The organism is Pseudomonas urethralis (genome assembly GCF_021602465.1).
GTDB lineage: Bacteria > Pseudomonadota > Gammaproteobacteria > Pseudomonadales > Pseudomonadaceae > Aquipseudomonas > Aquipseudomonas vlassakiae.
The window spans coordinates 1-55,217 of sequence record NZ_BQIJ01000023.1; the positions used below are offsets into that span (position 1 = coordinate 1).

59 protein-coding genes (1 of these 59 running past the window's edge) are annotated in these 55,217 nt (G+C 62.6%); 10 read left to right on the top strand and 49 right to left on the bottom strand.

From position 1 onward, the window contains the following. Positions 1 to 334: 334 nt before the first annotated feature. The 4 genes from L6D64_RS25275 to tsaA all read left to right on the top strand — a co-directional run bounded on the left by L6D64_RS25275 (position 335) and on the right by tsaA (position 2,831). The gene (locus L6D64_RS25275; protein ID WP_176506521.1) at positions 335 to 790 is read left to right on the top strand and encodes a GNAT family N-acetyltransferase; all 456 of its coding nucleotides are present in this window, start codon (positions 335 to 337) and stop codon (positions 788 to 790) included. A 119-nt stretch (positions 791 to 909) separates the two neighbouring features. After that, the gene (locus L6D64_RS25280; protein WP_176506522.1) at positions 910 to 1,620 is read left to right on the top strand and encodes an rRNA pseudouridine synthase; all 711 of its coding nucleotides are present in this window, start codon (positions 910 to 912) and stop codon (positions 1,618 to 1,620) included. A 47-nt stretch (positions 1,621 to 1,667) separates the two neighbouring features. After that, positions 1,668 to 2,129, top strand: coding sequence for a YehS family protein (locus tag L6D64_RS25285; protein ID WP_085675653.1), 462 nt, complete (start codon positions 1,668 to 1,670; stop codon positions 2,127 to 2,129). Positions 2,130 to 2,135: 6 nt separating this feature from the next. Further along, positions 2,136 to 2,831 (top strand): tRNA (N6-threonylcarbamoyladenosine(37)-N6)-methyltransferase TrmO, encoded by a 696-nt coding sequence (gene tsaA / locus L6D64_RS25290; protein ID WP_176506523.1) that lies wholly within the window; start codon positions 2,136 to 2,138, stop codon positions 2,829 to 2,831. Between the two features lie 69 nt (positions 2,832 to 2,900). Here tsaA and fpr read toward each other — a convergent pair whose 3' ends face one another. Next, on the bottom strand, positions 2,901 to 3,680 hold the full coding sequence (fpr, locus tag L6D64_RS25295) for a ferredoxin-NADP reductase (protein ID WP_060479477.1): 780 nt from the start codon (positions 3,678 to 3,680) through the stop codon (positions 2,901 to 2,903). A gap of 118 nt (positions 3,681 to 3,798) precedes the next feature. Between fpr and finR the strand changes: the two genes are divergently transcribed. Continuing rightward, on the top strand, positions 3,799 to 4,725 hold the full coding sequence (gene finR / locus L6D64_RS25300; RefSeq protein WP_176506524.1) for a LysR family transcriptional regulator FinR: 927 nt from the start codon (positions 3,799 to 3,801) through the stop codon (positions 4,723 to 4,725). Here the strand turns inward: finR and L6D64_RS25305 are convergent. From L6D64_RS25305 to L6D64_RS25315, 3 genes are all read right to left on the bottom strand, one after another. After that, the gene (locus L6D64_RS25305; RefSeq protein ID WP_010952700.1) at positions 4,722 to 5,087 is read right to left on the bottom strand and encodes a diacylglycerol kinase; all 366 of its coding nucleotides are present in this window, start codon (positions 5,085 to 5,087) and stop codon (positions 4,722 to 4,724) included. The genes finR and L6D64_RS25305 overlap by 4 nt on opposite strands. A gap of 73 nt (positions 5,088 to 5,160) precedes the next feature. Next, positions 5,161 to 5,811 carry a response regulator transcription factor ErdR gene (erdR, locus tag L6D64_RS25310; RefSeq protein WP_176506525.1) on the bottom strand — a complete coding sequence of 217 codons (651 nt, stop codon included), beginning with the start codon at positions 5,809 to 5,811 and terminating at the stop codon, positions 5,161 to 5,163. A 179-nt stretch (positions 5,812 to 5,990) separates the two neighbouring features. After that, complete coding sequence (locus L6D64_RS25315; protein WP_054883429.1) at positions 5,991 to 6,701, bottom strand: tRNA-uridine aminocarboxypropyltransferase; 711 nt, start codon at positions 6,699 to 6,701, stop codon at positions 5,991 to 5,993. 225 nt (positions 6,702 to 6,926) lie between these two features. Here L6D64_RS25315 and L6D64_RS25320 point away from each other — a divergent pair, with 225 nt between their 5' ends. Beyond that, positions 6,927 to 7,346: a quorum-sensing-regulated virulence factor family protein gene (locus L6D64_RS25320; protein WP_054883430.1), complete on the top strand. Its 420-nt coding sequence runs from the start codon at positions 6,927 to 6,929 to the stop codon at positions 7,344 to 7,346. Here L6D64_RS25320 and L6D64_RS25325 read toward each other — a convergent pair whose 3' ends face one another. Then, complete coding sequence (locus L6D64_RS25325) at positions 7,347 to 7,550, bottom strand: hypothetical protein (RefSeq protein ID WP_176506526.1); 204 nt, start codon at positions 7,548 to 7,550, stop codon at positions 7,347 to 7,349. It lies immediately after the preceding gene. Positions 7,551 to 7,842: 292 nt separating this feature from the next. Between L6D64_RS25325 and L6D64_RS25330 the strand changes: the two genes are divergently transcribed. Further along, on the top strand, positions 7,843 to 8,961 hold the full coding sequence (locus tag L6D64_RS25330) for an LOG family protein (RefSeq protein ID WP_176506527.1): 1,119 nt from the start codon (positions 7,843 to 7,845) through the stop codon (positions 8,959 to 8,961). A gap of 64 nt (positions 8,962 to 9,025) precedes the next feature. On the opposite strand, the gene recX is transcribed toward L6D64_RS25330, so the two are convergent. From recX to L6D64_RS25440, 22 genes are all read right to left on the bottom strand, one after another. Continuing rightward, positions 9,026 to 9,496 carry a recombination regulator RecX gene (gene recX, locus L6D64_RS25335; protein ID WP_176506528.1) on the bottom strand — a complete coding sequence of 157 codons (471 nt, stop codon included), beginning with the start codon at positions 9,494 to 9,496 and terminating at the stop codon, positions 9,026 to 9,028. Positions 9,497 to 9,507: 11 nt separating this feature from the next. Then, positions 9,508 to 10,575, bottom strand: a complete 1,068-nt coding sequence (recA, locus tag L6D64_RS25340) for a recombinase RecA (protein ID WP_054883434.1) — start codon at positions 10,573 to 10,575, stop codon at positions 9,508 to 9,510. 103 nt (positions 10,576 to 10,678) lie between these two features. Next, on the bottom strand, positions 10,679 to 11,161 hold the full coding sequence (locus tag L6D64_RS25345) for a CinA family protein (RefSeq protein ID WP_176506529.1): 483 nt from the start codon (positions 11,159 to 11,161) through the stop codon (positions 10,679 to 10,681). A gap of 97 nt (positions 11,162 to 11,258) precedes the next feature. Further along, positions 11,259 to 11,702: a lysis system i-spanin subunit Rz gene (locus L6D64_RS25350; protein WP_176506617.1), complete on the bottom strand. Its 444-nt coding sequence runs from the start codon at positions 11,700 to 11,702 to the stop codon at positions 11,259 to 11,261. A 35-nt stretch (positions 11,703 to 11,737) separates the two neighbouring features. Next, complete coding sequence (locus L6D64_RS25355; RefSeq protein WP_176506530.1) at positions 11,738 to 12,286, bottom strand: glycoside hydrolase family 19 protein; 549 nt, start codon at positions 12,284 to 12,286, stop codon at positions 11,738 to 11,740. Between the two features lie 26 nt (positions 12,287 to 12,312). Continuing rightward, the gene (locus L6D64_RS25360) at positions 12,313 to 13,347 is read right to left on the bottom strand and encodes a phage late control D family protein (protein ID WP_176506531.1); all 1,035 of its coding nucleotides are present in this window, start codon (positions 13,345 to 13,347) and stop codon (positions 12,313 to 12,315) included. A gap of 4 nt (positions 13,348 to 13,351) precedes the next feature. Beyond that, entirely contained in the window at positions 13,352 to 13,558 is a 207-nt protein-coding gene (locus tag L6D64_RS25365) for a tail protein X (protein ID WP_176506532.1), read from the bottom strand. Beyond that, a complete protein-coding gene (locus tag L6D64_RS25370; protein ID WP_176506533.1) occupies positions 13,533 to 14,378 on the bottom strand; it encodes a phage tail protein in 846 nt (281 codons plus the stop codon). The genes L6D64_RS25365 and L6D64_RS25370 overlap by 26 nt, the downstream gene beginning before the upstream one ends. Before the next feature lie 9 nt (positions 14,379 to 14,387). After that, positions 14,388 to 16,052 carry a hypothetical protein gene (locus L6D64_RS25375; RefSeq protein WP_176506534.1) on the bottom strand — a complete coding sequence of 555 codons (1,665 nt, stop codon included), beginning with the start codon at positions 16,050 to 16,052 and terminating at the stop codon, positions 14,388 to 14,390. 125 nt (positions 16,053 to 16,177) lie between these two features. Beyond that, positions 16,178 to 16,480, bottom strand: coding sequence for a phage tail assembly protein (locus tag L6D64_RS25380; RefSeq protein WP_176506535.1), 303 nt, complete (start codon positions 16,478 to 16,480; stop codon positions 16,178 to 16,180). A 10-nt stretch (positions 16,481 to 16,490) separates the two neighbouring features. Then, positions 16,491 to 17,000, bottom strand: coding sequence for a phage major tail tube protein (locus L6D64_RS25385; RefSeq protein WP_027920000.1), 510 nt, complete (start codon positions 16,998 to 17,000; stop codon positions 16,491 to 16,493). A gap of 13 nt (positions 17,001 to 17,013) precedes the next feature. After that, positions 17,014 to 18,180 (bottom strand): phage tail sheath subtilisin-like domain-containing protein, encoded by a 1,167-nt coding sequence (locus tag L6D64_RS25390; protein ID WP_176506536.1) that lies wholly within the window; start codon positions 18,178 to 18,180, stop codon positions 17,014 to 17,016. A gap of 97 nt (positions 18,181 to 18,277) precedes the next feature. Next, positions 18,278 to 18,649, bottom strand: coding sequence for a phage tail assembly chaperone (locus tag L6D64_RS25395; RefSeq protein WP_176506537.1), 372 nt, complete (start codon positions 18,647 to 18,649; stop codon positions 18,278 to 18,280). Positions 18,650 to 18,690: 41 nt separating this feature from the next. Beyond that, complete coding sequence (locus tag L6D64_RS25400; protein ID WP_236192606.1) at positions 18,691 to 20,667, bottom strand: phage tail protein; 1,977 nt, start codon at positions 20,665 to 20,667, stop codon at positions 18,691 to 18,693. After that, positions 20,660 to 21,268 carry a phage tail protein I gene (locus L6D64_RS25405; RefSeq protein ID WP_176506538.1) on the bottom strand — a complete coding sequence of 203 codons (609 nt, stop codon included), beginning with the start codon at positions 21,266 to 21,268 and terminating at the stop codon, positions 20,660 to 20,662. The genes L6D64_RS25400 and L6D64_RS25405 overlap by 8 nt, the downstream gene beginning before the upstream one ends. A gap of 1 nt (position 21,269) precedes the next feature. Then, positions 21,270 to 22,151, bottom strand: coding sequence for a baseplate assembly protein (locus tag L6D64_RS25410; protein WP_176506539.1), 882 nt, complete (start codon positions 22,149 to 22,151; stop codon positions 21,270 to 21,272). Then, positions 22,148 to 22,474, bottom strand: coding sequence for a GPW/gp25 family protein (locus L6D64_RS25415; RefSeq protein ID WP_054885343.1), 327 nt, complete (start codon positions 22,472 to 22,474; stop codon positions 22,148 to 22,150). The genes L6D64_RS25410 and L6D64_RS25415 overlap by 4 nt, the downstream gene beginning before the upstream one ends. A gap of 72 nt (positions 22,475 to 22,546) precedes the next feature. After that, positions 22,547 to 23,107: a phage baseplate assembly protein V gene (locus L6D64_RS25420; RefSeq protein ID WP_176506540.1), complete on the bottom strand. Its 561-nt coding sequence runs from the start codon at positions 23,105 to 23,107 to the stop codon at positions 22,547 to 22,549. After that, a complete protein-coding gene (locus L6D64_RS25425) occupies positions 23,104 to 23,601 on the bottom strand; it encodes a hypothetical protein (RefSeq protein ID WP_176506541.1) in 498 nt (165 codons plus the stop codon). Before L6D64_RS25425 ends, L6D64_RS25420 begins: the two co-directional genes overlap by 4 nt. An 11-nt stretch (positions 23,602 to 23,612) precedes the next feature. Then, positions 23,613 to 23,951, bottom strand: coding sequence for a phage holin family protein (locus L6D64_RS25430; RefSeq protein ID WP_060479503.1), 339 nt, complete (start codon positions 23,949 to 23,951; stop codon positions 23,613 to 23,615). Between the two features lie 480 nt (positions 23,952 to 24,431). Continuing rightward, positions 24,432 to 25,178: a LexA family transcriptional regulator gene (locus L6D64_RS25435; RefSeq protein WP_176506542.1), complete on the bottom strand. Its 747-nt coding sequence runs from the start codon at positions 25,176 to 25,178 to the stop codon at positions 24,432 to 24,434. A gap of 35 nt (positions 25,179 to 25,213) precedes the next feature. Next, on the bottom strand, positions 25,214 to 26,281 hold the full coding sequence (locus tag L6D64_RS25440; RefSeq protein WP_176506618.1) for a hypothetical protein: 1,068 nt from the start codon (positions 26,279 to 26,281) through the stop codon (positions 25,214 to 25,216). A 163-nt stretch (positions 26,282 to 26,444) separates the two neighbouring features. On the opposite strand from L6D64_RS25440, the gene mutS reads away from it, so the two are divergent. Then, positions 26,445 to 29,018, top strand: a complete 2,574-nt coding sequence (mutS, locus tag L6D64_RS25445) for a DNA mismatch repair protein MutS (RefSeq protein WP_176506543.1) — start codon at positions 26,445 to 26,447, stop codon at positions 29,016 to 29,018. 140 nt (positions 29,019 to 29,158) lie between these two features. Beyond that, positions 29,159 to 29,482: a ferredoxin FdxA gene (gene fdxA / locus L6D64_RS25450; protein ID WP_176506544.1), complete on the top strand. Its 324-nt coding sequence runs from the start codon at positions 29,159 to 29,161 to the stop codon at positions 29,480 to 29,482. Between the two features lie 609 nt (positions 29,483 to 30,091). Here the strand turns inward: fdxA and rpoS are convergent. The 8 genes from rpoS to L6D64_RS25490 form a co-directional block, all read right to left on the bottom strand. Continuing rightward, on the bottom strand, positions 30,092 to 31,099 hold the full coding sequence (gene rpoS, locus L6D64_RS25455; RefSeq protein ID WP_016392283.1) for an RNA polymerase sigma factor RpoS: 1,008 nt from the start codon (positions 31,097 to 31,099) through the stop codon (positions 30,092 to 30,094). A gap of 109 nt (positions 31,100 to 31,208) precedes the next feature. Then, on the bottom strand, positions 31,209 to 32,072 hold the full coding sequence (locus L6D64_RS25460; RefSeq protein WP_176506619.1) for a peptidoglycan DD-metalloendopeptidase family protein: 864 nt from the start codon (positions 32,070 to 32,072) through the stop codon (positions 31,209 to 31,211). 160 nt (positions 32,073 to 32,232) lie between these two features. Next, positions 32,233 to 32,871: a protein-L-isoaspartate(D-aspartate) O-methyltransferase gene (locus tag L6D64_RS25465; RefSeq protein ID WP_176506620.1), complete on the bottom strand. Its 639-nt coding sequence runs from the start codon at positions 32,869 to 32,871 to the stop codon at positions 32,233 to 32,235. A 41-nt stretch (positions 32,872 to 32,912) separates the two neighbouring features. Further along, the gene (surE, locus tag L6D64_RS25470) at positions 32,913 to 33,662 is read right to left on the bottom strand and encodes a 5'/3'-nucleotidase SurE (RefSeq protein ID WP_110639791.1); all 750 of its coding nucleotides are present in this window, start codon (positions 33,660 to 33,662) and stop codon (positions 32,913 to 32,915) included. Beyond that, positions 33,650 to 34,708: a tRNA pseudouridine(13) synthase TruD gene (gene truD / locus L6D64_RS25475; protein WP_176506545.1), complete on the bottom strand. Its 1,059-nt coding sequence runs from the start codon at positions 34,706 to 34,708 to the stop codon at positions 33,650 to 33,652. The genes surE and truD overlap by 13 nt, the downstream gene beginning before the upstream one ends. Then, positions 34,705 to 35,178: a 2-C-methyl-D-erythritol 2,4-cyclodiphosphate synthase gene (ispF, locus tag L6D64_RS25480; protein WP_054885354.1), complete on the bottom strand. Its 474-nt coding sequence runs from the start codon at positions 35,176 to 35,178 to the stop codon at positions 34,705 to 34,707. Before ispF ends, truD begins: the two co-directional genes overlap by 4 nt. Positions 35,179 to 35,254: 76 nt before the next feature. Beyond that, on the bottom strand, positions 35,255 to 36,109 hold the full coding sequence (gene fghA, locus L6D64_RS25485; protein ID WP_176506546.1) for an S-formylglutathione hydrolase: 855 nt from the start codon (positions 36,107 to 36,109) through the stop codon (positions 35,255 to 35,257). Between the two features lie 8 nt (positions 36,110 to 36,117). Beyond that, positions 36,118 to 37,230, bottom strand: a complete 1,113-nt coding sequence (locus tag L6D64_RS25490; protein WP_016712915.1) for an S-(hydroxymethyl)glutathione dehydrogenase/class III alcohol dehydrogenase — start codon at positions 37,228 to 37,230, stop codon at positions 36,118 to 36,120. Positions 37,231 to 37,338: 108 nt separating this feature from the next. Between L6D64_RS25490 and L6D64_RS25495 the strand changes: the two genes are divergently transcribed. After that, complete coding sequence (locus tag L6D64_RS25495; protein ID WP_054885357.1) at positions 37,339 to 38,235, top strand: LysR substrate-binding domain-containing protein; 897 nt, start codon at positions 37,339 to 37,341, stop codon at positions 38,233 to 38,235. A gap of 48 nt (positions 38,236 to 38,283) precedes the next feature. On the opposite strand, the gene ispD is transcribed toward L6D64_RS25495, so the two are convergent. The 14 genes from ispD to bamA all read right to left on the bottom strand — a co-directional run. Further along, a complete protein-coding gene (ispD, locus tag L6D64_RS25500) occupies positions 38,284 to 38,991 on the bottom strand; it encodes a 2-C-methyl-D-erythritol 4-phosphate cytidylyltransferase (protein WP_176506547.1) in 708 nt (235 codons plus the stop codon). Continuing rightward, positions 38,988 to 39,269, bottom strand: coding sequence for a cell division protein FtsB (gene ftsB, locus L6D64_RS25505; protein ID WP_054885359.1), 282 nt, complete (start codon positions 39,267 to 39,269; stop codon positions 38,988 to 38,990). The genes ispD and ftsB overlap by 4 nt, the downstream gene beginning before the upstream one ends. 156 nt (positions 39,270 to 39,425) lie before the next feature. Next, positions 39,426 to 40,715: a phosphopyruvate hydratase gene (eno, locus tag L6D64_RS25510; protein ID WP_176506548.1), complete on the bottom strand. Its 1,290-nt coding sequence runs from the start codon at positions 40,713 to 40,715 to the stop codon at positions 39,426 to 39,428. Between the two features lie 200 nt (positions 40,716 to 40,915). Next, a complete protein-coding gene (locus L6D64_RS25515) occupies positions 40,916 to 42,544 on the bottom strand; it encodes a CTP synthase (protein WP_176506549.1) in 1,629 nt (542 codons plus the stop codon). Between the two features lie 269 nt (positions 42,545 to 42,813). After that, on the bottom strand, positions 42,814 to 44,097 hold the full coding sequence (gene tilS / locus L6D64_RS25520; RefSeq protein WP_176506550.1) for a tRNA lysidine(34) synthetase TilS: 1,284 nt from the start codon (positions 44,095 to 44,097) through the stop codon (positions 42,814 to 42,816). Positions 44,098 to 44,169: 72 nt separating this feature from the next. Continuing rightward, on the bottom strand, positions 44,170 to 45,117 hold the full coding sequence (accA, locus tag L6D64_RS25525; RefSeq protein WP_054885363.1) for an acetyl-CoA carboxylase carboxyl transferase subunit alpha: 948 nt from the start codon (positions 45,115 to 45,117) through the stop codon (positions 44,170 to 44,172). A 105-nt stretch (positions 45,118 to 45,222) separates the two neighbouring features. Next, entirely contained in the window at positions 45,223 to 48,747 is a 3,525-nt protein-coding gene (gene dnaE, locus L6D64_RS25530; RefSeq protein ID WP_176506551.1) for a DNA polymerase III subunit alpha, read from the bottom strand. Positions 48,748 to 48,836: 89 nt separating this feature from the next. Beyond that, a complete protein-coding gene (gene rnhB, locus L6D64_RS25535; protein WP_176506552.1) occupies positions 48,837 to 49,460 on the bottom strand; it encodes a ribonuclease HII in 624 nt (207 codons plus the stop codon). Between the two features lies 1 nt (position 49,461). Continuing rightward, complete coding sequence (gene lpxB, locus L6D64_RS25540) at positions 49,462 to 50,589, bottom strand: lipid-A-disaccharide synthase (protein WP_176506553.1); 1,128 nt, start codon at positions 50,587 to 50,589, stop codon at positions 49,462 to 49,464. Position 50,590: 1 nt separating this feature from the next. Further along, positions 50,591 to 51,367, bottom strand: coding sequence for an acyl-ACP--UDP-N-acetylglucosamine O-acyltransferase (lpxA, locus tag L6D64_RS25545; protein ID WP_176506554.1), 777 nt, complete (start codon positions 51,365 to 51,367; stop codon positions 50,591 to 50,593). After that, a complete protein-coding gene (fabZ, locus tag L6D64_RS25550; protein WP_003252314.1) occupies positions 51,364 to 51,804 on the bottom strand; it encodes a 3-hydroxyacyl-ACP dehydratase FabZ in 441 nt (146 codons plus the stop codon). The genes lpxA and fabZ overlap by 4 nt, the downstream gene beginning before the upstream one ends. A 113-nt stretch (positions 51,805 to 51,917) precedes the next feature. Then, a complete protein-coding gene (lpxD, locus tag L6D64_RS25555) occupies positions 51,918 to 52,973 on the bottom strand; it encodes a UDP-3-O-(3-hydroxymyristoyl)glucosamine N-acyltransferase (RefSeq protein WP_054885368.1) in 1,056 nt (351 codons plus the stop codon). 1 nt (position 52,974) lies between these two features. After that, a complete protein-coding gene (locus tag L6D64_RS25560; RefSeq protein WP_003252311.1) occupies positions 52,975 to 53,478 on the bottom strand; it encodes an OmpH/Skp family outer membrane protein in 504 nt (167 codons plus the stop codon). Between the two features lie 44 nt (positions 53,479 to 53,522). After that, on the bottom strand, positions 53,523 to 55,217 hold the 3' portion of the coding sequence (bamA, locus tag L6D64_RS25565; protein WP_176506555.1) for an outer membrane protein assembly factor BamA. The gene runs 654 nt beyond the window's last position; only the last 1,695 of its 2,349 coding nucleotides appear in the window; its start codon lies beyond the right edge, outside the window; it ends in the stop codon at positions 53,523 to 53,525.

Here is a 55,217-nt window from a genome sequence, read left to right on the forward strand (position 1 = left end):
ACCGCCACCGCCACCATCCTTGGCATACGCGCTGGAGCCATGAGAAATCGAATCTGGAATCAACACGATGGCCGTCGACAGCACGCCTGCAACGGCGACTGCCAGTAGAGCCCTTTTGAACAGCATGTGGATTTGCATTTTCCGTCTCCAGGTCTTCGCCATGAGAACGCCAATCGAGCGGGAATCTGTTGTAAGTTGTTTCTTTTCGCCGCGTGGGATTTTTTCCCACGCTTTAGTAATAGACCTCTACCTCCCACGCTTCAAGCTGCGCACAGAGCAGCTGACCAGTGGTTGGCCTGCTATGTTTTCCCTATCGCCTTGGAGGAATACCGGCATGCATTCGGCCCTCACGCTGCAAACACCGCGCTACAGCGACTACAGCGAGTTGGTGCAGATCTGGGAAGACTCGGTGCGCGCAACCCATGACTTCCTGCCAGAGGCCTATATCCTGTTGCTCCGCGAACACGTGCTGCGCCGCTGCCTCGATGCCGTGATGCTGGTTTGCTGCAAGGATCGCCAGCGCATCTGCGGCTTCGCCGGCGTCGCCAATGGCTGCGTGCACATGTTGTTCGTCGCACCCGACTACCGGGGCAAGGGGGTTGGCAAACGCCTGCTGCGTTATGCGATCGACGAATTGAATGCCGAACGTCTGGACGTCAACGAACAGAACCCGCAAGCCCTGGGCTTCTATTTGCACGAAGGCTTCCATGTGGTTGGCCGTTCGGAAACGGATGGCTTGGGGCAGCCCTATCCCCTGCTGCACATGAGGCTGATTCCTACAGCGTCCTAGGACGGCGTCCGAATATGCCGTGGTCTGCGTCGCAAATGGCGCATTTGACACACATTCCCATCATCAACCGCGCACAGGCAGGTACAATGTCAGTCTTTCCCTGCCTTGCGAATTGCCCCATGTCCGAACCCGTCCGCCTGTCCAAACGCCTCATCGAGCAGCTTGGTTGCTCCCGCCGCGAGGCCGAGCTTTACATCGAAGGAGGCTGGGTCACGGTCGATGGCGTGGTGGTGGAGCAGCCTCAGTTCAAGGTTGACAGCCAGCGCGTAGAACTACTGCCTGGGGCACGCGCCGAGGCATTGGAGCCAGTCACCCTGCTGATGCATCAAGCGGCCGGTGTCGACAGCGAAACTGCCCGTGCCAGCATGAACATGGGCAACCTCAGCGAGGCTCACCGCGAAGGGGTACGGCCCCTGCATGGGCATTTTGCCCGGCTGTCCTGCCTGGCGCCGCTGGAACGTGGCGCCAGCGGCTTGCAGGTGTACACCCAGGACTGGCGGGTCACCCGCAAGATCGACGCCGACCTGCGCCGCATGGAGCAGGAATACATCATCGAAGTGCGCGGCGAGACTACCCCCCAGGCCTTGGAGCGCCTGGCGCGCGGTGCGACGCGCAATGACCGGGAACTGCCCAAGGCCAAGGCCAGCTGGCAGAACGAGACCCACTTGCGCCTGGTGGTGAAAAACCCGCAACCCGGGCAGATCAGCGAGCTATGCGCCTACTTGCGCCTGGAGGTGCTGGGCATGCGTCGCATTCGCCTGGGCGGTGTGTCCATGGGCAAGCTGCCCGTGGGGCAGTGGCGTTACCTGGCAATCACCGAACGATTCTAAGCAATGCGCCACGCCCCGACGTGGCTACTGAACAGGATTTTGCAGCAATGAACCACAACGATGTCCTGCGCAGCCTGCGCTACATGCTCAAGGTGAACGACGCCAAGATGGCCGAAATCATCGCGCTGTCCGGCCTCGAAGTTAACCCGATCGTGCTCGCCACCTACTTGAAGAAGGAAGACGAAGCCGGTTTCGTGCGTTGCCCGGAGCGGGTCATGGCGCACTTTCTTGACGGCCTGGTGATCCACCGCCGTGGCAAGGATGACAGTCGCCCGCCGCAGCCCGTCGAGTTGCCGGTGACCAACAACACCATCCTGAAAAAGCTGCGGGTCGCCTTCGAACTCAAGGAAGAAGACCTGCACGCGATCCTCAAGGCGGTCAATTTCCCGGTGTCCAAGCCTGAGCTCAGCGCACTGTTCCGCAAGGTAGGGCATGACAACTATCGCCCCTGCGGCGACCAGTTGCTGCGCAACTTCCTCAAGGGCCTGACCCTGCGCGTGCGCGGCTGAGTGGCCATGCAGCATACGGTTGCACCGGTCGGCATCGTCCGCTCCTGCTTCAAGGAGAAATTCGCCATCCCGCGCCAGCCGCAACTGGCGCCAGCCGCCCGTGGGGTGCTGGAGCTGCTGCCGCCGTTCGATCAGGGCGATGCGGTGGCCGGGCTGGAGCAAGTCAGTCATGTCTGGTTGCTGTTCCTGTTCCATCAGGCACTGGAAGACAAGCCGCGCCTGAAAGTGCGCCCGCCACGCCTGGGCGGTAACAAGAGCATGGGGGTATTCGCCACCCGCGCCACCCACCGACCCAACGGCATCGGCCAGTCGGTGGTGCGCCTGGAGGGCGTGGAGCCAGGGCGCCTGTTCCTGTCCGGGATCGACCTGCTGGACGGTACGCCAGTCCTGGACATCAAGCCCTATGTCCCCTACGCCGACAGCGTTGTCGGGGCAAGCAACCTGATGGCCAGTGAAGCACCGGTCGCGATCGCCGTTGGCTGGAGCGCAAATGCCCTTCCCCAGGCCCAGGCGCATGGGCTGCGCCTTGGCGAGCCGCTGATGGCACTGATCGAGCAATGCCTGGCACAGGACCCGCGCCCGGCCTATCAGGTGCCGCCAGCGGAGCGGGTGTACGGTGTGAAGCTCTGGGACGTGCAGGTCCGTTGGCATTACCCGCAACCGGGTCATATCCAGGTCCTGGAAGTCGTGCGCGAAGACTGAAGAGGCCCCATCTTGCAGGCATAAAAAAACGCAGACCCGGGTCTGCGTTTTTTCGTTGCTGCGTTCGTCTTATTTCTCGACGAAGGCACGCTCGATCAGGTAGTCGCCCGGCTCGCGCATGCGCGGGGAGACCTTCAGGCCAAAGCTGTCGAGCACTTCACTGGTCTCGTCGAGCATGCTCGGGCTGCCGCAGATCATTGCGCGGTCGTCCTCTGGGTTGATCGGTGGCAGGCCGATATCGCTGAACAGCTTGCCGCTGCGCATCAGGTCGGTCAGGCGGCCCTGGTTTTCGAATGGCTCGCGGGTCACGGTCGGGTAATAGATCAGCTTCTCACGGACCGATTCTCCGAAGAACTCGTTCTGCGGCAGGTGCTCGGTGATGAACTCGCGGTAGGCCACTTCGTTGACGTAACGCACACCGTGAACCAGGATCACTTTTTCAAAGCGCTCGTAGGTTTCCGGGTCCTGGATCACGCTCATGAACGGCGCCAGGCCGGTGCCTGTGCTCAGCAGGTAGAGGTGCTTGCCCGGCTTCAGGTCGTCGAGCACCAGGGTGCCGGTTGGCTTCTTGCTGATGATGATCTCGTCGCCTTCCTTCAGGTGCTGCAACTGCGAGGTCAGCGGGCCGTCCGGGACTTTGATGCTGAAGAACTCCAGGTGCTCTTCCCAGTTCGGCGAAGCGATGGAATAGGCGCGCATGAGCGGACGGCCGTTGTCCTGTTGCAGGCCGATCATCACGAACTGACCGTTCTCGAAGCGCAGGCCCGGGTCGCGGGTGCACTTGAAGCTGAACAGGGTGTCGTTCCAGTGGTGCACACTGAGGACACGTTCGTGGTTCATGTTGCTCATCTAAGGGGCTCCTGAAGAAAAACGCAGCGCGCAAGACGCGCAGTTGCGCGATAGTTTAGGGGTAGCCACAATATCTGTTAACTGAATTATCAAGATATGTGTTATCGGTTATATAGATATGCGATTTACACTTCGTCAGCTTCAGGTATTTGTCGCCGTGGCCCAGCACCAGAGTGTGTCGCGGGCGGCCAGCGTGCTCGCGCTTTCACAATCGGCGGCAAGCACGTCCATTACCGAGCTTGAGCGGCAGTCGAGCTGCCAGCTGTTCGACCGAGCCGGCAAGCGGCTGGCGCTCAATGCCTTGGGCCATCAGTTGCTGCCCCAGGCCGTCGCCCTGCTCGACCAAGCCAAGGAGATCGAAGACTTGCTCAATGGCAAGTCAGGCTTCGGCTCGCTGGCGGTCGGCGCCACGCTGACCATCGGCAACTACCTGGCCACCCTGCTGATCGGCAGCTTCATGCAGATTCACCCGGAAAGCCAGGTGAAACTGCATGTGCAGAACACTGCACATATCGTGCACCAGGTCGCGCAGTACGAAATTGACCTGGGTCTGATCGAAGGTGACTGCAACCATCCGGACCTTGAAGTTCAGCCGTGGGTCGAGGACGAACTGGTGGTGTTCTGCGCACCGCAACATCCCTTGGCCAAGGCCGGCCGAGCCGATGTCGAAGCCCTGTCGCAGGAAGCCTGGATTTTGCGCGAGCAGGGCTCCGGCACACGCCTGACCTTCGACCAGGCCATGCGCCATCACCGTACCAGCCTGAACATTCGCCTGGAACTGGAACACACCGAGGCGATCAAGCGTGCCGTGGAGTCGGGGCTGGGTATCGGCTGCATTTCCCGCCTGGCCCTGCGCGATGCCTTCCGCCGCGGTAGCCTGGTGGCGGTCGAGACGCCGGAACTGGACTTGATGCGCCAGTTCTATTTCATCTGGCACAAGCAGAAATACCAGACCTCGGCGATGCGCGAATTTCTGGAATTGTGCCGCAGCTTCACTGCGGGCTTTACCCGCAGTGACGAGATCGTCCTGCCGCCAATCGCTTAGAGCAGAATCACGCCCCACACCAGTGCGACCATGGTCAGCGCCACCAACTGTGCGGCGCTGCCCATGTCCTTGGCGTTCTTCGACAACGGGTGGCGCTCCAGCGAGATGCGATCGATGGCGGCTTCCACTGCCGAGTTGAACAGTTCGACGATCAGACCGAGCAGGCACACGGCGATCATGATTGCCCGCTCGGCACGGCTGACCGGCAGCCAGAAAGCGATCGGGATCAGCAGCACGTTGAGCAGCACCAGCTGGCGGAAGGCAGCTTCGCCCTTGAAGGCGGCGCGCAGGCCGTCCAGTGAGTAGCCGGCAGCGTTGAAAATGCGTTTCAGGCCGGTCTGGCCTTTGAATGGCGATGTCATGTGAGTCACTTCACAGCAGAAAGGCCAGCAGACTAGTGCGGCGCGGGTCAAAAAAGCGTGAATCCAGGCACCCTCAGTGACTGGCAACCGATTCAAGTTGTTGCAGCAACAGCGCGGCCTGGGTGCGGGTACGTACACCCAGCTTGCGGAAGATGGCCGTCACATGAGCCTTGATGGTCGCTTCCGACACACTCAGCTCATAGGCGATCTGCTTGTTCAACAAGCCTTCGCAGACCATGGTGAGCACGCGGAACTGCTGTGGGGTGAGGCTGGCAAGGCCTTCGCTGGCGGCCTTGGCTTCCGCCGAAACATCGACCTTTTCGAAGGCTTGCGGTGGCCACCAGACCTCGCCATCGAGCACTTTTCTCACGGCATCCTGAATGACTTCAAGGCCGCTGGACTTCGGAATGAAGCCGCTGGCTCCGAACTCGCGGGATTTGACCACCACCGCGGCCTCTTCCTGCGCCGAGACCATGACCACCGGAATCTGCGGGTACTGGCCACGCAACAGGACCAGCCCGGAGAAGCCATAGGCGCCCGGCATGTTCAGGTCCAGCAGCACCAGGTCCCAGTCGGCCTTTTCGCTCAGGCGGGTTTCCAGTTCGGCGATGCTCGCCACTTCAACCAGTCGCACATCGGCGCCCAGGCCGAGGGTAACGGCCTGGCGCAGCGCGCTACGAAACAGCGGGTGGTCATCGGCAATCAGGATTTCGTATGTGGCCATCGATCTATGGATCCTGTTCTGTGCCAGGCGCATGCGGAGTGGTAAAGCGCCGGGCGGGGAATCGGCGCCAAGGATGCCGAGCACGGACGGAAGTGGTCAAGCCGACTACCCTGCCGTCTCGCCCACCCTGGCTGCCAGCCCCGACATTATGAACCAAAGTGAGCCATATGCCCCTTGGACTATAGGAAGGTATGCAAACGCTGGTGGGTGTCGTCCTGATCATCCAGTGGCAGGCGACGCTTGCCACTCAGATAATGCAGGCTGAATACATCCAGATAGGCGTCCAGCGCCTGCGACGCCTGGCTGTCACCCGCCAGGTCCAGGCACATGGCCGCGACTTCGGCGGTGCAGAAATGGTCGTCACGCTTGGACCGACGCAGGCGATAGCGCGACATCTGCTCGGCTTGCAGGCTCAGCACCGGGAAGCGATCCAGATACGGGCTCTTGCGGAACATCTTGCGGGCTTCGGTCCAGGTGGCATCGAGCAGGATGAACAACGGGCGCTTGCCCGGCTCGCGCACGACCTCGCTGACCACCCGCTCCCGGGCGACGAACTCGCCGGGAAAAACAATGTAGGGCTGCCACTGCGGATCGTCGAGCAACGCCAGCAGGCGCTCGTCCACCGAGGTGCGCAGCCAACCGAAGGCGCTTGTGTCTTCGATCAGGTCGGCGATCAACCAGCCGGTGTTGGTTGGTTTCAATGGCTCGGTGTCATGCATGAGCAGACACACGCCTGAGTCGGCCTGCACCTTGGGCTTCCACGCACACAGGCAGTGGGTGGCAATTACACGGCAATCGGGGCAACGCTCGGCGCGTGAACCACGGGCAATGAAAGGCTTGTTGCTGCGTGCCAGACGCTCGGCACGCAGGCGTGCTACCGCGTGGCTCATGCTGGCAAGCCTGTGGACGGGTTGTGACTGGACACTGCAGGGACTCGGAAGGTGCAAAACGCCAGTCTACCAGAGCAGGCGCCATTTGGCCGTGCAGCGGAGCCAACCGGTCCCTTATAATCGGCGGCATTGGCCACCATGAATTTGCCCGCGATGCAGCCGGCTTCATGGAACGCCCGCCGCCGGCGCATGTCAAAGCGCCAGTCATCGAACCAGGAGAGATTCATGCTGCGTCTTATCGTCCCGACCCTGAGCCTGTTGCTCGCCCTGCCATTGGCAGCCCAAGCTGCCTCCAAGCAGGAGTTCGAGCTCAACAAGTTGCTGCAGAAGGTCGCCACGGAAAGCAGTGTCGGCACCCCACGCGCGATCAACGAAGACATTCTCGATCAGGGCTATACCGTTGAAGGCAAGGCGCTGATCAACCACCTCAGCGTCCGCGCCGAGCATGCCGCACGCATGCAGCAGAACCCGGAGCAAGTGCGCAGCCAGCTCGGTGACAGCGTGTGCCGCAACAGTGGTTTCCGTAACCTGATGTCCAAAGGGGCGGTGATGGTCTACCGCTTCAGCGTGTACAAGACCAACCAACCGGTCATGGACCAGGCCTTCGATGCGGCCAGCTGCACCGCTGGCAACAAGAAGAAGTGATCAGATAACCCGCTCTCCCTCGACGCGCCGCGGTTCTTCGTCGGCGCGCATCTCCGCCAGTAACGCCTGCAGGTAGCGTGACTGGCACTCGAGCGCTGCCAGCCTGCGGCGGCACTCTGCTTCCAGGCTGACATGGTGATCCTGGGCTGCATTTTCCAACTGCTGATAGAGCTGCCGGTCTACCTCGATGACCAAGCGATGCATACCGCCACCTCCTGCATCGACACGTTTCGCTTCTCCAGTTAACCAAACCCTCGACAAGGCTGGTCGCAGGCCGACGAGTGGCCACGGTGATCCCGTCTGCACGATCAGGCGCAACGGTCTAGATTGATAGCGAGGACTCGCAAAACAACAAGATCCTGCACCAAGGCCTTGAAGGCCTACTGCAATGCTCGGGATGCACACTCGAGTCACGGCAGCCAGCGACACACGCAGTGTCGCGGCCGTGCCACACCATCGGCCCGGTCAGAGGTTTTGCTGCAGAAGGAGACGTTGAATGCCTTACCAATCCAATGAACACCTGTTCAATCACTTCAGGGACCACGGCATCGACCTGGGCAAGATCGACCAGCAGCTGCAACTGGTCGCCCCAGACAGCCCCAACCTGCCGCTGTACCGCGACATGATGCTCACTGTCTTGCGCATGGCCCATGACGACAGCGACCGCTGGAGCGCCAAGATCACACTGCAGGCCTTGCGCGAACTGGACCACTCGTTTCGCATGCTTCAGCGCTACCGTGGGCGACGCAAGGTCACCGTGTTCGGCTCGGCACGCACCCCGGTGGAACACCCGATGTACGCCCTCGCCCGTGAGCTGGGGGCGACCCTTGCCCGCTCCGAACTGATGGTCATTACCGGGGCCGGCGGCGGCATCATGGCGGCAGCGCACGAAGGTGCCGGCAGTGACCATAGCCTGGGTTTCAACATCATCCTGCCCTTCGAGCAGCATGCCAATGCCACAGTGGATGGCACCGACAAGCTGCTGCCCTTCCACTTCTTCTTTATTCGCAAGTTGTTCTTTGTCAAGGAAGCCGATGCACTGGTGCTCTGCCCCGGCGGCTTCGGCACCCTGGATGAAGCGCTTGAAGTATTGACACTGATCCAGACCGGCAAGAGCCCACTGGTGCCGGTGGTACTGCTGGACTCACCGGGCGGTACGTTCTGGCAGGACTGCCTGGCATTCATCAGCCGTCAGCTCGAAGAAAACCGCTACATCCTGCCCAGTGACTTGAAGCTGCTGCGCCTGGTGCACAGTGCCGATGAGGCGGTGGAAGAAATCAACCAGTTCTACAGTAACTACCACTCCAGCCGCTGGCTGAAAAACCAGTTCGTGATCCGCATGCACCATCGGCTCAGCGAGGCTGCACTGCATGACATACAAGAGGGGTTCGCCGACCTGCGCCTGAGCGGCCGTTACCACCAGCACGCCGACAGCGGTGCCGAACACGAGGTGGGCAACTTCAGCCATCTGACGCGACTGACGTTTGCCTTCAACGGGCGTGATCAGGGACGACTGCGCGAATTGGTCGACTTCATCAACTTGCCGGAAAACTGGGCCAAGCCGGAGCCAATGCATACCACCCAGCGGGCTCGGGAAGCGTTGAAGGTCAGCTGAAGAGCAATTGCGGGACAAAGCAAAATGGCCTCATCGCTGGCGTACCGGCGATGAGGCCATTTGACTAGTAATCATCCAGATCCCGACCGCTGAGCAGCCTGCCGATCATGTCCATCGGGAAACCGCGGTAGGCAAGGAACCGGGTCTGCTGGGCGCGACTTCGCGGATCCTCGGGGCGTTGCCCAGCGAATTTGCGCTGCCAGGTATCCCGCAGCAGTGCCGCCCAATCCACTTCGCTTTCACGCAGGGCCTGCTCGATATCACTGCGGTTCAGCCCGCGCTGGCCAAGCTCTTCGCGAATACGCGCAGGGCCATAGCCGGCACCTGAACGGTATCGGATGAAACTCTCGAGGTAACGGGCTTCACTAAGCAGCCCTTCTTCGGCGAGCCGATCGAGCGCGGGCTCGATCAGTTCATCCGGGGCACCGCGCTGACGCAACTTGCGTGTCAGCTCGACGCGACCATGCTCGCGGCGTGCGAGCAGGTCCATGGCTGTCCGCCTGACGGCGACGGGGGTGTCGAGTACGGCGGACATACCAGCTGCTATCAATAACCGGCGTCGGCGTCAGCCATGTCGTCGGCATCGGCTTCAGCGGCAGCAGCCTTACCAGCTTCGGCAACGGCACCGGCCTTGAGCAGCTTCTCGCGAATCTGCTTCTCGATTTCGGCACCAATGGCCGGGTTCTCTGCCAGGTACTTGGCCGCGTTGGCCTTGCCCTGGCCGATCTTGTTGCCTTGGTAGGCGTACCAGGCACCCGACTTCTCTACCAGGCCTTGGGAAACACCCAGGTCGATGATCTCGCCATTGCGATAGATACCCTTGCCGTAAAGGATCTGGAACTCGGCCTGACGGAACGGAGGCGAGACCTTGTTCTTGACGATCTTGACGCGGGTTTCGCTACCGACCACTTCATCGCCTTCCTTGACCGCGCCGGTGCGACGGATGTCCAGGCGCACCGAGGCGTAGAACTTCAGGGCGTTACCACCGGTGGTGGTTTCCGGGCTACCGAACATCACGCCGATCTTCATACGGATCTGGTTGATGAAGATGACCAGGCAGTTGGCGTTCTTGATGTTACCGGTGATCTTGCGCAGCGCCTGGGACATCAGACGGGCCTGCAGGCCGACGTGCATGTCGCCCATTTCGCCTTCGATCTCGGCCTTCGGCACCAATGCAGCCACGGAGTCGACGATGATCACGTCAACGGCGTTGGAACGCACCAGCATGTCGGTGATTTCCAGGGCCTGTTCGCCGGTGTCGGGCTGGGAGACCAGCAGGTCATCAACGTTGACGCCCAGCTTGCCGGCGTATTCAGGGTCGAGGGCGTGTTCGGCGTCGACGAAGGCACAGGTTGCGCCGTTCTTCTGGGCTTCGGCGATGACCGACAGGGTCAGCGTGGTTTTACCCGAGGATTCCGGGCCGTAGATTTCGACGATACGGCCTTTTGGCAGACCGCCGATGCCGAGCGCGATGTCCAGGCCCAGGGAGCCGGTGGAAATGGCCGGGATGCCTTGGCGCTCGTGGTCGCCCATGCGCATGACTGCGCCTTTGCCGAATTGGCGTTCGATTTGACCCAGGGCCGCAGCCAAGGCGCGCTTCTTGTTGTCGTCCATTGAAATCCTCACGTGTTCGACTTGGCCCTGACGGCCGGAATACCTGTATAAGTAGCCAGTATTATTCCACAGGCAAGCGCGCGCGCAAACCCCTGTCGTCGATTTACTCGGTGCCAAGCTGTAACAAGCCGTCTAACGCAGCGATCACCGTCTGTCGGCGCACCGCTTCGCGGTCACCGTCGAAGTGCCGGCGCTCGCTGCTGACATGGCTACCATCGGCCCAGGCGAGCCACACGGTCCCCACCGGTTTGGCCGGCGAACCGCCGTCCGGCCCGGCCACGCCGCTGACCGCCACGGCAAAGCGTGCACCGCTGGCGGCCTGGGCACCGCGGGCCATGGCCTCGACCACCTCCTGGCTGACCGCGCCAACCTCGGCGAACAGCGCCTCGGGCACGTTCAGCTGGCGGGTTTTCTGGGCATTGGAGTAGGTCACGTATCCGGCCTCGAACCAGGCCGAGCTGCCAGGCACACGGGTGATGGCCTCGGCGATGCCACCGCCGGTGCAGGATTCGGCGGTGGTCACCTGGGCGTTGAAACGGCGCAGGTGTTCGCCGAGGCGGGTGGACAGAACGGTGATCGGGTCCATGGGTGGGTTCCTTGAGCGGGTGGTGACACCGTAGCATTTGGTGAGCGGGAGTGGGATGGGCAGCATTCTACGGCGCCATGTTTTAGTCTGGCATGCACTAAAGCCCCCCACGCACCTCCCGCACATAGTCCTGACAAGCCCGCAACGCCATCAAGCCCCGGTCTCCTTCATCGGTGATGGCGATAATTCGTCGAGCATGCGCCGGCTCAAGTCCGGCGCGTACGGTTGCATGATCCACGCTGCCGGCCTCGGCAGCGGCTGGCATTGCACTGCAGATGGCGCCACGTTCGACCAGGACCGACAAGCGCAGATCGGCAGTAGCAAGGCGATCACGCAGGCGAGCCTGAGACTGTTGCGCATCGGCAAGCTCCTTGTAATGACGGTTTTCACTTTGTTCCAGGCGTTGTTCGAGTAACTGACGCGCCCCACGTTCGGCGAGCAGCCGGGCCAGCTCGGCATCGGCCTGTGCTTGCGCCAGCTGCGCCAGTTGCCGCCCGCAGCGCCAGCCCTGCAGTTGCCAGGCCAGCGCTGAGCACACCATCAACAGCAACACACCCAGGCCAAGTTGCAACCGGCTCAACACAACACCTCGCGCGCACGCGCCCAGAGCCTGAGGCGATCCTCCAGCCCATTGAGCCCACCATTGATATGGCGTGTGATGCGGTTGAACTCACCGCGATCAGCCAAGGCATTGAGCCCCCGCGAATGCCAGAACCACGCCGCCGACTCGCAGGCCCAGCGCGGTTGTTCGAGCAACTGCGGTTGCGCCAGCAAGCGCTCGTCGCCAAACAGTGCGCGGCTGCAGGCCTGGTAGTTGTTGCGCCCGGTGATCTGGATCAGGCCGCGCCCGCAATACAGCTGCCCATCGCCATCGGCCTGTGGTGTATTGCCCAGGCGCAAGGCCAGGCTGCCGGTGTCGTAGCGCGCCAGATAGCGGTCATTGCCCAGCTCCTTGACGTAGCGGAACTGGCCGGATTCATGGCCGACCTGGGCGATGAACGCCGCCACACGCTTGGGGTTGTCGATTTCCCAGCGCGGCAGCGTGGCATTGAGTGCCGAAAGAAAAACGCCCGCAACAGGGCGGGCGTTCGGCAGAATCTGTAGCAATTGCGTTTCAGTGAGCATATCTGACTCCTTCCCTGTAGCGTCCTTCAAGCCTTGATCACGGCCCGCCGGCGAGGCACTGCCCCCTTGGCCTGCACCTTGCCCATCTTGCCGCCATTGCCCTGCACCGTGGTGCGCCAGCCCGATGCGGTGAACACCTGCTCCACCGAATCGATCTGGTACTGCCCATCCAGGCCATCGGCAAAGCCGTGCAAGGCGATGCTGCGCTCGGCAAACAGGTCGGTACGCCCCGGCAGATCCAGGCGCACCTGGGCAGTATCACGGTTGAAGCTGGCCAGCCGCGCCCTGGCCGCTTGTTCGGCAGCGGCGCGGTTGGGGTAGAGGTGACGGTCGGTATGCACCGGCCGCTGGCCTTCAACAGCCGCCTCGTTGACCAGTTCGATGGTCTTCGTTTCACCGCTGGCAGCGTCCTGATGACGAGTGCGCACGGCTTTGCGCGCGGCTTTGTCGTCCAGCCGGAAATGCCACTGGCTGACCTCGTTGCGGGCAACGCCGACCACGCCCAGGGGGGTGCCGCTGGCGCTCTGCCCGGCCTGGCGCGGCAGCACCAGCAACTGCCCATCGGCGAGCTTGGCGGTGCAGTCGTACTGGCGGGCCAGGCGCGTGATGAAATTGAAATCCGATTCGTTGTACTGATCGACCCGGGGTACTTGGACCCGCACCGGGCAGACCACCTGCCAGCCATTGCGCGCGCCGATCTCGGCGACGATGCGCTGCAGCGGCACGGCCTCCCAGCTGCCACTGCGAATGGTCCTGCCACTGCCGCGCAGGTCACTGGCCTTGCCGCGAATCACCAAGGTATCCGGCGGTCCGGACAGCTCGACCTCATCGACGGTGTAACGCCCCAGCCGAGTCAGCGGCAGGCCGGCGTATCCCAGATGCACCTCGATCAGCGCACCGCGCGCCGGCAACGCCACAGCACCGTCGCGGGCGTCGATGCGCAGCTCGAAGTCATCCGATTCCATGCCCGGTTTGTCGGTGGTACGCAGCAGCAACAGGCGGTCATTGATCAGCGCAGTGATGTCCTTGCCATCAGCCTGGATACGAAATACCGGTTGCATGGCATCAGTCCCACAGCTGCACGAGATTGGCCGGGACCAGCGCCAGCGTCGGCAAGCGGATCGTTACGCCGCTGCGAAACGGCTGGGCCTCGTCGGCCAACCCCTGGTTGGCTTGCAATACCGCCTCGACGCTGCCGTCGAGATGCCCGTAATAGTGGTGACAGAGGGTATCGAGCACATCGCCCTCAGACGTTTTGCAAGTCTTGTCCATAGCTGACGAACTCCAGTGAGAAACCTTGCTTGCGGGGAATGCCGCCGGCCAGCAAGGCGGCCTGCTCTTCCTCGATACTGGTCAGGCACCAGGTGCCGAGCACTTCGCCATAACCGGTGGTCAGCGACAGCGGCAGCAGTTGGCGGCCAATGCCGCGCAGCGCCTGCAACTGGCCCAATCCGCCCTTGAAACCGGGGAAGATGGCGCCACGGATGCTGATGCTGTCTTCGCCCAGGCTCACCGCCTGTTGGGCGTTCTCGCGGCTCAAGCGCTCTTGCCCGGCCCAGCGGAAACGCGTTTGCCGGCGCAGCTGGTCGAAGGCGGCGGTGTCGAGGTTGAAGTAGTACGGCGCAGCGTTGGCCTTGAGAGGCTGCAGTACCAACAAGTGCGGGAACGGCTTGATCGCTTCTGCCGCCGGGGTGACTACTGGCGCGAAGCCAAAGGTCGACAGCACACCGTTGGCGACCGAACGCACATCGCCGATCACGCGCCGAATGGCCGCTCCCGCCTTGCCCAGGTGTTCGGCGAAGGCATCGACGCGGTCGCGCACCTTGCGCACCACGTCGAGGGTCTGGTCATACTTGGCAATCACCTTGTCGACGCGCTGCTTGGCCGAATCAATGGCGCGCATCGTGCGTTGCAGGCGTTTGCCGATTTCCGGGCCGATCCATGGCAGGGCTTCGAGTTCGCTGGCCGCCTCCCTGGCATGGCCGACCGCCTGGTTCATCGGGTCGAGCATGGCGTCGGCACGCCGACGCCCCTCCTCGCCCGCCTTGACCAGTGCATGCAAGCCAGCTTGCAACTGTTCCAGGTAGGTCATGGGTCCTCCTCATGGCTGTGGTTGATCGGCCATCTGCACCGAACGCGCCTGGCGCATCAGGTCGTCGAGCACGCGGCGGGCGATGGCTTCCAGTTGTTGCAGGGTGGTCGGGTCGTCAAGGCTGTTACTGAAGGTCACCGGCATGTTGGCGGTGAAGGTGAATTGCTGGTTTATCGGCGCTGGCAATGCTGCGCTGGCAGGCGCCGAAGACGGCAACTGCGCAGCGGCGGACCGCGCGGGTTCGGACACCGGGTGTTTGCTCGCAGGGCTGTTCTCCAGGCCAAGTCCTGCACCCAGAGCCTTGCCAAACCACCCGCCAAGGCTCTCGCCGCCGATGCTTCCCAACGCCCCGCCGAGCAGGCCGCCTATTGCCGTGCCGATCACCGGTACCACCGAGCCGATCGCAGCACCGGCAGCCGCGCCAGCCAAGGTGCCGCCCAGCCCGCCGACCGCACTGCCGTAGCCTTCGACCTTCTGCACGGCGGTGGCATCACTGCGGTAGGTCTGCGCCAGTTGCAGCGAAGTATCCAGCAGCGCGCCGACAGGCACGCGCCTGAACAGGCTCCTGACTGCACCTGGACGGCTGCCGCCAGCCGGCGCAAGCGGGGGCGAAGCAGCAGCAAACCCAAAGCCCTGCCCTGGCGTACCCGCAGTAGCGACACTTGCCAGCAGGCTGAATGCACCAGAGACGGCAGCGCCGGGTGGGCTCGGTACTTGCGTGGCGCGCAGCGCCTGGACATCCTCGACGGCCTTGCTTTCCCCGCGATACCCGGCGCCTTCGACAGCAGGCGCGGCGTTGACGACCGTCGCTGCGGATGAGCCTTGCACCGAGCGATCAGGATTGTCCTGGTACATCACCAGATCAAACAGACGCCCTCCGAGCAGTTCACCTGCCCATTCACCCAAGTGGCCACCGGCAACGCCGGCGAGCTCCTGAACCTCCTTGTTCTTGGTGAAAACCGCCGCTATCGACGCACCGAGGAGCGTCCCGCCCAGCTCACCAGCGGCCGCCCCCATACCCTTGGCCTTGTCCTCGGGCGTCTCGCCGTCGATCCAGGCCTTGAACGCCGAAATGCCAGCATTGAACGCACCTGACTTCAATCGGCTGCTGATTGCAGTCTGCGCACGCTGCCGCTGTTCAGCTGGCAAACGACGGCCAACCTCATAGGCCATGCGCGCCCCTACAATCGTACCAACGCCCAACACCGACGCGGCAACCTTGACACTCTCAGCGGTCGATCGGCGAGTGCGCGAGGGTTTTTCGGACGAAGCAGCAGAAGCCTCGGCGGCCGGATCGCGTGCAGTGTTCGGCGCTGCACCGTGCTGCTGCCCTTGCTGGAAAACAGGCTTGAGCCGAGCCAGCCCGGCGATTACCCGATCGAGTGACAGATAGTGCTGACGCAGGCGCTCCACTTCGTCCGCTTCAGTACCCAGCCGGGCAATCTGATCTTGCTGATGCTGATCCTGGTCCAGCGCCAACTGGCGTTCGACCTGGCGTACCTTGCCGAGCTCCAACCCCAGGCGGATCACCTCGCCGATCAGGCGACCGAGCCGGGTGCCGTCGGCCTGCCTGCGCAGGCGTTCGACATCCCGGCGCAACTGCTCGATGGCGAGGCCCAAGGGGTTGATCACGGTGACGCCGAGCCCGAGGGTGAACACCTGTGTGTTCGCCATAGGTTCCTCCTGGTCACGGCGCGAGCCACCAGACCATGTCGCTGTACGGCATGGTCATGATTTCGCTCGCAGAAAAGTTCAGCTCCCTGGCCAGCCGCTTGGCGGCGGCCTTCTGCCGGGCCGGGTCAAAGTTCGTCGTCCTGCACCAGGCGAAAATAGCCGCTCTGCAAACGGCTATAGTCCTTGAGGGCAAGGCCTTCGAGGTCCTTGATGCCGACTTCGGCCAGCGACGCGAACAGGTTCAGCTCGCGCTGCTCGTCATCCGCCGCGCCGCCGGCCTGGGCATTGCGGAAATCGCGCACGGTCGGTGCCCGCAGCGACAGGCTGTCGACTTGCACGCCGTTGGCTTCGCTGGGGCGCGACAGGCGCACGGTGACGCGGTCGGCACTGAGGGTCAGCCAGTGCGGCTGTTTTTTCGCTTGAGCCATGGTCGTCTCCTTACAGGCCAAGCGCAGCGCGCTGGGCGGCCAGTTGGTCGACGCCGTCGATCACGCGCTTCATGCCCAGCGCGTCGATCTCGTAGATCAGGCGGCCATCGACTTCGAGCTTGTAGTAGGTCAGGCCAACGCTGTGCTTGATCTCGGCCTTGTCGCCGGACTTCCAGTCGCCCATGTCGATTTCTTTGAGGGTGCCACGCAAGGTGACCACCACCGGGTTGATCTTGCCCTTGAGGCCCTTGAAGGCGCCGCGGAAAGTGCCGTTGAAGCCGCTGCCGTCGGCCAGGCCGAAGAATTTCAGCGCTTCACGGCGCACGCCTGTGGTGGTGAAGGCCGCTTCCTGTTTCTCCATGCCCAGGTCCATCTCGACCGGCATGTCCATGCCGCCGGGGCGGTGTTCTTCCATCTTCAGGGTGAGTTTGGGCAGGGTCAGGCTGGGTACATCGCCCTGGAAGCTGACGCCATCGACGAACAGGTTCAGGTTGGCCAGGGTTTCGGGGATCATTGCCATGTGGATGCGCTCCTTAAGCGGCGGAATCGAGGACTTCGGTCAGCCACTGGTTAGTGACTTCAACGCGGAAATTGGGGTTTTCGGCAGGCGGCACGTCGGTGAAGCGGATGTTCCAGTACACCTTGCCCTGCTCGAGCTGGCTGGCCGTGTTCAGCTCCGGGTCGGCGAAGACCTCGAAGTTGATGATCGCGCCCTGGTTCTTCAGGTCGCGCATGAAGGCCTGCAGGCCTTCGGTGACGTCCTTGACGTAGGTGGCGGTGATGGCGCGGTCGACGGCCCACTTGTGGCCGTAGAGGATCGCGTCCATGACGATGTCCATGGTCCGCACACGGGTGACGAAGGCCCATTTCGGGTCGCTGGACAGGGTGCGGTTGCCCCACAGGCGGAAGCCGTCGTCGCGGATGATGGTGGCGATGTTGGCGTTGTTCAGCAGGTTGGCGCGGCAGCTGTCGTCGCCGTCGAGGAACTCCACCGGGCGGGTGGTGCCGGTGATGCCGACGAACTCCTTGTTCGACGGCGAGGCCCAGAAGCCGTATTCGCTGTCGGTCCAGGCGAACAGGCCAGCCACCCACGCCGAGCCCGGCGCGTCGACAGTCGCCTCTTCGCCGTTGTCCCAGTACTGCACGCCCGGGTCGACCAGGAAGGCGCGCTTGGCGCCGAAGTTCTTGGCGTAGTCGAGGGCTGCCTCGTCGGTGGTGTTGGGGCCGTCGATGATGGCGATGCCGCGCAGTTTGTCGGCCAATGCAACCAGCGCGGTGCCGACCGCCTGGGTAGCGCTGTGACGGGGTGCGGCCAGCAGGCGTGGCTGGGCGTTGAAACGGCTCTTGCCGTCGAGCAGCGCCTGCAGGCCGGTGCGCTTGCCATCGGCTTGAACGCTGCCGATGATCGCGGCGGTCTGCTCTGCTGCATCGTCCAGCTTGGCCACGCCACAGGCGACGATGACCGCCTTGGCGCGGGTGTAGATGGCCCGGCAGGCCTTGGTAATGGCGGCATTTTCGCCAAAGGCGGCGACAGCTTCAGTTTCGCTGGTGATCAGCACCAGGTCGTTGGCCTTGGCTGTGACGCCAGCGCCTTCGGTGAAGGTGTCGACCAGGCCGATGATCGAGGAAGAAGGCAGCGCGATGCTGCGGGCGCCGGTGTCGACGTTGGTTACGGTGACGCCGTGGAAGAATCCACTCATGTAGGTTTACTCCAGGTTCAGGTACGAAAAGGCCCTGCGGGTGCAGGGCCGGGTAGAAAACTTGCAGATAGAAAAAAAGCCCCGGGGAGACGGGGCTTTACTGAGCTTGTTGAACTAGCCAAACCGGTGGCTCTGGTCTCGATGAGGAATCAGGAAACATTGAAGAAGTTGGCCAATCACGGAGGCTCTGTCGATAGGCGAGTAGTTCACTGTATTGCGCCGATGACAGCGAGCTGTTGATACTCATTGCCAGCTCGTCACGATGACGCATTACCAGCCACTCGCTAGTTTGCAGTTGATAGTCGCGCCACATGCGCACAGCTTGAACCAACTCACCTTCAGTCGTGCCCGAGGGTGGAGCAAATCCGCCCTCGACAACGTTCCAACCGGGTCTCGTCTCAATCGAACACTTTTCCCAGACTAGCTCGGAATGATAGCGGTCGAGCGGATCAATATCGGTAATTTCCATTACCCGACCGTTTGCAATTCGTGCCCACATATCAATTCTCTTCAGTAAGTAATGACTACGCAGCCATCGGCGCCCGACTGCGAACTAATAACCGTACGACCGCCGCCGCCCATGCCCGGCTGTGTCGGTGTGGAACTGTCAGAACCGGCATAAATTGATTCCCCACCGCCGCCAGGCCCGCCCCACGCACCAGAGTTGTTAGTGTTGCGTACCGGCGGGGAGCCTGCCCCCAAGGAGGCATTGAAGTCTCCACCAACCCCCATGCCGCCGCCAGCACCGTTAAATAGCGTTCCCCCCTCTCCCCCGGTTGCGGAACAGAACGAACCGAACGACGAGGTACCTCCCCATGAGCCAGCCGTATTTACGACATTTACGGCTTTGCCGCCTGCACCCACCGTTACAGTGATGCTTTCTCCAGGGGTAACAGCGCAGATGCGGCTGCAGATTCCTCCGCCACCACCGCCGCCCGCGCCAGTCTCAACTGGCCCGAACGCACCGCTACCTCCCCCCCCGCGTAGATCGACGAGCACTCGAGTTACATTGGCAGGTACTTTCCATTGGTAAGTACCTGCCTTGGCATAGAGCGCGCGACCGCGAAAAGGAAAGTTAGCGCTGGTAGCACTTGTTGCTCCGCCCGCAACGACCCCGTAGATACCATCGGAAAGACACGCCAAGATCAATGGCGGGTCGAGATGCGTAACGGTCACCGCCGCATAAGACGTTGAACCAACGGCAACATACCCTTTGCCAGAGCGAGGCGCATTTATCGTCAGCGTTCCATTACCGGAGCCTACCGACACAATGAAAATCGACCCGCTTGTTACTCCCGAATCGGGAAGATTTAAGGTTCCTTCCCAACTCCCTACTCCGGACATGGTGCAATACTTGCCAGTATGCGCCTGACTCAAGGTTTGCCCGTTAGATAATCCGACTGCAGGGCCTGGCAAGTTAAAACCCAGCTGCCTGACGAACTCCGTTGTAGCCAATTGAGTACTATTGTCATCCCGAGCAGCGGTTGGAGCGCGGGGAAGTCCCGTAAACACCGGACTGGCCAGATTAGCCTTGAGACTAAGCGCGCTGTTAACTTGAGAGGTCGTTAGAACATCTGTGAGGCCGTAAGCTGCTACCGTGCTTGGATTAGTCGCAGCAAACACACGACCATACTTATCGACCGTCACACTGCGATAAGTGCCCGCCGAAATTCCGCTGCGCCCGAATGCCATTTCGTACTGCTGGGCACTGACACCCAATGTAATCGGCCCGTCGCTGACTAGCTGCCAGGCGCTGTCGCTATTGGCTTCCCCCCTCTCCACCAATATCAAAAGTCCAGGGGTCACTTTTGCATCGGTGTCAGCGTCGCTGCTGCGACTCCACCCCCCCGCAGCAGCCAGATAGATGCCATTGTCCTTAGCAGCCGTCTGGTTCTTGACCAAGACTCGCGCTCCCGCGACAAGCGCTACGCCATCTATAGTCTGTAAACCACTCAAATTGATATTTGCTGTGGTTGCAGCCAGCACCGAATGCTTGAAATCCTGCTTCGCCAACTCTTCGGTCACCCATTCCCGAGTAGCCAGCACCACCGCCGGATCAATCTTCAGTTGCACATTACTGGCACTGCTCACCACCAGGTTCATCCGCACCACCTGGGTACGTCCCGAGCCCTGGCTCAGCAACGGTTTATAGGTCGGCGCACAGTTGGCCACGGCGACCATGTCGCCATCGGCATCATAAAGCGCGATCTCGCGGATCCACTTGCCACCGACATCCGCCGGAATGACCTGCTCGGCAATGATGATCGCGCTGTTCTTGTCATCCACCTTCAGCTGGTTCAACGGCGCGCGGCGCCATTCGTTGATCAGGCTGGTCTGGGTGGCGTTGGGGGTGGGGTCGGTGCCGTTGGCGTCGCCTACGCCCATCTGGGTGATTGTCCAGGCAATGCCCAAGGCATCGGCATTGGCCTGTTTCGCCGCGCCCACATTGGTGAGGATGGCGTAGAACTGAGAACTCTGGTCAACCATGTGCAATGTCCAAGGTATCGATTGTATGTTCGCGGCCGCCTCGTCCAACGACGCCGGTGATCTCGATGTCACGTGGCGTCGGCGGGTAGATGTCCAGTTCGTCACCGTCCTGGATAGCGCAGCCGACATGAAGGGCGCCCCGGCTTTCGAGGCTGATCACCAACCCGGTCAGGTGGCGGCTGACGGGCCGCGCGTCATCGATCAGCGATGACAGTTCCTGGTAGGTGCTTTCACTGATGCCCGCATCGGAAACGCCGATCTTCAGGGCAAAGGTCCCCGCTGGTGCGGGGGGCGTGGCTTGCCACCACTCCTCCACCTCGATCAGGTAACCGAACGGTTCCACCACCCGCCTGAGCGCGCCGAGGGTGCCTTTGTGGGCGTGAACGAAGAACGCAGCGCGGATCACCGAACGCTTGATCTCGTCGCTCCAACTGTCTTCCCAGCGGTCCACCGACCAGGCCCAGGCCAGGTGATACAGCAGGTGCGCGGGGCAACTGTCCGGGCTGTAGAGACGGCGCAGGCTGACTCTCAGGTCCTCATCGGCCGCCACTTCGATGGCCCGCTCCAGCGCTGTGCGATTGAGCGGCAACAGGCTCTGCATGTCAGCCACCCCGCTTGAGGGTGTAGCCCGTGCACCAGGCCGCCTGCGCCTTGCTCGGGCGGATGTCGGCCCAACCGCCCAGCTCGACCCGGCTGACACCGTCGATATGCAGCTGGGCATCGATGCCCGAGCGCGCCACTTCCACGCCCAGGCGACGCCGTGGATTGATCCAGGCCTCGAGACGGCGCTGGCACTCGGTGAGGATCGCCTCGTACTCAGGACCGCTGTCGGCCAGGTACAGCACCGCATCGATGCGATAAGGCAGGATTTCGGCGCTGCGCACATTGACCCGATCGGCGACCGGGCGGATGTCATCGTCATTGAGGTAGGTGGCCACCTGCGCCAGCAGCTCGGCACTGGCCTGGCCATTGCCCTCCAGCCCCAACACGGTGACATCCACCACCGCCGGCGACGGGCTTTCGGCGGTGGCGTCAGCCACCTGCCCCGAAGCGTTGCGGGCGTGCAGGATGTAACTGTTGCGTGGGCCGGCCGTGGTCAGGCCTTCGTAGACCAGTTGTACCCGCTCACGCAGGGCATCGTCGGATTCCAGCAAAGCTTCGACGGGCGGCACGCTGGCCAGGTCCTCGGCCTGGATCACCAGGCGCTGCAGGCTGACATTGGCCGCCAGTTGGTCCAGATCACTGCCTTGGGCGTAGGCCAACAGCAACGCCTTGGCAGCGTCGTTGATGCGGGCCCGGTTGAGCAGCTTGCGATAGGCGCCGACCTCGAGCAGTTTGGTGACCGGATCGCTCTCCAGGCTGGCGGTCCAGCCGTCGCCCAGGTATTCGCGAAAGGTCTGCAGATCGGCCTGATAGAGGGCTTCGTAGTCGAGGTCCTCCAACAGCTGCGGAGCTGGCAGTTGTGACAGGTCGACCTGGCTCATACGCGCACCTCCAGCAACGCTTCATCGCCCAGGTAGCGACCCTTCAAGGCCAGGCTGACCTGGCCATCGAGCACGGCGACGACCTTGACCCGATCCAGTTGCAAACGGGGCTCCCAACGGCCCAGTGCGCGAGCCACTTCGGCCTGCACGGCACTCTTCCAGCCCTCGTTGACCGGCAAGTCGACGAAACGCCGCAGCTGGCTGCCGTATTCAGGGCGCATGCGCCGACTGCCCAGCGGCGTGGTCAGGATGTCTTCAATGGACTGGCGCAAATGATCGATGCCGGCCAGCGGCTGGCCGGTGCGGCGGTCCATGCCGATCATGGTGCACCGCCCTGTTCATGGGTATGCATGGCATTCTCCTGTTATGAAAAAGCCCGCATGCGCGGGCTTGATTCAGTGTTTGTGGTTGGCCGTGTTGCCGGCGGTGTCGATGATCCGCCCACCGCCATTGATGTCGCCGCTCACCTGCAGTGGGCCGTCGACCGTGACATTGCCTGTGAGATGTATCGCTGCCGCCTGCAGGCTGATCGCCGCTTCGCTGACCTGCACGGTGCTGGCGCCGACCTTGATCGTCGCGCTGCCACCAGGTAGCTCGATGTCGTAGTGGCTGGCCTGCCAGTCGTAGCTGAGCGAACCGCCATCGGGAAAACGCCAGACCTCGACATGCGCGCGGGTATCCGGCGCACTGCCGGCATTGCCATACAGCCCTGCCAGGAAGGTGCCCTGGGCCGGCTCGCCGCTAGGGCTGAGCAATACGCCCTGCTCGCCCAGGCTGGGGGCTCGCCAGTGCCGCGCCTGGCCGGCCGCCTGGGCGTGCCAGCGCAGCCAGGCGCTGGTCCAGCCGCTGCCGTCCGACACCCGCACCCGGGCGGCGGCAAGGTCAACCGCCACCACCCGGCAAGGGATGACCAGGCAGGCCAGCATGCGGTCATGCATGGCGCTGACATAGCTCATGACAGCTCCTCGGGGGCGATGTACTGCGCTTCATGACCCACGCCGATTTCCGGCGCGAAACCCAGCACCAGGCTACCGGGAGGCTGGTCCGGCCAGTTCCAGCGGGCCTCGCCGAGCAGCACCGGCTGGTCCCAGCGCACGGTCCAGGCGCTGCCCTCGAACTGCGCCTGCACGTTGCGGCTGGCCTCGACGAAGTCCAGTGCCCAATGCTGCTGGCGCAGCAGGTCCATCAGTTGTGCGGCGAGCAGGCTGCCCTGCAGGCGCGCTTGCGGGTTGGCGCTGTCGGCGGTGATGTCGGCCTCGAAGGTGGCAATCAACACCGAGCGGCCATCGCGCGGTGCTGCATCTGCCGTCATTTGCACGATGCCGTGGCGCAGCGCGGGGCGCTCAGGGGCATTTCCTACAAACGTATAGGCATCTACCGATGCCAGTTCCGGCATCGCCTCACGAATGGTTGCGGTCACGGCCGCATGCAAAGTGGCCAGTTCGCTCATGCATATTCTCCTTATCGCTCGTCGGCCTGGGTACTGTCGCGCAAGCCCAGGCGCCGGATCGCCCAGCGTTCGTAAAGGCGCATGGCGACATCGGCGCCGCCAACCGCAGTCATGCAGCCAAATGCACTGGCCGCCCAGATCGACAGGCCACCGGCATACAGCAGCATCACCGTCGACACGCCGCAGACCATGCAGGCCCCGGAGCGCAGCGCCAGCCGTCGCAGCAGCGACCAGCCCGTGGCTCCGGCCTTGTCAGCCCGCCACATCTCACCGCTGAGGCCCCCCAGCAATGCCAGGACGATTACCAGCCAGAGCGGCATTTCCAGCAACGCTTGTTGCTCGTTCGTCACTGTCCTGTCTCCTGTGTAATGCCTGTTGGCGGGGGCCAGCAGGCGGGTTGTGGGTACTCTGTCTCTTTCAAAAGCCTCGGCATTCCAAAAGGCCCGGCTCGCCAGGCCTTTCAGTAATGCGTTGTCGAACCGGCGGCCACGACTGGTGACGCCGCGCGGTTGCGCTACAAATTGGTGACTCCGACCGCGGCCACCTGCCCGCCGGATAACTGTTCGTGGTGCTTTACGCTGCACACCCGGGCCAGTTGCCAACCCTCTGGACAGTTGAGGCCTGTCCATCGCTGCCTGTGTAACAACCGGTTTCCGTCCGGCTTGAGACACAGGCTATGCATTCACGCATATGCAGTCAATGCATTTCTTCACTTTTCTATGCACTTATTTTTGCTGATATGCATGCAAGCCATGCGCGGCATGGTTTGTAGGGCTTTTCTGCAGGCGAAAAAAAACCCGCCGAAGCGGGTTTGTTTAGCCGTGAGGCTGTCAGCGAGCGAACATGCCCCACCAGAATACATGCCCAAGCAGGCTGATCTGCTCGTCCTGCATCTGCTGGAAGCTGTAATCCTCGTCGGGGTGCTCATCGCGATTGAAACTGCGCAGGCGGATGCCGGTAGGCAGGCGGTATACCTGCTTCACCCGCAGCTGGCCATTGTGGTTGATGGCGTAGAGGTCACCATCGATGATGTCGCCAATCGAACATTTACCGGTATTCACCCCGACCGTCGCACCGTCCCGCAGCACAGGCAGCATGCTGTTGCCACGCACGGTCACACACTTGGCCTGGTCGAACTGCACGCCATTGTGACGCAGGCTGCGCTTGCCGAAACGTAGCCGCGCACGCTCGCTCTCTTCGATGACGAATCTTCCTGATCCTGCTGCCAATTCGACCTCACGAAGGAAAGGTACCGACACCTCGTCATCCTCGACGGGGGTTTCATCGTCCCACAGGCTGATGTCGCTGAGGTCCGCGTGGCCATGGGCCGGCAGCGCGGCTTCGCGCGACTCGCCAAGCTCGGCACGCCCGCGCAACTGTTCGGTGCTCACGCCGAAGTATTCGGCGATCTTCGACACGTGCTTGTCGGAAGGGTCGACGATCTTGCCGCCGAGAATCCGCGACAAGGTGGATTGAGGGACACCCGTGCGCCGGTACAGCTCCGTCGGGGACAGGCCGTGGCGGTCGAGCAGTTCTCTGAGTACGGAGGCTACGTTGCGTTTTTGCATAGCGTGCATAATGCAGGCATAAGGCAGCGAATGCAATGCAGCGTTCAGCACACCTCGAGGCTTTCACGAGCCATTGCCATGACCACTTGTTCGTCGGCCTCTGGCAGACGCGGCAGGCCCCTGGGCCAACCGTTCGACCAGTCGCAACCACCCTGCCGGCGCATGTCCTCGACCGCCGAGCGCCACCAGATCACCTTGCATGCCTGTTGATACTCGTCGTTGCCGATGAAACTGCCGTACAGCAGCTTGCGGCCGATGCCACGCATTTCCGGCGGCAGCCGCTTGAGGCTCCACTTGGCGGTAAGGCGATCGAACCACGAGGGTTCTGGCCTTTGCACCGGCACCTGCAACGCCAGCTCGAGCATGCGCGCATCGAAGCGATCACCATACCGCGCGAAGAAGACCTCCAGAACGGCATGAATAAACGGCTTCATCGCGAAGTAGTGGCTGATGACGCCCCGCGCCTGGTTGATCTGCTTGCCATGCAGCTCGAATGAAAAGGCGATCTGCTCGATGGTATGCAGGGTAGCAGCATAAGGCGTCCAGGCGTCTATGCGATGCACGGCACGCTCGGCGATACCGGCGTTTTCCAGGGAAAAGCCCAGTACTCCGCTGTTACAAAGCCGCAAGTCGCTCGCCGGCGCGTCCCCGCAGTCGGTCAGCGCCTGGGTGAAACCTGCGTAGTAGTTGGCGCGTGAAGCCTCTACCCAGCTCATCTCGATTTCATCCACCAGGAACTGGCGCGCATCAACCTGCTGGAACAACTGCAGCGGTGACTGCAGGAACACGGTATCGGTATCGATGAAGATGGTCTTGTCTGCCCACGGCGCAGCATGGGCGATTGCGCATGCCTTGCGGCGGTGAATATAGCCACCGTCGCCACTCCAGGCCTGGAGCTGTTCCGCCTCAAGAACGATCACTTCCACGGGCCAGCCATCGAAGGCCTGCGGCTGGTCGGTCAGCACGCGAATGGTCGGCAGTTCCCCAGGCTTGCTGCGCGCCAGCGCGGTGAGGATGCTCAGCTTCGCCTCCAGCTGGTAGATCCGCCGCTCACCATAAAGTAGGTAGATCAGCTGCTGTTTGGCAAAAGAGACCGTGCTGGAAACATTCATCGTGAAATTCGGGGGATCGCGCTGCAAAGGGGGGGCATTGTAGAGAAGTGCGCGGCGCTTAACCACACTGCTTGCCGCGCGCCTCGCCTGCAACTCGGCAAAAAAGCCTGTACCATTGCCGGTTTCACAATCGCCAACCAGATCACCCGCTGTAAGGCCCCGAATGTCTGATCTTTCCGCACACACACCGATGATGCAGCAGTACTGGAAGCTGAAAAACCAGCACCCGGACCAGCTGATGTTCTACCGCATGGGCGACTTCTACGAGATCTTCTACGAAGATGCGAAGAAAGCCGCGAAGCTGCTGGACATCACCCTGACCGCGCGCGGTCAGTCGGCCGGCCAGTCGATCCCCATGTGCGGGATTCCGTTCCATTCGCTGGAGGGCTATCTGGCCAAGCTGGTCAAGCTTGGCGAGTCGGTGGTGATCTGCGAGCAGATCGGCGACCCGGCCACCAGCAAGGGCCCGGTGGAACGCCAGGTGGTGCGCATCATCACCCCCGGCACGGTCAGTGACGAGGCCCTGCTCGACGAGCGCCGCGACAACCTGATTGCCGCCCTGCTCGGCGACGAACGCCTGTTCGGCCTGGCGGTACTGGACATCACCAGCGGCAACTTCAGCGTCCAGGAGATCAAAGGTTGGGAAAACCTGCTGGCCGAGCTCGAGCGCCTGAACCCGGTAGAGCTGCTGATCCCCGACGACTGGCCACGCGACCTGCCCGCCGAGAAACGCCCGGGCGCCCGTCGGCGCGCGCCGTGGGACTTCGACCGCGATTCGGCGCGCAAAGCCTTGTGCCAGCAGTTCGCGACCAAGGACCTCAAGGGCTTTGGCTGTGACAAACTGACCCTGGCCATCGGTGCCGCCGGTTGCCTGTTGACCTACGCCAAGGAAACCCAGCGCACGGCCCTGCCGCACCTGCGCAGCCTGCGCCACGAGCGCCTGGACGACACGGTGATCCTCGACGGCGCCAGCCGCCGCAACCTGGAGCTGGACATCAACCTGGCCGGTGGCCGCGACAACACCCTGCAATCGGTGATCGACCGCTGCCAGACCGCCATGGCCAGCCGCCTCTTGACGCGCTGGCTGAACCGCCCGCTGCGCGACCTCAAAGTGCTGCAGGCACGCCAGGACTCGATCCGCTGCCTGCTCGACGGCTACCGCTTCGAAAAGCTGCAGCCGCAGCTCAAGGAAATCGGCGATATCGAGCGCATCCTCGCCCGTATCGGCCTGCGCAATGCCCGACCGCGAGACCTGGCGCGCCTGCGCGATGCTCTCGGTGCCTTGCCCGAGCTGCAGAACGCCATGAGCGAACTGGAAGCACCGCACCTGGCACGCCTGGCCGCCATCACCGGCACCTACCCGGAGCTGGCCAGCCTGCTGGAACGTGCGATCATCGACAACCCGCCAGCGGTCATCCGTGATGGAGGCGTGCTCAAGGCCGGCTACGACAGCGAGCTGGACGAGCTGCTGGCGATCAGCGAGAACGCCGGGCAATTCCTCATCGACCTGGAAACCCGCGAGAAGGCTCGCACCGGCCTTGCCAACCTCAAGGTCGGCTACAACCGTGTGCACGGCTACTTCATCGAGCTGCCGACCAAGCAGGCCGAGCAGGCACCGGGCGACTACATCCGCCGCCAGACCCTCAAAGGCGCCGAGCGTTTCATCACGCCCGAACTCAAGGCCTTCGAGGACAAGGCGCTATCGGCCAAGAGCCGTGCCCTGGCGCGCGAAAAGATGCTCTACGACGCGCTGCTGGAAACCCTGATCAGCCACCTGGCTCCACTGCAGGACAGCGCCGCCGCGCTGGCCGAAGTCGACGTGCTGAGCAACCTTGCCGAACGTGCGCTGAACCTCGACCTGAACTGCCCGCGCTTCACCGACGAGCCGTGCCTGCGCATCGAGCAAGGCCGCCACCCGGTGGTCGAGCAGGTGCTGACCACGCCGTTCGTGGCCAACGACCTGAGCCTGGACAACAGCACGCGCATGTTGATCATCACCGGCCCGAACATGGGTGGTAAGTCCACCTACATGCGCCAGACCGCCCTGATCGTGCTGATGGCGCACATCGGCAGTTTCGTTCCGGCCGCCCGCTGCGAGCTGTCACTGGTCGATCGCATTTTCACCCGTATCGGCTCCAGCGACGACCTGGCCGGTGGCCGTTCGACGTTCATGGTCGAGATGAGCGAAACCGCCAACATCCTGCACAACGCCACCGACCGCAGCCTGGTGCTGATGGACGAAGTCGGCCGCGGCACCAGCACTTTCGACGGCCTGTCACTGGCCTGGGCTGCAGCCGAGCGCCTGGCCGAGCTGCGTGCCTACACCCTGTTCGCCACCCACTACTTCGAGCTGACCGTGCTGCCGGAGAGTGAACCGCTGGTGGCCAACGTGCACCTGAATGCCACCGAGCACAACGAGCGTATCGTCTTCCTGCACCACGTGCTGCCTGGCCCGGCCAGTCAGAGCTACGGCCTGGCCGTGGCGCAGCTGGCGGGCGTGCCGGCGCCAGTGATCCTGCGCGCACGCGAGCATTTGGGCCGGCTGGAAACCACCAGCCTGCCCCATGAAGCCCCGCTGAGCAAAAAGGCCAAGGACGAGCCGCAAGTCCCACACCAGAGCGACCTGTTCGCCAGCCTGCCACACCCGGCCATCGAGAAGCTGGGCAAGCTGGACCTGGACGACATGACCCCGCGTCAAGCTATCGAAACGCTATATCAACTAAAGAACCTGTTATAACGGCGCCCACTACAAGCTGGTAGAATCCGCCGCGGTTTGCTGGTGCTGCAGGCTATTAGCCTGGCCTGCAGCCACATGCCCGTAAACCGCGCGGCCCTGAGAGGAAGGGCCGCCGCCGTCGCCTGAGGAGAGAACTAGAAATGACCTTCGTCGTCACCGACAACTGCATCAAATGCAAATACACCGACTGCGTGGAAGTCTGTCCGGTGGACTGCTTCTACGAAGGCCCGAACTTCCTGGTGATTCACCCGGACGAGTGCATCGACTGTGCACTGTGCGAGCCTGAATGCCCGGCCCAGGCGATCTTCTCTGAAGACGAGATCCCCGCAGGCATGGAAAACTTCATCGAGCTCAACGCCGAGCTGGCAGAAATCTGGCCAAACATCACCGAGCGTAAGGACGCCCTGCCCGACGCAGAAGAATGGGATGGCAAGCCTGGCAAGATTGCCGATCTGGAGCGCTAAGCGCCCGGACACGAAAAAGGCCCGCAACGGGCCTTTTTTCATTTTCTGCGGGCAAAAAAAAGGGGCGGTTTGACCCGCCCACATTTTTTCCGTAGTCCCTGCTTGTCCCAAACATCATCCTGATGAAATCGCTTCTTGCGATGTCCCTGGCCTTCTCCCTGAAAGCCTGTGCATGTCCATGTGCACAGTTCGAATACTAGCGAGTTCCCCAAGCCGGGCAACTGCCAGATATCTCAGGATGTTACTGGGGACACATTTCCACATAGACAAAAAATTCATCACTTTCAGATGGTTACGAAAAAATCTAATCTGAAAGCGGCTTTCATCTACTGGTAGTTTCACTGATGGCTTACATAAAGAGTAAGCAAAGGCTTACACGCCATGCATCAAGGGTAGCGCCGTACATATTGCTCGGCTCCGGATTACTGCCAGCCTGTTCCTAGAGCTTCACAGGTAAACCCGCTTCCCAAAGGGAGTGCGAGACCTGAAGACTGTGCAAAACCAGTGGGAGCGGGTTTACCCGCGAAGAGGCCGGAACAGGCTGGTTCAATCTTGAATACAAAAACGCCCCGAGGTGATCGGGGCGCTTCAGATGCGGTGAAACCTGTCTTACTGGAACAGCGACTCGCTGGACAACCCGTTCTTCTCAAGGATCTCCCGCAGGCGCTTAAGCCCTTCCACCTGAATCTGCCGCACGCGTTCGCGGGTCAGGCCGATCTCCAGGCCAACATCTTCGAGGGTGCTGCTCTCATGCCCACGCAGGCCGAAGCGGCGTACCACCACCTCACGCTGCTTGTCGGTCAGCTCACCCAACCACTGATCGATGCTTTGCGACAGGTCGTCATCCTGCAGCAATTCGCATGGATCGGTCGGGCGGTCGTCGGTCAGCGTATCGAGCAGGGTCTTGTCCGAGTCCGGGCCGAGCGACACGTCCACCGAGGACACCCGCTCGTTCAGGCCCAGCATGCGCTTGACCTCGGCGACCGGCTTTTCCAGCAGAGTGGCGATTTCTTCAGGCGAAGGCTCGTGGTCGAGCTTCTGGGTCAGTTCCCGCGCGGCACGCAGGTAGACGTTGAGCTCCTTGACCACGTGGATCGGCAGGCGGATGGTGCGGGTCTGGTTCATGATCGCCCGCTCGATGGTCTGGCGGATCCACCAGGTCGCGTAGGTCGAAAAGCGGAAGCCCCGCTCCGGGTCGAACTTCTCCACCGCGCGGATCAGGCCCAGGTTGCCCTCCTCGATCAGGTCGAGCAGTGACAGGCCACGGTTGACGTAACGGCGGGCGATTTTCACCACGAGGCGCAGGTTGCTTTCGATCATGCGCTTGCGGCCGGCAGGGTCACCCTTTTGCGACAGGCGCGCAAAGTGCACTTCTTCTTCCGGCGAAAGCAGAGGCGAGAATCCGATCTCGTTGAGATACAGCTGGGTGGCATCGAGCGCCCGGCTGTAATCGATGTACTTGTGTTGCTTGAGCGAAGAGCCCGATTTCGCTCTGGTCCGAACCGAAGGTACAGCAGGTTCGTCTGACACCACATCCGTTTCCAAAACGATGCCCGTCTCCATGAGGAGGACGTCATCGTCGATGTCAAACTCCGGCGCTTCTTTACTGAGAGCCATTGTTATAGTCCTTTGCTGAGTTCGAACTCAGACTCTTGCGGCGCCTGTCTCCCTGGCATCGCAGGAGCCTGTCCCCTCTACATCCAAGGAACAGGCCGGGGTACAACGATCAACGGCGTGGCAGGAACTGGAGCGGATCGACGGGTTTGCCCTGGCGGCGAATCTCGAAATGCAGCTTCACCCGATCTGTGCCCGTAGACCCCATTTCAGCAATCGACTGCCCTGCTTTGACCTGCTGCCCCTCCCGAACCAACAGCCTGCGGTTGTGACCGTAGGCACTGACGTAGGTGTCGCTGTGCTTGATGATGATCAGTTCGCCGTAGCCCCTCAAGCCACTCCCGGCGTAGACCACCGTACCATCAGACGCAGCAAAAACAGGCTGTCCCAAATCACCGGCGATATCAATGCCTTTATTCAAACTACCGTTTGAAGCGAATTTTCCAATCAGCACGCCATTGGCTGGCCACGTCCAGTTCCCCACCGCACGCTCTGCGGCGGGCACCGTGGTAACCACCGGAGCAGGCGTGGCGGGGGTTGTTGGCGTCGACTTTCCGCCGTTCCCGGCGGGGCTGACAGGTGTCCCGGCAGGGCGACGAATGACCGTTGTCCGGCTCGATGAGGACGGGCTGGAGACCACGGTACTGCTGCCGGAGGCGCCACTGCTGAAACGAATGGCCTGGCCCGGGCGAATGGTGTAAGGCGCAGCAATGCCGTTACGTGCCGCCAGCTCCTTGTAGTCCCAACCATAGCGGAAGGCGATGGAGAACAGCGTATCGCCAGGCTTGACGACGTACTGCCCCGACGTCACTGCCGGCCGCTTGGGCGCTGCAGCGTTTCGATCGACCACGCGCGCACCGCTGGAACTGCTGCTGGTGCTGGAGCAACCTGTCAGCAAGGTGCCCATGGCCAGTGCAATCAGCAGAAGCTTGAAAGCCGACCGATCCTTGCGCTGCCGAATGACTGTGTGCCCCACCCGCGCTCCCCTCATGGTGCCGAAAATCGATAAGACGAAAAGAAATGCAATATTGTTGCAATTATAACCAAGCCACACGGCATTGGCAGGGCTCTGGCCCCGCCAGATAGACAGGGCCGTGCCGCAAGAATTCGTTGCTGCTGCAAATATTCCCGGCGCTTCAGGCCAGCGGGCCGTTGAGCAGCGGCACGAACCGGACCGCGCCCAGGACGCGACGGGAGAAACCGTGCTCTTCGCGCACGATCAGCATCAACTGCTGCACCTCACCTGCCTGGCCTACCGGGATCACCATGCGCCCGCCCGGCGCCAGCTGATCGAGCAGCGCCTGCGGCACTTCCGCCGCCACCGCCGTGACGATGATGCCATTGTAGGGCGCCAACGCCTGCCAGCCGTCACAGCCATCCCCCCAGCGAAACACCACGTTACGCAGGTTGAGTTCGACCAGGCGCTCCTTGGCCCGATCCTGCAGCACCTTGATCCGTTCCACCGAGAACACCCGCTCGACCAGTTGGGCAAGGATCGCGGTCTGGTAGCCGGAACCGGTGCCGATCTCCAGCACCTTGTCCAACGGCCCGGCTTCCAGCAGCAGCTCGCTCATGTGCGCCACCATGAACGGCTGGGAGATGGTCTGGTTGTGCCCGATCGGCAGCGCCGTGTCTTCATATGCCCGATGCGCCAGCGCCTCGTCGACGAACAGATGGCGCGGGGTACGGCGAATCACCTCGAGCACCTTAGCGTTCGACACGCCTTCCTCGTAGAGGCGCTGGATCAGCCGCTCGCGGGTGCGCTGAGAGGTCATGCCGATACCGCCACGGCGCTGCAGATCGTCCTGTTCACGCATCAGAGCAGGCCCTCCAGCCAGCCGTCGAGCTGTTCGAAGGCATCGTTGAACGTGCGGTCCAGCTGCAAGGGCGTAATCGACACATAGCCTTGCATGACCGCATGGAAATCGGTGCCAGGCCCGCCGTCCTCGGCGTCGCCGGCCACGGCGATCCAGTAGCCTTCCTTGCCGCGCGGGTTGACGACCTTGGTCGGTGCCGCCGCCCGCGCCCGATGGCCGAGGCGGGTGAGCTGGATGCCGCGGATGTGCTCCAGCGGCAGATTGGGGATGTTGACGTTGAGCACGGTGCGCGGCGGCAATTGCAGGCGCGGCAGTGCCTCGACCAGGCGCCGGGCGATGTGGGCAGCCGTCGGCAGGTTGTCGGGCTGGCGCGACAACAGCGAGAACGCCAGCGAGGTGCCGCCCAGGAAGCGGCCCTCCAGCGCGGCGGCCACCGTGCCGGAATAGATCACGTCATCACCCAGGTTGGCCCCCAGGTTGATGCCCGAAACCACCAGATCAACCGGCTCGGGCAACAACCCATTGAGCCCCAGGTGCACACAGTCGGTCGGCGTGCCGTTGAGGCTGATGAAGCCGTTGGCCAGGGTCTGCGGGTGCAGCGGCCGGTCCAGCGTCAGCGAACTGCCGGCGCCGCTCTTGTCTTGATCCGGGGCGATCACCACACACTCGGCATAATCCGCCAGCGCACCGTGGAGCGCGGCGAGGCCAGGTGCCGTAACACCGTCGTCATTCGAAATCAGAATACGCATGGGCTGTCCGTCTGCCCTGCCGGCACCAGATCGACGAGTTCGCGCACCACCACGGTGGCGAAGCATCCGGCCGGAAGGACGAATTCCAGTTGCAGGATATCAGGCTCGGGATAATGCCACGTCAGGCCGCCAATAGGGAGCCGCAGGATGCGCCGTTCGTGACTCATGCCCGCATATGCCAGCCATTGGCATAGCGCCAGGTGCTGCTCGCCGATCGCCGCTTCCAGCTCGAAAGTCGCACCGGTTGCGGGCGACGGCCCTTCACCCCACATCGGGCCGGTGGGATGCAAATCAAGGATTCCCAGGCGAGGATCAGAACATTCCTGCTCGCCCGCCGGAAAGAAACTACGGCTGTCGGTGAACGCCAACAGATCCCCGACCTGAGCGCGCTGCCAGCTGCCATCGGCGACTCGCGCCGCCAGCACCTGGTTGAACACGTAGCTGCGTGCTGCCGAAAGCAGGCGCGAACGCACGTTGCGCTGCTCTGGCAGGGCCTTGCGCGATGCCCAGTCCCGAGCATCGTGGACATTGCCACCGCCGTAGCCGAAACGCTGGCTGCCAAAGTAGTTCGGTACGCCCTGCACCCTGAGCTGTTGCAGGCGTGCATCAAGGGCCTGATGGTCGGCTGCCAGGGCGGTCAGGCGCAGGGTGAAGCCGTTCGCCGAATGAGCGCCGCGCTGCAGCTTGCGCTGGTGGCGCACTTGCTTCAATACGCGCAGGCTGTCGTCTTCGGCACGCGACAGGTCCGGGTCGGCCTTGCCCGGCAGGTGCAGGCTGAACCACTGGCGGGTCAGGGCCTGGCGGTCCTTGAGGCCGGCATAGCTGATGGCACGTACCGGTACGCCAGCAGCACGGGCCAGGCGGCGCGCGGCTTCTTCGGTGTTGAGGTCACGCTTCTCTACCCACAGCCACAGGTGCTCGCCCTGGCCGGACAGCGGTATGTCCAGCACCTCGTCGACCTGGAAGTCTTCGGCGACGGCTTTGAGCACTGCGCTGCCCAATGATTCACCCGACGCGCGCGGGCCCAGCAGGTCCAGTTCGGTCATGCTGGCAGCAGCAGGGCGACCGCATGCACAGCGATGCCCTCCTCGCGACCGGTGAAACCCAGCTTCTCGGTGGTGGTGGCCTTGACGTTGACCTGGTCGAGTTCGACCTGCAGGTCTTCGGCAATCAACTGGCGCATGGTTTCGATATGCGGAGCCATTTTCGGCGCCTGGGCGACGATGGTGGCGTCGACATTGCCGACCTTCCAGCCCTTGGCCTTGACGATAGCGACCACATGACGCAGCAACACGCGGCTGTCGGCGCCCTTGAATTGGGGGTCGGTATCCGGGAAGTGCTTGCCGATGTCGCCCAGCGCCGCAGCACCGAGCAAGGCATCGCTCAAGGCGTGCAACAGCACATCACCGTCGGAATGGGCCAGGAGGCCGTATTTGTGAGGGATACGCACCCCACCCAGGGTAATGAAATCACCGTCGCAGAAACGGTGCACATCGTAGCCGTGGCCAATACGCATAGAAAAACGCCCTGATTGAGTCAGGGCGTGATTCTACCCGCTTTGCAGGTGGTTGGGCGGCTTTTGGACCAGGCTGTTACACCCGCCCCAATGCCATCGCATGATGGCGCAGGTGCTCATCGATGAAGCTGGCGATGAAGTAGTAGCTGTGGTCATAACCAGGCTGCAGGCGCAGGGTCAGCGCATGTCCGCCTTTGCGTGCGGCCTGCTCCAGCGTTTCAGGCTTGAGCTGCTTCTCGAGGAAGTCATCACGGTCGCCCTGGTCCACCAGCAACGGCGGGCACTCGCCTGCAGCGGTTTCCGCCAGCAGCACACTGGCATCCCATTCGCGCCAGCGCGCGCGGTCTTCGCCCAGGTAGCGGCTGAAGGCCTTCTCGCCCCACGGGCAGTCCATCGGGTTGCTGATCGGCGAGAACGCCGACACCGAACGATAGCGCCCTGGGTTGCGCAAGGCACACACCAGCGCGCCATGGCCCCCCATGGAGTGGCCACTGATGCTGCGCTGGTCGGACGCCGGGAAGTGCGCCTCGATCAGTGCCGGCAGCTCCTGCACGACATAGTCGTGCATGCGGTAATGCTGCGCCCAAGGCTGCTGGGTGGCATTGAGGTAGAACCCTGCGCCGAGACCGAAGTCCCACGCACCATCAGGGTCGCCCGGCACCTGCTCGCCACGCGGGCTGGTGTCGGGGGCGACGATGATCAGGCCGAGCTCGGCAGCCAGGCGCTGGGCGCCGGCCTTCTGCATGAAGTTCTCGTCGGTGCAGGTGAGGCCGCTGAGCCAGTACAGCACCGGCAGCTTCTCGCCCTGCTCGGCCTGCGGCGGCAGGTAGACGGCGAACACCATGTCGCAGCCCAGCACCCTGGAGTGATGCCGGTAACGCTTGTGCCAGCCGCCGAAGCTCTTCTGGCAGGAGATGTTATCCAGGCTCATGGCTCACCTCAGAAGTGGATCACGCTGCGGATGCTCTTGCCTTCGTGCATCAGGTCGAAGGCCTTGTTGATGTCCTCCAGGCCCATGGTGTGGGTGATGAAGGTATCCAGCGGGATTTCGCCCTTCTCGGACATTTCCACGTAGCTTGGCAGCTCGCTGCGGCCACGCACGCCTCCGAATGCCGAACCCCGCCAGACGCGCCCGGTCACCAGCTGGAACGGACGGGTGGCGATTTCCTGGCCGGCACCGGCGACACCGATGATCACCGACTCGCCCCAGCCCTTGTGGCAGCATTCCAGGGCCGCGCGCATCAGTTGCACGTTGCCGATGCACTCGAACGAGAAGTCCACACCGCCGTCGGTGAGGTCGACGATCACTTCCTGGATCGGGCGGTCGTAGTCTTTCGGGTTGATGCAGTCGGTGGCACCCAGTTGGCGGGCGATCTCGAACTTGGCCGGGTTGATATCGATGGCGATGATGCGCGAGGCCTTGGCCTTGACTGCGCCGATCACTGCCGACAGGCCGATGCCGCCGAGGCCGAAGATGGCCACGGTGTCACCGGGCTTGACCTTGGCGGTGTTGAGCACTGCGCCGATCCCGGTGGTGACGCCACAGCCGAGCAGGCAGACCTTCTCCAGCGGGGCTTCCTTCTGGATCTTGGCCACGGAAATTTCCGGCAGCACGGTGTACTCGGAGAAGGTCGAGGTGCCCATGTAGTGGAACAGCTGCTGGCCTTTGTACGAGAAGCGAGTGGTGCCGTCCGGCATCAGGCCCTTGCCCTGGGTGGCACGGATGGCCTGGCACAGGTTGGTCTTGCCCGAGAGGCAGAACTTGCACTTGCCGCATTCCGGCGTGTACAGCGGGATCACGTGATCGCCCACCGCCACCGAGGTCACGCCCTCGCCCACCGCTTCGACGATCGCACCGCCTTCATGACCCAGGATCGACGGGAAGATGCCTTCCGGGTCAGCGCCGGACAAGGTGTAGGCGTCGGTGTGGCAAACACCGCTGGCGACCACGCGCAGCAGCACTTCGCCGGCCTTGGGCATGGCCACGTCGACTTCGACAATTTCCAGGGGTTTCTTGGCCTCGAAGGCAACGGCAGCACGGGACTTGATCATCACAGGGTCTCCAGACAGAGGATCGGTTCAGTCCCGCAGTGTAATCCAGGCGCTTTTAGTGAATAATCCAGGCAAAGCCAAAACATTATTGCCATTCAGGGATAATCCATGAGCAGCCGTTGGGAAGGCATCGACGAATTCGTCGCCGTGGCCGAGTCGGGCCAGTTCACGGCGGCAGCCGAGCGCCTGGGCGTGTCGTCGTCGCACATCAGCCGGCAGATCGCCCGCCTGGAAGAACGCCTGCAGACCCGCTTGCTGTACCGCAGTACTCGTCGGGTAGCCCTGAGTGAAGCCGGGCAGACCTTTTTGCAGCATTGCCAGCGCCTGCAGGACGGCCGCGAGGAAGCGCTGCGCGCCATGGGCGACTTGGCCAGCGAACCCAAGGGGCTGCTGCGCATGACCTGTGCGGTAGCCTATGGTGAGCGTTTTATCGTGCCGCTGGTGACGCGTTTCATGGCGCTGTATCCGCAACTGCGGGTCGAAGTGGAACTGAGCAACCGCACCCTCGACCTGCTGCACGAAGGCATGGACCTGGCGATCCGCCTCGGCCGCCTGGCAGACTCACGGCTGGTGGCCACGCGCCTTGCACCGCGGCGCATGTACCTGTGCGCGTCGCCAGCGTACCTGGAGCGTTACGGGCGGCCGCACAGCCTGTCGGAACTGGCCCGGCACAATTGCCTGATCGGCAGTTCCGACCTGTGGGCCTTGCAGCAGGATGGCCGCGAGATCAGCCAGCGGGTGCAAGGCAACTGGCGCTGCAACAGCGGCCAGGCAGTGCTGGATGCGGCGCTGCTGGGGATGGGGTTGTGTCAGTTGCCCGACTATTACGTGCTCGAGCATCTGAACAGTGGGGCGCTGGTGTCGTTGCTGGAGGGGCATCAGCCGCCGAATACGGCGGTGTGGGCGCTGTATCCGCAGCAGCGGCACCTGTCGCCTAAAGTCAGACGGCTAGTGGATTATCTCAAGGAAGGGTTGGCCGGGTTGCCTGAGTACCGGCATGGCTGATGCGTTGGCCTTGTTTACCCGCGAAAAAGCCGGCAAGGCATACGCCGATCAGCGCCGCCCGGCCCAGCGCTGGCGCAGCCATTCCAGGTCTTCCGGCCGGGTCACCTTGATGTTGTCGCTGCGCCCTTCGACCAGCCGCGGCGCCTGCCCCGACCATTCGATGGCCGAAGCTTCATCGGTCACCACCACATCGGAAACCAGGCTTTCGGCCAAGGCCCGATGCAGCGCCCCCAAACGGAACATCTGCGGCGTGTAAGCCTGCCAGATGGTACTGCGATCGACCGTCGCGGCAACCCGCCCATGGGCATCGGCGCGCTTGAGGGTATCGCGTGCCGGCACCGCCAGCAGGCCGCCGACCGGATCATCGGCCAGTTCCGACAGCAGCTTGTCGAGGTCGCTGCGCGCAAGGTTCGGCCGTGCCGCATCGTGCACCAGCACCCAGTCGTCGTCCGAAGCCCCTTGGGCATGCAACAGCAGCAAGGCACTGAGCACCGAGTCGGCGCGCTCGTCACCACCCGCTGCGCGCTGGATGCGCGGGTCGTTGGCGCAGCGCAGGCCCGGCCAGTACGGATCGTGTTCGGCAATGCTGACCACCACGCCCTTGAGCGAGGGGTGGCCAAGAAAACAGTCGAGGCTGTGCTCGAGAAGGGTCTGCCCCGCCAGCTCCAGATATTGCTTAGGGCGGTCGGCAGCCATGCGGGCACCGACGCCCGCAGCAGGAATCACGACCCAGAAGGCCGGCAGTGTTTCAGTCATTTTTGCGGCAACTGGAAGAGGGTTTCGCCCTCTTTGACCATTCCCAGTTCATGACGAGCCCGCTCTTCGACGGTCTCCATACCTTTCTTCAACTCCATCACCTCGGCATCGAGCACACGGTTACGCTCCAGCAGCCGTTCGTTCTCGGCATGCTGTTCGTCGATCTGCTGCTTGAGCTCGGCCACTTGCGCCAGGCTGCCGTTACCCACCCAAAGGCGGTACTGCAGGCCACCGAGCAGCAGGAGCAGGACAAGGAACAACCAATAGGGACTGCGCATCAAGGTATCCAGGTTAAAGACCGCCGCACACGGGCGTCATATAGCACGAAGCCTGGCCGAGGCCAGGCTTCGTTGACAGAAACCCGCATGAAGCGTCAGAAATTTCACTATGAAACTTCCGACAGCCTCGGCTGCTGTCTTTTTACCATCTCTTGCTTAGCCGCGAAACTCGGCACGACCACGGTAAACCGCTTTGGCGCCCAGTTGCTCTTCGATGCGCAGCAGCTGGTTGTACTTCGAGACGCGGTCGGAGCGGCACAGCGAGCCAGTCTTGATCTGGCCAGCAGCGGTACCCACGGCCAGGTCGGCAATGGTCGAGTCTTCGGTTTCACCGGAACGGTGCGAGATCACCGCGGTGTAGCCGGCAGCCTTGGCCATCTGGATGGCTTCCAGGGTTTCGGTCAGCGAGCCGATCTGGTTGAACTTGATCAGGATCGAGTTACCGATGCCCTTCTCGATGCCTTCCTTGAGGATCTTGGTGTTGGTCACGAACAGGTCGTCGCCGACCAGTTGGACCTTGGCACCGATCTTGTCGGTCAGGATTTTCCAGCCAGCCCAGTCGGACTCGTCCAGGCCGTCTTCGATCGAGATGATCGGGAAGCGCTCGGTCAGGCCTTTCAGGTACTCGGCGAACCCTTCGGCATCGAACGACTTGCCTTCACCGGACAGGTTGTACTTGCCGTCTTCGTAGAATTCGGAAGCCGCGCAGTCCAGGGCCAGGGTCACGTCGGTGCCCAGCTTGTAGCCGGCTTTTTCGACCGCTTCGGCGATAGCGCCCAGAGCGTCTTCGTTGGACGCCAGGTTCGGAGCGAAACCACCTTCGTCACCCACGGCGGTGTTCAGGCCACGGGCCTTCAGCACGGCCTTGAGGTGGTGGAAGATCTCGGTGCCCATGCGCAGGCCGTCGGAGAAGGTCTTGGCGCCCACTGGCTGAACCATGAACTCCTGGATGTCGACGTTGTTGTCGGCGTGCTCGCCACCGTTGATGATGTTCATCATCGGCACCGGCATCGAGTACTGGCCCGGGGTGCCGTTGAGGTTGGCGATGTGCGCGTACAGCGGCAGGTCCTGATCCTGTGCAGCGGCCTTGGCGGCAGCCAGGGACACGGCGAGGATGGCGTTGGCGCCCAGCTTGGCCTTGTTCTCGGTACCGTCCAGTTCGATCATGGCGCGGTCCAGGGCCTTCTGGTCCGAAGGATCCTTGCCCAGCAGCAGGTCACGGATCGGGCCGTTGATGTTGGCGACGGCCTTCAGCACGCCCTTGCCCAGGTAACGGCTCTTGTCGCCATCACGCAGCTCCAGCGCTTCGCGCGAGCCGGTGGAAGCACCGGACGGCGCGCAAGCGCTGCCGATGATGCCGTTGTCGAGCAGTACATCGGCTTCCACGGTGGGGTTGCCACGCGAATCGAGAACTTCACGACCTTTGATGTCGACGATTTTTGCCATTGTTGTAAGCACTCCAGAATTGACGAAAACAACGCAACTTTAGGGAATTCTTGCCTTGCACCAGGCGGGGACGCAGCAGGCAGGCCTGGCAGAAGCAACCCCTGACCGAACGGTCAGGGGTAGATCGGGGCGTACTTTACCCGAGAAATGAGCCTAGCGCGGCTTTAACCGTCGGAAAACTCATCAAACACCTGAAAAAATCAGGCCTTGTTCTTCTGCGCCAGGGCCGCCTTGACGAAGCCGCTGAACAGCGGGTGACCGTCACGCGGGGTGGAGGTGAACTCCGGGTGGAACTGGCAGGCAACGAACCATGGGTGGTCCTGGGACTCGACCACTTCAACCAGCGCGCCGTCTTCGGAACGACCGGAAACCACCAGGCCAGCGTCAACCAGCTGTGGCAGCAGGTTGTTGTTGACCTCGTAACGGTGACGGTGACGCTCGGTGATCACGTCCTTGCCGTAGCAATCATGCACTTTGGAACCGGCAGCCAGCTGGCAGTCCTGGGCGCCCAGGCGCATGGTGCCGCCCAGGTCGGAGGCTTCGGTACGGGTCTCGACGGCACCGGTGGCATCAGCCCACTCGGTGATCAGGCCGACCACGGGGTGGCCGCTGTTGCGGTCGAATTCGGTGGAGTTGGCGTCCTTCCAGCCCATCACGTTACGGGCGAATTCGATCACGGCCACCTGCATGCCCAGGCAGATGCCCAGGTACGGTACCTTGTTCTCACGGGCGTACTGCACCGCGGTGATCTTGCCTTCCACGCCGCGCAGGCCGAAACCGCCCGGTACCAGGATGGCGTCGGCGCCTTCGAGCAGGCCGGTGCCCTGGTTCTCGATGTCTTCGGAATCGATGTAGCGCAGGTTGACCTTGGTCCGGTTGGTGATGCCGGCGTGGCTCATCGCTTCGATCAGCGACTTGTACGCATCCAGCAGCTCCATGTACTTGCCGACCATGGCGATGGTGACTTCCTGCTCAGGGTTGAGCTTGGCATCGACCACCTTGTCCCACTCGGACAGGTCGGCGCTGTTGCACTGCAGGCCAAAGCGCTCGACGACGAAGTCGTCCAGGCCCTGGGCGTGCAGCACGCCTGGGATCTTGTAGATGGTGTCAACGTCTTCCAGCGAAATCACCGCACGCTCTTCGACGTTGGTGAAGAGGGCGATCTTGCGACGCGACGAGGCATCGACCGGGTGGTCGGAACGGCAGATCAGCACATCAGGCTGCAGGCCGATGGAGCGCAGCTCCTTGACCGAGTGCTGGGTCGGTTTGGTCTTGGTCTCGCCAGCCGTGGCGATGTACGGGACCAGGGTCAGGTGCATCAGCATGGCGCGCTTGGAACCCACTTCGACACGCAGCTGGCGGATCGCCTCGAGGAACGGTTGCGACTCGATATCACCCACGGTACCGCCGATTTCCACCAGGGCCACGTCGGCATCGCCGGCACCCTTGATGATGCGACGCTTGATTTCGTCGGTGATGTGCGGGATGACCTGGATGGTTGCGCCCAGGTAGTCACCACGGCGTTCTTTACGCAGCACGTGCTCGTAGATACGGCCGGTGGTGAAGTTGTTGTTCTGGGTCATGGTCGTGCGGATGAACCGCTCGTAGTGGCCCAGGTCAAGGTCGGTCTCGGCGCCATCGTGGGTGACGAACACCTCACCATGCTGGAACGGGCTCATGGTGCCCGGGTCGACGTTGATGTACGGATCCAGCTTGAGCATGGTGACCTTCAGGCCCCGCGCTTCCAGGATGGCCGCCAGGGATGCCGAGGCAATGCCTTTCCCCAATGAAGAAACAACACCGCCCGTGACGAATATGTAGCGCGTCATGAAAAACCCTAGAAGTCTGCGTTAAGGCGGCCAGCGCCGCCGGAGAAAGCGAAGGAAGGCCGAAGCCCCCGATCACCTGCGTCAATCACAGTGCATCTCGAAAAACTGCCGCGTCTGTACAGACCAGGGGGATCCCCGGCATGGAGCTCGCTCGTCATTTTCAGAATCAGCCCAGCAAAAAACTGCTTGGTAATCGGCAACTGCTGTGTTTCCGGGGAAGCCACAGAAGTTGTATCAAGAAGGGAGGGTAGTCTACCGGAATGTACCCTTCAGCTCAAACCTTGCGCGTTCGTCGGCGGCTGCCAGTGAAGCTGGCAATCGGCCTGCGCCAGCGAAGGCAGATTGGCCACCGCCAGCAGGCGCTCGCCACAATATAGCAACGGCAGTCGCGGGCGCACGAAGTGCGGGACCTGCAGCTCGTTGAGCAGGCGCTTGAGGTCGCGCCGGCCGCGGCCGGGGATGTCCAGCACCTCGCCGCCCTGGCGGTAGGCGACATGCAGGCCGCTCATCGGCCGAGTGCAGACCAGCCGCACGCTGCCGTTATCCGGCAATTCCAGGGCTGCCCCGGGCTCACGCCAGGCCACCTCCCCGGCAGGTTGTTTCAGCCAGTCGCCACTCAACCACCAGATACGCCCATGGCTACGTACCACCTGACCATCGGCAAGGCGCCAGATGGGTTGCGCATCCCCTGCCGCATCGCGCAGGTCTGCCCAGCCGGCCCAATGGCGGGTATCGGGCAAGCGGGTGCGGCGGCTTAGCCAGTATTGCAGGGCATTGCGCTGACGTGCGGGCGACAATGTGCCGAGCATGGCCAGATCGAGAGAGTCCAGCCGCGGCCAGGCAAGGGAAGCGCCCTCCCCGGCCTGCGCCAGATCAGTACGTGCCAACTCATCGAGCAGGCCAAGCGCTTCGCCCAAGTGCTCCGCAGCGCGGGCAAAGTTCTGGCTGGCCTGCGGCCAACGCTGCTGCAGCAGCGGGAACACTTCGCCACGCAGGTAATTGCGGGCAAAGGCCGTGTCGTCGTTGGAAGGGTCTTCTATCCAGTTCAGGCCGTGGGCCTGGGCGTAGTCATGCAGTTGCTTTCGGGAAACATCCAGCAATGGCCTGACCAGGCTACCCTGGCCCAGCGGCCGTTGCGTGGGCATCGCCGTCAGGCCGCGCAAGCCGGCACCGCGCAGCAGGCGCAAGAGCAACGTTTCGGCTTGGTCGTCGCGGTGCTGGGCAGCGAACAAGATGTCACCGGGGCCGAGGACACGCCTGAAGGCGGCATAACGGGCGTCGCGGGCGGCCTGTTCGAGGCTGGCGCCTGGGCTGACCTCAACGGGAATGACCTGGAGCTCGATGCCGAGCTGGTCACAGATCGACTGGCAATGGGCAGGCCACGCGTTCGCAGCGGATTGCAGGCCATGGTGGACATGCAGGGCGCGCAGCGGGGGGGCCGGGTGGTTGCGGGCGTGCCTGGCCAGCATATGCAAGAGGACGGTGGAGTCGAGGCCACCGGAGTAGCCGACGTACCAGGCGGGGGCTTGCAGCCAGGGGGTGAGGTTGATCATGAGGGCCTCACTTGGCTTGAGAAAACCGAGAACCCGCTCCCACGAGGGCCGCGGAGCGGCCCCGGGATCTACTTAGAGGCCGTAGCTCATCAGGCGCTCATAACGACGGGCCAGCAGCGCATCGTTATCGAGCTTGCCGAGCATGTCCAGCTGCTGCACCAGGTCGGCGCGGATGCTTTCGGACATCTTGACCGGGTCGCGGTGGGCGCCGCCCAGCGGCTCCTGGATGACCTTGTCGACGATGTTGAGGCTCTTCAGACGCTCAGCGGTGATGCCCATGGCTTCAGCAGCGTCGGCGGCCTTGTCGGCAGTCTTCCACAGGATCGAGGCGCAGCCTTCCGGCGAGATGACCGAGTAGGTGGAGTACTGCAGCATGTTCAGCTGGTCGCACACGCCGATGGCCAGTGCACCGCCGGAACCACCCTCGCCGATCACCGTGGCGATGATCGGGGTCTTCAGGCGTGCCATGACGCGCAGGTTCCAGGCGATGGCCTCGCTCTGGTTGCGCTCTTCGGCGTCGATGCCCGGGTAGGCACCCGGGGTGTCGATGAAGGTCAGGATCGGCATCTTGAAGCGCTCGGCCATTTCCATCAGGCGGCAGGCCTTGCGGTAGCCCTCTGGGCGCGGCATGCCGAAGTTGCGGCGTACCTTCTCGCGCACTTCGCGACCTTTCTGGTGGCCGATGACCATGACTGGCTTGCCGTCCAGACGCGCCGTACCACCGACGATCGCGGCGTCGTCGGAGAAGTGGCGGTCACCGTGCAGTTCTTCGAACTCGGTGAAGATGTGATCCAGGTAGTCCAGGGTGTATGGACGACGTGGGTGACGGGCCAGGCGGGCGATCTGCCAGCTGGTCAGGTTGCCGAAGATGCTTTCGGTCAGGGTGTTGCTCTTGTCTTGCAGACGGGCAATTTCATCGCTGATGTTCAGCGAGTTGTCGTTGCCTACCAGGCGCAGGCCTTCGATCTTGGCTTGCAGGTCGGCAATCGGCTGTTCGAAATCGAGAAAATTCGGGTTCATAGTCATCCGTCTTGGGTCTACGGCCAGGCGGCCGGCCGGTTGATCCGTTTGGCGCCCTACCTTAAGGGATCAGGCGCATATAGGTCGAGATTAAATTTCGTCGATTCAACGATATTGCAGGAAGACGTTCTCACGCCCGAACTGGTCACGCAGCGCCTGAATCAGGCCATCAGCCGGGTCGATCTTCCACTGCTCGCCGAACTGCAACATGGCCTTGGCATCGCTGCCGGTGTACTCCAGCGTGATCGGGCAAGCCCCACGATGGCGGGTGATCAGTTCGCCCAGCCACTTGAGGCGGTCGCCCTTGAGCGCTTCGTGTGCCACTTTCAGGCGCAGGCTTTCGGCCAGCTTGGTGCGTGCGTCCTCCATGGTCATCACCTGCTTCACCCGCAGGCGCAGGCCGCCGGAGAAGTCATCGTTGCTGACCTCGCCCTCGACCACCACCATGGCATCAGTCTGGAGCAAGGACTGTGCCGCCATGTAGGCGTCGGCAAACAGCGAGGCCTCGATGCGCCCGGAACGGTCATCGAGGGTGACGAAGCCCATCTTGTCGCCCTTCTTGTTCTTCATCACCCGCAACGCAATGATCATCCCGGCGATGGTCTGGGTCTCGCGCGACGGCTTGAGGTCGATGATGCGCTGGCGAGCGAAACGGCGGATCTCGGTCTCGTATTCGTCGATCGGGTGGCCGGTGAGGTACAGGCCCAGCGTGTCCTTCTCGCCCTTCAGGCGTTCCTTGAGGGTCAGTTCGCGCACCTTGCGGTGGTTGGCGTAGACATCGACATCCGCCGCGTCGAACATGCCGCCGAACAGGTCGACGTGGCCGCTGTCAGCGGTATGCGCCGCCTGCTCGGCGGCCTTGATGGCTTCGCCCAGGGCCGACAGCAGGGTCGCGCGATTGCGGTCGATATTGGCCTGATAGGCCTTGATCTCGTCATGGAAATGCGGGCCCAGGCGGTCCAGCGCACCACTGCGGATCAACGCATCGAGGGTGCGCTTGTTGACCCGCTTGAGGTCGATACGCTCGCAGAAGTCGAACAGGTCCTTGAACGGGCCACCCTGGGCACGCGCCTCGACAATGGCCTCCACCGGGCCTTCGCCGACGCCCTTGATGGCGCCCAGGCCGTAGACGATGCGCCCGTCATCGTTGACGGTGAACTTGAAGTCGGAGAAGTTCACGTCCGGCGCGTCGAGGCGCAGTTTCATGCTGCGCACTTCCTCGACCAGCACCACCACCTTGTCGGTGTTGTGCATATCCGCCGACAGTACCGCAGCCATGAACGGCGCCGGGTGGTGGGTTTTCAGCCAGGCAGTCTGGTACGACACCAGGCCATAGGCGGCGGAGTGGGATTTGTTGAAGCCGTAGCCGGCGAACTTTTCCACCAGGTCGAAGATGTTACCGGCCAGGTCCGCATCGATATTGTTGTTGGCACAACCTTCGATGAAACCACCGCGCTGCTTGGCCATCTCCTCGGGCTTCTTCTTACCCATCGCACGGCGCAGCATGTCGGCGCCGCCGAGGGTATAGCCTGCCATCACCTGGGCGATCTGCATCACCTGTTCCTGATACAGGATGATGCCGTAGGTGGGCGCCAGTACCGGCTTCAGGCCTTCGTACTGGTAGTCCGGGTGCGGGTACGCCAACTCGGCGCGGCCATGCTTGCGGTTGATGAAGTCGTCCACCATGCCCGACTGCAGCGGGCCTGGGCGGAACAGCGCCACCAGTGCGATAAGGTCTTCCAGGCAGTCGGGCTTGAGCTTCTTGATCAGCTCTTTCATGCCCCGCGATTCAAGCTGGAACACCGCCGTGGTTTCGGCCTTCTGCAACAGCTCGTAGGTCTTGCGGTCGTCCAGCGGGATGAAGTCGATGTTGAGGTCGGGCAGGTTCTTCTTGGCCTGCTCGCGGTTGATGATCTCCATGGCCCACTTGATGATGGTCAGGGTCCGCAGGCCGAGGAAGTCGAACTTCACCAGGCCGGCGGCCTCGACGTCATCCTTGTCGAACTGGGTAACCAGGCCGCCGCCCTCTTCGTCACAGGCGATCGGCGAGAAGTCGGTGAGCTTGGTCGGGGCAATGACCACGCCACCGGCATGCTTGCCGGTACCGCGCGTCACGCCCTCGAGCTTCAGGGCCATGTCCCAGATTTCACGGGCGTCTTCGTCACCCTTGAGGAAGTCGCGCAGGATCTCTTCCTGCTCGTAGGCCTTCTCCAGGGTCATGCCCACTTCGAACGGGATCATCTTCGACAGGCGGTCAGCCAGGCCATAGGACTTGCCCTGTACCCGCGCCACGTCTCGCACCACCGCCTTCGCCGCCATGGTACCGAAGGTGATGATCTGGCTGACCGCGTTACGGCCATAGGCTTCGGCCACGTAGTCGATCACCCGGTCACGGCCGTCCATGCAGAAGTCGACGTCGAAGTCGGGCATGGAAATACGTTCTGGGTTGAGGAAGCGCTCGAACAGCAGGTCGTAGGCCAGCGGGTCGAGGTCGGTGATCTTCAGCACGTAGGCCACCAGCGAGCCGGCACCCGACCCCCGGCCCGGGCCCACCGGCACACCGTTATTCTTGGCCCACTTGATGAAGTCCATCACGATCAGGAAGTAACCGGGGAAGCCCATCTGGATGATGATGTCCAGTTCGAACTTCAGGCGGTCCAGGTAGACCTGGCGCTTCTCTTCGTAATTCGGTGTGGTCTCTTTCGGCCACAGCACCGCCAGGCGCTCTTCCAGGCCTTCGTAGGAGACGTGCCGCAGGTAATCGTCGATACCCATGCCATTCGGCGTCGGGAAATCGGGCAGGAAGTATTTGCCCAGCTGCACCTGGATATTGCAGCGTTTGGCGATTTCGACGGTGTTGGCAAGGGCGTCGGGCAAGTCGCTGAACAGCTCGGCCATTTCCTCGGCCGATTTCAGGTACTGCTGGTCGCTGTAGATACGCGGCCGGCGCGGATCGTCGAGGGTCCAGCCCTCGCCGATGCAGACGCGGGTTTCGTGGGCGTCGAAGTCGGACTGCTTGATGAAGCGTACGTCGTTGGTGGCGACCAGTGGAGCGCCGAGTTGATCGGCCAGGGCCACGGCAGCGTGCACGTACTCTTCGTCGCCGGCACGATTGGTGCGCTGCACTTCGACATAGAAGCGCTCCGGGAACATGCCCATCCAGTCACGCAGCAGGGCCTCGGCTTCATCCTGGCGACCACTCATCAGGGCCATGCCGATATCGCCTTCCTTGCCGGCTGACAGGGCAATCAGCCCCTCGCTCGCGGGCGCGATCCATTCACGCTGGAGGATCACCAGGCCGTTGCGCTGGCCCTCGGTCCAGCCACGGGAGATCAATTCGGTGAGGTTGCGATAGCCCTTGGGGTCCATGGCCAGGAAGCAGATACGCGACAGCGGTGCTTCCGGGTCGTTGCCGGCCAGCCACAGGTCGGCACCGCAAATCGGCTTGATCCCGGCGCCCATGGCGGTCTTGTAGAACTTGACCAGCGAGCACATGTTGCTCTGGTCGGTGATCGCCACCGCGGGCATGTTCATCCCCGCCAGCGCCTTGGCCAGCGGCTTGATCCGCACCAGGCCGTCGACCAGCGAGAATTCGGAGTGGACGCGCAGGTGAACGAAGGGAACCGACATGGATAGTCCTGTAGCAGTGCTGAACGACAAGGGCGGGATTGTAGCGCAATTGCGAGGGGATTTTGGGGCCGCCGCGCGGCCCCGGATCGTCAGATCAACGAGTCGATGAGGCCTTCGCGGGCTTCCCAGGCGGCCCGCACCGGGCCGAACGAGCGCCGATGAATGGGCGTCGGGCCCAGGCGCTCGAGGGCTTCGAGGTGCACAGGCGTTGGATAGCCTTTATGCCCGCCAATGCCGTAACCCGGGTAGATCAGCTCGAATGCGCTCATCTCCCGGTCCCGGGTCACCTTGGCCAGGATCGATGCGGCAGCGATTGCCGGCACCTGGCTATCGCCTTTGACCACTGGCGACGCCGGTACCGCCAGCTTCGGGCAACGGTTACCGTCGATCAGTGCCAGCTTCGGCGTCACATGCAACCCTTCCACCGCTCGCTGCATGGCCAGCATGGTGGCATGGAGGATGTTCAAGCGGTCGATTTCCTCGACTTCGGCGCGGGCGATGCAGAAGCTCAAGGCTTTTTCGCAGATCTCGTCGAACAGCGCCTCGCGCTTGGCTTCGGTGAGTTTCTTCGAATCGTTCAGGCCAAGAATCGGCCGCGCCGGGTCGAGGATCACCGCCGCCGTGACCACCGCACCGCACAGCGGGCCGCGGCCAACTTCGTCGACGCCGGCGACCAGGTCTTCGACCAGGTTGAAGTCCAGTCCAATCTGCATGTCAGCGGTCCTTGAGCAGGGCCAGCACCGCGTCGGCAGCCTGGTTGGAGGCGTCGCGGCGCAGGGTGCGGTGAATCTCGTCGAAGCGTTCGGTCTGCCGGGCACCGTCGGTGACCAGCGGCGCCAGGGCCTGGGCCAGGGCTTCGCTGGTCGCGGCATCCTGCAGCAGCTCAGGCACCAGTTCACGCTGGGCCAGCAGGTTGGGCAACGACACGTAGGGGCTTTTCACCAGACGTTTGAGAATCCAGTAGGTCAACGGTGCCAGGCGGTAGGCTACAACCATCGGCCGCTTGTACAACAGCGCCTCCAGCGTGGCGGTACCCGAAGCGATCAACACCGCGTCGCAGGCAGCCAGGGCCCGGTGCGACTGGCCATCGAGCAAGGTCAACGGCAAGTCGCGCCCTTCGAGCATCTGCTCGATCTGAGCACGACGCGCTGCGTTGGCGCAAGGCAGCACGAAGCGCACGCCAGGCACCCGTTCGCGCAGGCGCTGAGCGGCGTCGAGGAACAGCGCGCCCAGGCGCCCGACCTCACCACCACGGCTGCCCGGCATCAACGCCACCACCGGCCCATCAGCCAGGCCCAGTTCGTTACGCGCAGCCTGACGGTCTGCCGTCAACGGAATGGTGTCGGCCAACGGATGGCCGACAAACCGCACCGGCACGCCCTGCTCTTCATAGAAGCGTGCTTCGAAGGGCAACAGCGTCAGCATCAGGTCGCAACCTTCGCGAATCTTCAGCACGCGCTTCTGCCGCCACGCCCAGACCGACGGGCTGACGTAATGTACGGTCTTGATCCCGGCCTGACGCAGTTTCAGTTCGATATTGAGGGTGAAATCGGGGGCATCGATGCCGATGAACACATCGGGCTTCTCGTCGATCAAGGTCTGGATCAGCACCTTGCGCCGCTTGAGCAACTCACGCAGGCGCCCCAGTACTTCGACCAGGCCCATGACCGCCAGGCGTTCCATGGGGAAGTAAGACTGAAGGCCTTCGGCCTCCATCAACGGGCCGCCCACACCGATGAAACGCACATCGGGATGGCGCGCCTTGAGGGCGCGCATCAGACCAGAACCGAGGATATCGCCGCTGGCCTCACCTGCGACCAGGGCTACGCAAAGCTGCGCCATGTCAGCGGGTGATGCCGCGGGCAGAATTCACGATCGACTGGCGGAACAGCTCGACCTGTTCGTGCTTGGCGGCCAGTTCGTCCAGCTCTTTGATCGCCTCTTCCACGGTCAGACCCTGGCGGTAGACGATCTTGTATGAACGGCGCAGGGCATGGATGACCTCGTCGCTGAAACCACGCCGGCGCATGCCTTCGAAGTTCATGCTACGGGCTTCGGCAGGGCTGCCGAACACCGTGACGAAGGCCGGCACATCCTTGCCGATCGCCGTGCCCATGCCAGAGAACGCATGGGCGCCGATGTGGCAGTACTGATGCACCAGGGTGAATCCGGACAGGATCGCCCAATCGCCCACGTGTACATGCCCGGCCAGCGCGGTATTGTTGACCAGGATGCAGTGATTGCCGATGACGCTGTCATGGCCGATATGGGCATAGGCCATGATCAGGTTGTGATCGCCCAGGGTGGTTTCCGAACGGTCCTGGACCGTACCACGATGAATGGTCACCCCCTCGCGGATCACGTTGTGATCACCGATCACCAAGCGTGTCGGCTCGCCCTTGTACTTGAGGTCAGGGGTGTCTTCACCAATCGAGGAAAACTGGTAGATACGGTTGTGCTTGCCAATCCGGGTCGGCCCTTTAAGCACGACATGGGGGCCAATGACGGTGCCCTCGCCGATTTCGACGTCGGGGCCGACGATCGACCACGGGCCAACCTCGACGCCCTCGGCCAGCTTGGCCGAGGGATCGATGATCGCCCGCGGATCAATCGAACTCATAGGGAGCGTTCCGCACAGGTGATCTCAGCCGAGCACACCGGCTTGCCGTCGACCAGGGCGCGGCATTCGAACTTCCAGATCATGCTCTTGCGGCTGAGGAACTTGGCTTCCAGTACCAGCTGGTCGCCCGGCAGCACCGGCTGACGGAAACGCAGCTTGTCGGAACCGACGAAGTAGTACAGGGTGCCATCGGCCGGCTTGGCATCGAGCATCTTGAAACCAAGGATGCCGGCCGCCTGGGCCATGGCTTCGATGATGAGGACGCCCGGCATGATCGGGTGAGCCGGGAAATGGCCATTGAAGAACGGCTCGTTGATGCTGACATTCTTGTAGGCACGAATGCTCTGGGCCTCGAAGTCCAGATCCGTCACGCGATCTACCAGCAGGAACGGGTAGCGGTGAGGCAGGTATTCGCGAATCTCGTTGATGTCCATCATTTCGGGGGGAAGCCTGTAATAAGAATAGGGAGCGCAGGTGCTGACCACACGCTCCTTTTGCAGTCCAAAGAGGAGCCAGCTAGCGACTGTTCACTCTTGCTCAGGAAATGGTATCAGCCTTCTGATGTCGGCTGGCCACCTGAGGTCACGGTATCGACACGTTTTTCCAGCTGCTGGAGCCGTTTGGCCATGTCATCGAGCTGGCGAATGCGCGCCGCGCTCTTGCGCCAGTCAGCCAGGGGCTGCATGGCCGTGCCGGATGAATAGGAACCAGGTTCGGTGATCGAGCGGGTCACCATGGTCATTCCGGAAACAAATACGTTATCGCAGATATCGATATGCCCCACCAGGCCCACACCACCCGCCAGCATGCAATGCTTGCCGATGCGCGCACTGCCGGAGATGCCAACACAGGCAGCCATGGCCGTGTGATCACCGATCTGCACGTTATGGGCGATCTGGATCTGGTTGTCGAGTTTGACCCCATCACCGATCCGGGTGTCGGACAACGCGCCTCGGTCTACGGCGGTGTTGACGCCGATCTCGACGTCATCGCCGATGGTGACCCCGCCAATCTGGGCGATCTTGCGCCAGATGCCCTTCTCGTTGGCGAAGCCGAAGCCCTCACCGCCGATCACTGCGCCCGACTGGATGACCACACGCTTGCCAATGGTCACGTCGTGGTAGAGCGTGACGCGCGGTGCCAGCCAGCCACCCTCGCCGACCACGCAACGCGCACCGATGAAGCAATGCGCCCCGATGCTGACGTTGGCGCCGATGCGCGCACCGCTTTCGATGACCGCGAACGGCCCGATACTGGCACTCGCATCCACCTGGGCATCCTCCGCCACCACGGCGCTGGGATGAATACCCGCCACAGCCTTGGGTTTGGGGTCGAACAGGTGGGAGATACGCGCATAAGCCAGGTACGGGTCAGCCACGACCAGGGCATTGCCGGCGAAGCCTTCGGCGTCCGCAGCCTTGAGCAGCACCGCGGCGGCCTGGCAGTTGTCCAGGTATTTGCGGTATTGCGGGTTGGCGAGGAAGCTCAATTGACCGGGGCCAGCCTCCTGCAAGGTAGCCAGCCCGGTAATCTGCAGCGCTTCAGGGCCTTTCAGTGTGGCCCCGAGGGCCTCGGCCAGCTGGCCGAGCGTCATGGTCACGGTCATATCAACGCGCTTGGTTCATACGCTCGATGACTTGGCGGGTGATGTCGTACTGAGGTTTGACATCGATGACCGCGCCGCGCTCGAGAACCAGGTCGTAGCCGCCTTTCTTGATCACTTCCTCGACAGCGCCGTCCAGCTTCGGCTTGAGCTGCTTGAGCATATCGCGGTCAGCAACGGCCTTGGCCTCGTTCAGTTCCTTGGACTGGAACTGGAAGTCACGGGCTTTCTGCTTGAATTCGAGCTCCAGACGCTCACGCTCCTGCTGCTGCATCTTGTCGCCACCCTTGATCAGGCGGTCCTGGATGCCCTTGGCGCTGCTTTCCAGGCTCTTCAGCTTGGTCAGTTGCGGGCCGAACTTCTTCTCGGCGTCGACCGCGTACTTCTTGGCGGCATCGGATTCGAGCAGGGCCATCTGATAGTTCAGCACGGCGACCTTCATTTCGGCGAAAGCCGGGGTGGCGACCAGCGCCGCGGCCACTACGGCCAGTTGAGCCAATTTACGCACGATGCACTCCTGGAAAAACCGTTGTCGTTAAGCAAGGGCCGACCTTAGAAGGTCTGGCCCAGAGAGAATTGGAACACCTGGGTATCGGCATCGTCCGGCTTCTTCACCGGCATTGCCAGGCTGAAGCTCAACGGGCCCAGGGCCGTGATCCAGGTGACGCCCAGGCCGACCGAACTGGCCATGCCCGAGAAGCCGACCTTCTCGCAATCCGGCTTGCTGCCGCAGTTGGTGTCGAACACGTTACCCACGTCCCAGAATACCGAGGTACGCAGGGAACGCTGGTCCTTGACGAACGGCAGCGGGAACAGCAACTCGACGCCACCTTGCACCAGCACGTTGCCACCGAATGGCAGCGGATCCTGGTCCGGGTCGGCGATGGTGCCCGGGTTCTTGCCGGTACTAGGCGTACTGCGCGGGCCCAGCGTACTGTCTTTGAAACCACGCACGGAGTTGAAGCCACCCGCGTAGTAGTTCTCATAGAACGGCAGGCCCGAGGTGCTACCGTAGCCATCACCATAGCCCAGTTCGGTATGCAGGCGCAGGGTGTAATCGTTGGTAATCGGCTTGAACAGCTGGCCGCGGTAGTCGAGCTTGTAGAACGACAGGTCGCTGCCTGGAATGGTGCTCTCGAGCGTCAGGCTCTGGGAGTGACCACGGGTCGCCAGCACACCTTTGTTCAGGGTCGACTCGGACCAGCCGATCGAGGCCTTGAAGTTGGTGAAGTTGTCACCTTCCTGCTTGAGGAAGTCGAAGATTTCGTCAACGGTGTACTTACCGGTCTTGATCTTGTCCTGCTGAACGGTCAGGCCGTAGGTCAGGCGCGAGGTTTCGCTGATCGGGTAACCGATGCTGACACCGGCACCCAGGCTGTCCACCGCATAGCTGGCCACGTCGACGTCGAGGTCGCTGTAGTCGGTGCTGCGGTAGAAGGCGTTGTAGCCCAGGCTCACGCCGTCGGCAGTGAAGTAGGGATCAACGAAGCCGAAGTTGTAGCGGGTCTGGTACTCCGAACGGGTCAGGCCGATGGACACCTTGTTACCGGTACCGAGGAAGTTGCTCTGGCTGATCGAACCACCGAGGATCAGGCCGGCGCTCTGGGCGAAACCGACGCTGGCGGTGATCGAACCGGAGGCTTGCTCTTCGACGCTGTAGTTGACGTCGACCTGGTCGTCGGTGCCTGGCACGGCCGGGGTCTCGACGTTGACTTCCTTGAAGAAGCCCAGGCGCTCAAGACGAGTCTTGGACTGGTCGATCAGGTAGGTCGAAGCCCAGCCGCCTTCCATCTGGCGCATTTCACGGCGCAGCACTTCGTCTTCGGTCTTGGTGTTGCCGCGGTAGTTGATGCGGTTGACGTAGGCACGCTTGCCCGGGTCGACCACGAACATGATGTCGACAGTGTGGTCCTGATCGTTCGGCTGCGGCACGCCGTTGACGTTGGCGAAGGTGTAGCCTTCGTTGCCCAGGCGGCGGGTGATCAGCTCGGAAGTGGTGGTCATGACCTTGCGCGAGAACACCTGGCCCGGCTGCACCAGCAGCAGCGACTTGACCTGGTCTTCCGGCACTTTCAGGTCACCCGACAGCTTCACGTCGCGAACGGTGTACTTCTCGCCTTCGTTGACGTTGACGGTGATGTAGACGTGCTTCTTGTCCGGGGTGATCGACACCTGGGTGGAGGCGATGTCCATGTTGATGTAGCCGCGGTCCAGGTAGTAGGAACGCAGGCGCTCCAGGTCACCGGA

Bases quoted from the DNA above. Each gene is read 5' to 3' on its own strand.
- L6D64_RS25275 (WP_176506521.1), top strand. From the start codon at position 335: ATGCATTCGGCCCTCACGCTGCAAACACCGCGCTACAGCGACTACAGC.
- L6D64_RS25280 (WP_176506522.1), top strand. From the start codon at position 910: ATGTCCGAACCCGTCCGCCTGTCCAAACGCCTCATCGAGCAGCTTGGT.
- L6D64_RS25285 (WP_085675653.1), top strand. From the start codon at position 1,668: ATGAACCACAACGATGTCCTGCGCAGCCTGCGCTACATGCTCAAGGTG.
- tsaA (WP_176506523.1), top strand. From the start codon at position 2,136: ATGCAGCATACGGTTGCACCGGTCGGCATCGTCCGCTCCTGCTTCAAG.
- fpr (WP_060479477.1), bottom strand. From the start codon at position 3,680: ATGAGCAACATGAACCACGAACGTGTCCTCAGTGTGCACCACTGGAAC.
- finR (WP_176506524.1), top strand. From the start codon at position 3,799: ATGCGATTTACACTTCGTCAGCTTCAGGTATTTGTCGCCGTGGCCCAG.
- L6D64_RS25305 (WP_010952700.1), bottom strand. From the start codon at position 5,087: ATGACATCGCCATTCAAAGGCCAGACCGGCCTGAAACGCATTTTCAAC.
- erdR (WP_176506525.1), bottom strand. From the start codon at position 5,811: ATGGCCACATACGAAATCCTGATTGCCGATGACCACCCGCTGTTTCGT.
- L6D64_RS25315 (WP_054883429.1), bottom strand. From the start codon at position 6,701: ATGAGCCACGCGGTAGCACGCCTGCGTGCCGAGCGTCTGGCACGCAGC.
- L6D64_RS25320 (WP_054883430.1), top strand. From the start codon at position 6,927: ATGCTGCGTCTTATCGTCCCGACCCTGAGCCTGTTGCTCGCCCTGCCA.
- L6D64_RS25325 (WP_176506526.1), bottom strand. From the start codon at position 7,550: ATGCATCGCTTGGTCATCGAGGTAGACCGGCAGCTCTATCAGCAGTTG.
- L6D64_RS25330 (WP_176506527.1), top strand. From the start codon at position 7,843: ATGCCTTACCAATCCAATGAACACCTGTTCAATCACTTCAGGGACCAC.
- recX (WP_176506528.1), bottom strand. From the start codon at position 9,496: ATGTCCGCCGTACTCGACACCCCCGTCGCCGTCAGGCGGACAGCCATG.
- recA (WP_054883434.1), bottom strand. From the start codon at position 10,575: ATGGACGACAACAAGAAGCGCGCCTTGGCTGCGGCCCTGGGTCAAATC.
- L6D64_RS25345 (WP_176506529.1), bottom strand. From the start codon at position 11,161: ATGGACCCGATCACCGTTCTGTCCACCCGCCTCGGCGAACACCTGCGC.
- L6D64_RS25350 (WP_176506617.1), bottom strand. From the start codon at position 11,702: ATGGTGTGCTCAGCGCTGGCCTGGCAACTGCAGGGCTGGCGCTGCGGG.
- L6D64_RS25355 (WP_176506530.1), bottom strand. From the start codon at position 12,286: ATGCTCACTGAAACGCAATTGCTACAGATTCTGCCGAACGCCCGCCCT.
- L6D64_RS25360 (WP_176506531.1), bottom strand. From the start codon at position 13,347: ATGCAACCGGTATTTCGTATCCAGGCTGATGGCAAGGACATCACTGCG.
- L6D64_RS25365 (WP_176506532.1), bottom strand. From the start codon at position 13,558: ATGGACAAGACTTGCAAAACGTCTGAGGGCGATGTGCTCGATACCCTC.
- L6D64_RS25370 (WP_176506533.1), bottom strand. From the start codon at position 14,378: ATGACCTACCTGGAACAGTTGCAAGCTGGCTTGCATGCACTGGTCAAG.
- L6D64_RS25375 (WP_176506534.1), bottom strand. From the start codon at position 16,052: ATGGCGAACACACAGGTGTTCACCCTCGGGCTCGGCGTCACCGTGATC.
- L6D64_RS25380 (WP_176506535.1), bottom strand. From the start codon at position 16,480: ATGGCTCAAGCGAAAAAACAGCCGCACTGGCTGACCCTCAGTGCCGAC.
- L6D64_RS25385 (WP_027920000.1), bottom strand. From the start codon at position 17,000: ATGGCAATGATCCCCGAAACCCTGGCCAACCTGAACCTGTTCGTCGAT.
- L6D64_RS25390 (WP_176506536.1), bottom strand. From the start codon at position 18,180: ATGAGTGGATTCTTCCACGGCGTCACCGTAACCAACGTCGACACCGGC.
- L6D64_RS25395 (WP_176506537.1), bottom strand. From the start codon at position 18,649: ATGGAAATTACCGATATTGATCCGCTCGACCGCTATCATTCCGAGCTA.
- L6D64_RS25400 (WP_236192606.1), bottom strand. From the start codon at position 20,667: ATGGTTGACCAGAGTTCTCAGTTCTACGCCATCCTCACCAATGTGGGC.
- L6D64_RS25405 (WP_176506538.1), bottom strand. From the start codon at position 21,268: ATGCAGAGCCTGTTGCCGCTCAATCGCACAGCGCTGGAGCGGGCCATC.
- L6D64_RS25410 (WP_176506539.1), bottom strand. From the start codon at position 22,151: ATGAGCCAGGTCGACCTGTCACAACTGCCAGCTCCGCAGCTGTTGGAG.
- L6D64_RS25415 (WP_054885343.1), bottom strand. From the start codon at position 22,474: ATGATCGGCATGGACCGCCGCACCGGCCAGCCGCTGGCCGGCATCGAT.
- L6D64_RS25420 (WP_176506540.1), bottom strand. From the start codon at position 23,107: ATGAGCTATGTCAGCGCCATGCATGACCGCATGCTGGCCTGCCTGGTC.
- L6D64_RS25425 (WP_176506541.1), bottom strand. From the start codon at position 23,601: ATGAGCGAACTGGCCACTTTGCATGCGGCCGTGACCGCAACCATTCGT.
- L6D64_RS25435 (WP_176506542.1), bottom strand. From the start codon at position 25,178: ATGCACGCTATGCAAAAACGCAACGTAGCCTCCGTACTCAGAGAACTG.
- L6D64_RS25440 (WP_176506618.1), bottom strand. From the start codon at position 26,281: ATGAATGTTTCCAGCACGGTCTCTTTTGCCAAACAGCAGCTGATCTAC.
- mutS (WP_176506543.1), top strand. From the start codon at position 26,445: ATGTCTGATCTTTCCGCACACACACCGATGATGCAGCAGTACTGGAAG.
- fdxA (WP_176506544.1), top strand. From the start codon at position 29,159: ATGACCTTCGTCGTCACCGACAACTGCATCAAATGCAAATACACCGAC.
- rpoS (WP_016392283.1), bottom strand. From the start codon at position 31,099: ATGGCTCTCAGTAAAGAAGCGCCGGAGTTTGACATCGACGATGACGTC.
- L6D64_RS25465 (WP_176506620.1), bottom strand. From the start codon at position 32,871: ATGACCTCTCAGCGCACCCGCGAGCGGCTGATCCAGCGCCTCTACGAG.
- surE (WP_110639791.1), bottom strand. From the start codon at position 33,662: ATGCGTATTCTGATTTCGAATGACGACGGTGTTACGGCACCTGGCCTC.
- truD (WP_176506545.1), bottom strand. From the start codon at position 34,708: ATGACCGAACTGGACCTGCTGGGCCCGCGCGCGTCGGGTGAATCATTG.
- ispF (WP_054885354.1), bottom strand. From the start codon at position 35,178: ATGCGTATTGGCCACGGCTACGATGTGCACCGTTTCTGCGACGGTGAT.
- fghA (WP_176506546.1), bottom strand. From the start codon at position 36,109: ATGAGCCTGGATAACATCTCCTGCCAGAAGAGCTTCGGCGGCTGGCAC.
- L6D64_RS25490 (WP_016712915.1), bottom strand. From the start codon at position 37,230: ATGATCAAGTCCCGTGCTGCCGTTGCCTTCGAGGCCAAGAAACCCCTG.
- L6D64_RS25495 (WP_054885357.1), top strand. From the start codon at position 37,339: ATGAGCAGCCGTTGGGAAGGCATCGACGAATTCGTCGCCGTGGCCGAG.
- ispD (WP_176506547.1), bottom strand. From the start codon at position 38,991: ATGACTGAAACACTGCCGGCCTTCTGGGTCGTGATTCCTGCTGCGGGC.
- ftsB (WP_054885359.1), bottom strand. From the start codon at position 39,269: ATGCGCAGTCCCTATTGGTTGTTCCTTGTCCTGCTCCTGCTGCTCGGT.
- eno (WP_176506548.1), bottom strand. From the start codon at position 40,715: ATGGCAAAAATCGTCGACATCAAAGGTCGTGAAGTTCTCGATTCGCGT.
- L6D64_RS25515 (WP_176506549.1), bottom strand. From the start codon at position 42,544: ATGACGCGCTACATATTCGTCACGGGCGGTGTTGTTTCTTCATTGGGG.
- tilS (WP_176506550.1), bottom strand. From the start codon at position 44,097: ATGATCAACCTCACCCCCTGGCTGCAAGCCCCCGCCTGGTACGTCGGC.
- accA (WP_054885363.1), bottom strand. From the start codon at position 45,117: ATGAACCCGAATTTTCTCGATTTCGAACAGCCGATTGCCGACCTGCAA.
- dnaE (WP_176506551.1), bottom strand. From the start codon at position 48,747: ATGTCGGTTCCCTTCGTTCACCTGCGCGTCCACTCCGAATTCTCGCTG.
- rnhB (WP_176506552.1), bottom strand. From the start codon at position 49,460: ATGCAGATTGGACTGGACTTCAACCTGGTCGAAGACCTGGTCGCCGGC.
- lpxB (WP_176506553.1), bottom strand. From the start codon at position 50,589: ATGGCGCAGCTTTGCGTAGCCCTGGTCGCAGGTGAGGCCAGCGGCGAT.
- lpxA (WP_176506554.1), bottom strand. From the start codon at position 51,367: ATGAGTTCGATTGATCCGCGGGCGATCATCGATCCCTCGGCCAAGCTG.
- fabZ (WP_003252314.1), bottom strand. From the start codon at position 51,804: ATGATGGACATCAACGAGATTCGCGAATACCTGCCTCACCGCTACCCG.
- lpxD (WP_054885368.1), bottom strand. From the start codon at position 52,973: ATGACCGTGACCATGACGCTCGGCCAGCTGGCCGAGGCCCTCGGGGCC.